This is a genomic window from Arthrobacter sp. LAR12-1-1.1 (assembly GCF_040676555.1).
Lineage (GTDB): Bacteria > Actinomycetota > Actinomycetes > Actinomycetales > Micrococcaceae > Arthrobacter.
In genome coordinates, this window is record NZ_JBEGIG010000023.1 from 620,126 (window position 1) to 670,243 (window position 50,118).

Here is a 50,118-nt window from a genome sequence, read left to right on the forward strand (position 1 = left end):
GATGCCGGCTTCGGTGAGCAGGTGGCGGGGGTTGGCCGTGTCCGGCTCCAGTTTGCGCCGCAGCTGGGCCATGTAGACCCGGAGGTAGTTGGTCTCCTTGGCGTACGCCGGACCCCAGACTCTGGCGAGCAACTGCTGCTGTGTGATGAGTTTTTCCGGATTCCGGACCAGTTCCTCCAGGATTTTCCATTCAGTCGGGGTCAGCCGGATGTCCTCGCCGTCCCGGGTAACCCGGTGCTTGCCCAGGTCAATGGTGAAAGCCTCGGTCACGACCAGCGATTCGTCCGGTTCGACGCTGCGGCGCAGGAGGGCGCGGAGCCGGGCGAGGAGCTCGTCCAGGCCGAACGGTTTGGTGATGTAGTCGTCCGCGCCGGCGTCGAGCGCCTCAACTTTGTCCTCGGAGCCGTGCCGGGCGGACAGCACCAAGACCGGCACGCTGCTGAAGCCGCGCAGCTCTTTGAGGACGCTGGTCCCGTCAATGTCAGGCAGGCCGAGGTCCAGAATGATGAGTGAGAGCGGGTTCTGGGTGGCCGCCAGCAGCGCTGAGGTCCCGTCTACGGCGGTGGTGACGGCGTAGCCGTGGGCCTGGAGTGTGATCCGGAGGGCCCTGAGCAGATGCGGGTCGTCGTCGACGACGAGGACCGCCGTCATGTTGCGTCCGGTCCGGACGAAAGGGGCATCGCATGAGCGCGGCGCGCCACCAGCGACCGGGGCTCGAACGGGGCCTGGGCGCGGTGTCCGTCATACGGGGTCCCCGTGGACAATGGAAGCCGGATAATCATCGTCAGCCCTCCGCCCGGTGTCGCTTCGGCGCTCAGGCTGCCACCCATGGCATCCGTGAACCCTTTCGCCACCGCAAGCCCGAGTCCGATTCCTGTGGTTTGCGGGGCGTCGTCGAGACGCTGGAATGGCCGGAACATTTCCATGACCCTCTCCGCCGGGATTCCCCGGCCGTGATCGATGACCCGGAGCTCGCCGGCAGGGCGCCCTCCGAGAGTCGCCGGGCTGAGCCCGCCGGCCGCCCCGACCAGGACGATATCCGAATCGGGGGCGTATTTCACGGCGTTCTCGACGATGTTCGCAATCACTCGTTCCAGCATTCCAGGGTCGGCGTCGATCTCGGGCATGTTGGGAGGCAGGTCCACTCGCACCCGCCCCGCGGGGACGGCGCTCAGGGAACCCGGGATGACCTCGTACCACCGCACGGGTTTGAGCAGGGGATTGACGGCATCCGATGTGATCCGGGACATGTCCAGCAGATTGCCCACCAGCGCGTCCAGCCTGTCCGAGCACTCCTCTATCGTTGCCAGCAGTTCCTGCTCCTCTGCCTGGGTGTAATGGACGTCGTCGTGCCGCAGTCCGCCGACGGCAAGCTTGATCCCGGCCAGAGGGGTGCGCAGGTCGTGCGAGACAGCGCGGAGGATGGAGGTGCGCATCGTGTTGCTCTCGGCCAAGCGGAGCATCTCCCGCCGGCTGGCGACCAGTTGCTGGCGTTCCAGCTGTGCCGCCAGATGAACTCCGAACGCCCCCAGAAGGCGCCGGTCGCTTGCCGGCAAGATCCGTCCGAACAACACGAGGCGTGTGACGGCGTCGATTTCTTCCACGTTGTCGCCGGTGCCATCGTTCCTTGGCGCGCCGGCGGACAGGGCTGGAATTTCTCCCACGGCGGCCTGAAGTTGCCATCGCCGGTCGGGTCCTGCGCCGCTGTCGCCGTCCGCGGGGCCGTAGCCAAGGCTGAAAACGGCAGCACCACGCACCTGGAAGACGCTCAGGGCTTGTTCCAGCAATGCCTGAACCGTGTCCTCCGAGCCGGCGGCACTGCGCGTCAGGTCCCCCAGCGTCGTGGCTTCGGCGCGGGCCCGCGCGGCCTCCTTGGAACGGCGGGCCGATAGGTCGACCACAACGGCAACGGCGGCCGAGACGCCTACAAACACCAGCAGGGCCAGGAAGTTCTGCGGATCACTGATGGTGAGCGTGCCCAGCGGCGGGGTCGAAAAGTAGTTCACCAGGAGGCTGCTCCACAGTGCGGCCAGGATGGCCGGCCACAACCCGCCGATCAGCGCCACCGCCACCGAGCCGGTGAGCTGCACCAGCATGGCCGCAGCGACATTCCGCTCCGGGTTCAGGAGCGAAAGCAGGAGCTGCAGGACCATGGGGAGCAGCACAGCGAGGGCGAACCCGACGGCGACCCGGACGCGGCCAAGGTCCCGGTGCTGGCGCGGCCCGGCGCCGCGGCCGCCCAGGGGATGGGAGACCATGTGGACGTCGATGTCCCCGGAATCGCGGACCACCCGGGTGCCAACCCCACCGCCGAGCAGGTTTCCGATCAGGCCGGCGAGCTTTTTGTGCCGGGAGATGCCGACGACGATCTGGGTGGCGTTGACGCTGCGGGCGAAGTCCAGGAGGGCGGCGGCCGGATCCTCGCCGGTCACGATGTGGTAGCTGCCGCCAAGGTCCAGGATCAGGCGGCGCTGGGCTTCCAGCGCGTGGGGCGACTCCTCGGCGAGGCCATCGGCGGACCGGACGTGGACCGCCAGCAGGTCCCCGCCGTTGACGCGGTTGAGGATCCTGGCCCCGCGGCGGATCAGGACTTCCCCTTCGGGGCTGCCGGTCAGCCCGACGACGATGCGTTCCCGGGCCGGCCAGCTGGCATCGATGCCCTGTTCGGCCCGGTACTTGGCCAGGCCCTCGTCCACCCGGTCGGCCAGCCACAGCAATGCCAGTTCACGCAGTGCCGTGAGGTTGCCCAGGCGGAAATAGTTCGAGAGGGCGGCGTCGATCTTTTCGGCAGCGTAGATCTTGCCGTCGCTCAGGCGCTGGCGGAGCAGCTCGGGGGAGATGTCCACCAGGTGGATCTGGTCCGCCTTCCGGACGACGTCGTCGGGCACCGTCTCCGCCTGATGGACGTCGGTGATGGCGCTGACGACGTCGCCCAGGGACGCCAGATGCTGGACGTTGACGGTGGAGAGGACGTTGATGCCGGCATCAAGGAGCGCATCGACGTCCTGCCAGCGTTTCTCGTTGCGGCTGCCCGGAACGTTGGAGTGGGCGTATTCGTCCACGACCGCGGTCCCCGGGGCCCGCACCAGGACGGCGTCAAGGTCCATTTCCTCGAACTCCGTGCCCCGGTAGGGCAGGCGCTGGGGCGGGATGACCTCAAGTCCCGCCAGGAGCGCCCGCGTCTCGCTGCGTCCGTGGTCCATGGCGAACGCGACCACGACGTCCTCGCCGCGTTCGCCGAGCCGGTGGGCTTCTTCAAGCATCTCGTAGGTCTTGCCCACCCCCGGCGCGGCCCCCAGGAAGATCCGCAGCGTTCCACGTGCCATGCCGTCATTCTCTCACTTGGTTTGAGCCGGCTGCGACGGCCGTGCGGCCGCCGCCACGGCGAGGTTGAGGGCAGTCACGTTGACCGATGGCTGGCCGAGAAACGCGACTACCCCACTGCTCGTGTACTGCTCCACCATGGCGGCGACGGCGTCGGTGCTCAGGCCGTTCGCTGCCGCCACCCGCGCAAGCTGCAGTTTGGCGTACTCGGGTGAAACGTCCGGGTCCAGCCCGGAACCGCTGGCCGTCACGGCGTCGGCCGGAACCGCTGCCGCATCCACGCCTTCAGCCGCGGCGACGGCGGACCGGTTGGCGGCGACCGCGTCGAGCAGTTTCGGGTCGTTGGGCCCCAGGTTGGTGGCCGAGGACGATGCCGGGTCCCACTTCACGGCCGAGGGCCGGGCGTGGAACCAGCGCGGGTCCTGGGCGCCGGAATCGTCGGCCGCGGCCTGGGCGATCAGGGCGGACGCGGCCGGGGCCCCGGAGCTGTCTTTGAGGATGGAGCCGTTGGCCTGGTACGGGGCGATCAGTTGCCCGGTGCCAAAGACTGCCAGGGGGTAGGCCACGCCGAGGACCAGCGTGGCGAAGAGGAGGAACCGCAGGGCGGTGCCCAGCTGACGGAGGTAGCCGGTGAGGATGTTCATGGGGATGTTCCTAGCCGATTCCGGGGATGAGCGAAATCATGAGGTCGATGATTTTGATGCCGATGAATGGTGCGATCAGGCCGCCGAGCCCGTAGATCAGCAGGTTCCGGGCCAGCGCCTGGTTGGCGGAGACGGCACGGTATTTGACGCCGCGGAGCGCCAGCGGCACCAGGGCGATGATGATCAGGGCATTGAAGATCACCGCGGACAGGATGGCCGAAGACGGGGTGGCCAGGCCCATGATGTTCAGCAGTCCGAGCCCCGGGAATGCGGCGGTGAAAAGCGCCGGGACGATCGCGAAGTACTTGGCGACGTCGTTGGCGACCGAGAAGGTGGTCAGGGCGCCGCGGGTGATGAGCAGCTGCTTGCCGATGCCGACGATGTTGATGAGTTTGGTGGGGTCGGAGTCGAGGTCCACCATGTTGGCAGCGTCCTTCGCGGCCGGGGTGCCGGAGTTCATGGCGACGCCGACGTCTGCCGCGGCCAGGGCCGGGGCGTCGTTGGTGCCGTCACCGGTCATGGCCACGAGCCGGCCTGCGGCCTGTTCCTTCTTGATGACCGCGAGCTTGTCTTCCGGGGTTGCTTCCGCCAGGAAATCATCGACGCCGGCCTCGGCGGCGATCGCCTTGGCAGTGATCGGGTTGTCGCCGGTGATCATGACGGTCCGGATGCCCATTTGCCGCAGTTCGGCGAAGCGGGCGTGCATGCCGGGCTTGACGACGTCGGCGAGGTGGATGGTTCCCAGGACGTCCGCCCGGCCGTCCTTGTCCACCTGGGCGACCAGCAGGGGCGTGCCGCCCTGGGCCGAGATTTCCTGTACCCGGTGGTCGACCTCCGCCGGAGTGTGCCCGCCGAATTCGGCAACGAATGCCGCCACCGTGGAGGCAGCCCCTTTTCGGATCTGCAGCCCGTCAAGGTCCAGCCCGCTCATGCGGGTGCCGGCGCTGAAGGGGACCACGGCAAACTTGCCGGAGGTGCGTTCGAGTGTGGTCAGATCGGACCCGGTCACGCCCTTGTCCGCGGCGAGGTCCAGGATGGAGCGTCCCTCGGGGGTTTCGTCGGCCAGGCTGCAGACCCGGGCCGCTTCGATCATCCGGGTCCGCTCCACCTGGTTGGCGGGGAAGAAATTAACAGCGCGGCGGTTGCCATACGTGATGGTTCCGGTCTTGTCCAACAACAGTGTGGTGATGTCCCCGGCGGTCTCCACGGCACGGCCGGAGGTGGCCAGCACGTTGTGCTGGACCAGGCGGTCCATGCCGGCGATGCCGATCGCCGGGACCAGCGCCCCGATCGTCGTGGGGATCAGGCAGACCAGCAGGGCGACCAGCACGATCGGGGAAGGCGTGGCGCCGGCGAGGGCTGCGAACGGTGCCAGCGACATGGTGACGGCCAGGAACACGATGGTCAGTGACACCAGGAGCACGTGGAGGGCGATCTCGTTGGGGGTCTTCTGCCGCACGGCGCCCTCGACCAGCTTGATCATCCGGTCGATGAACGTCTGTCCCGGCTCGGCCGTGATGCGGATGACAATCCGATCCGAGAGCACCCTCGTACCGCCGGTGACGGAGGACCGGTCACCGCCGGATTCGCGGATCACCGGGGCTGATTCGCCGGTGATGGTCGATTCGTCGACGCTCGCCAGGCCTTCGATGATTTCGCCGTCCGAGGGGATGACGTCCCCGGCCTCGCAGATCACCACGTCATTGAGACGCAGCTCCGTGCCGGGGACGTCCTTGGTGGAGCCGTCTGGCTGCCGGAGCCGGGCCTGGACGCCCTTGCGGCTGGCGCGGAGGCTGTCCGCCTGGGCTTTGCCCCGGCCCTCGGCGATGGATTCGGACAAAGTGCCGAAGAGGACCGTGAGCCACAGCCAGACCGTCACGGCGATGCCGAACACCGACGGCCGGTACACCGAGATCGCCGTACACAGGGCGGCCCCCACCAGCACGGTGAACATGACAGGGGAATGGATCATCTGCCGCGGCGAGAGTTTCCGGACCGCAAGTGGCAGGGCGGCGACGACGGACGCGAGCGTGAGTTTTGCCGGGGCCTTGGTGTGGTGCTTATGTTCGCCCGGAGTGCCAAGGGGGTTGCCGTCGGCGTAGGTCTGGGCGTCGGTGTCCGTGGCTAATGCCGTGTGAGACCGGGTCATTTGAGAAGTCCTTCTGCGAGGGGGCCCAGGGCAAGGGCCGGGAAGTAGCTCAGGGCGGTCATGATCACTGTCACGCCCAGCAGCAGCGAGCCAAACAGCGGGCCGTGGGTGGGGACGGTGCCGGCGGAGGCCGGAATCTTGCCCTGACGGGCGAGGGAACCGGCCAGGGCGATCACCAAGACGATCGGTAGGAAGCGGCCCAGCAGCATGCCCAGGCCCAGCATGACCGACAGGAAGGGGCCCGAGGTGGTGATGCCGCCGAACGCGGAGCCGTTGTTGTTGGCCCCGGAGGTGAAAGCGTAGAGCATTTCACTGAACTGGTGTGGACCGGTGGCCGGCGCATTGGCCATGATGTCCGGCAGCAGCACGGTGATGCCGGACAGGGCCAGCACCAGGGTCGGGGTGACCAGGATGTACATGGCGGCGAGCTTCATTTCCGTCGGCCCGATCTTCTTGCCCAGGTACTCCGGGGTGCGCCCGACCATCAGCCCGGCAATGAAGACGGAGATGATAGAGAGGATCAGCAGGCCGTAGAGCCCGGAACCGGTTCCGCCGGGGGCGACCTCGCCGAGCATCATGTTCACCATGGCCACTCCGCCGGCCAGCGGCGGCAGGGAATCGTGGGCGACATTGACGGCGCCGGTGGAGGTCAGCGTGGTGGACGTGGCGAAGATCGCGCTCGGCACAGGGCCGAAGCGCTGCTCAAAACCCTCGCCCAGGCCGCCGGCGGCCGCCGTCGCGGTTCCCTGACCGGACGCCACGGCCCAGCCCATCAGCGAAATCGAAGCCAGCCACAGCGTGCCCATCACGGCGGCTACCGTGTAGCCCTGCTTCTGGTCGCCCACCATCCTGCCGTAAGCGTAGGGCAGCGCGGAGGGGATGAGCAGGAGGAGAAACACCTCGAAAAAGCTGATCAGGGCGTTGGGGTTTTCGAACGGGTGGGCAGAGTTGGCGTTGAAGTAGCCGCCGCCGTTGGTGCCGAGGATCTTGATGGCTTCCTGGGACGCGACCGGGCCACCCGGGATGAGCTGCGAAACGCCGGTGGCCTGGTTCGTGACCTCGGTGAACCAAAAGTTCTGCACCACTCCGCCGAGGACCATCAGCACGGCCGCGACGAACGCGAGCGGCAGTAGGACCCGGAACGACGTCCGGGCCAGGTCCACCCAGAAGTTGCCCAGCCGCTGCGTCCTCGTGCGGGCGATGCCGCGGATGAGCGCGACGACGACGACGATCCCGACGGCGGCGGAGAGGAAGTTCTGCACCGCCAGCAGCGTCATCTGCACGAAGATGCCTACCGTGGTCTCCGGGACGTACGTCTGCCAGTTCGTGTTGGTCACAAAGGAAATGGCCGTATTCATGGCCACCCAAGGGTCCACGCCGGGCAGGGAACCGCTGCCCGGCAGGACGCCCTGCAGCCGCTGGAGGCCGAACACCGCCAGAATGGACACGGCCGAGAACGCCAGGACGCTGCGAAGGTAGACGGACCAGGTCTGCTCGGTGTCGGCATCGACCCCGGCCAGCCGGTAGAACAGACGCTCGGGCCGGCTGGACGTCGTGCCCTCGAAAACCCGGGCCAGGTAGACGCCCAGAGGCTTGTGCAGGGCTGCCAGAACAATGAGCAGCGCCACCACCTGGACAACAAAAGATGCAGAGTTGAAGGTCATGATCCGCTCACCACTTTTCCGGATGAATCAGGACGGCCAGCAAGTAGCCGAAGAGGCACAATCCGGCAATCAGCAGGACGAGCCACATGATCGCGTCGGCGCTCACTTGCCACCCTCCGGCCGGTCATCGGCACCGCCGACCATCCCGGCCAAGACGTGGCCGATCCACATAACGAACCCCATGGCAACCATGAGGATTCCGATAACAGCCAGGTCGGCCATTGCAGGGTTCCTTTCATCTGCGCCCCGTTTGCGGGGCTACTGAAAGTCAACGCCTTCGCAAAGGGAAAAAACCCGGTCCTGATGCTTTCTTAACGCCTTGAGGGCGGATCTTGACGCTGTCTTAGCGGGCGCGAAAAGCGCACCTTAACGGGCGCGAAAAGCGCACCTAACGGGTGCGGGAAGCGCAGGCGGTGCCGGGCCGAATTGATTCCGGCGGCGGAGGATCGGTCTCAGTGAGCTGCGGCGGTGGCGGGGATTTCGACGTAGAGGATGGATCCGGCAGCCGGCAGGTACCGGTGTTTACGGTGTCTTGCGGGCCGGTAGATGTGTCCGAAGGGGTCCTTCACACGGGCATGCTCCAGCCGGTCCTGACGTGCGAGCAGGCGGTCGATTTCTTCAATGTTGGACGGGCGTGATGCAAAGCCGTCGATGTCCAGAGACCAGGCGCCCGCGGCCGGTGCTGTCCCGCTTTCCAGGGCGAGGGTTTCGAACAGGTCCGAGACCACTTCGTAACGGGTAGCGGGGTAGAAGCGGCGGAGCCGGTGCCCTTCCGGGTGCGCGCTTTGCGCGTCCATCCAGGCGTGGCGGAGCCACTGGAATTCCACTGGGCCATGGGAGCGCCCGAGGATCAGGTGACGATTCGGATCCAAGGCCAGGCGGTAGGCACTGCCGCTGCGGTCGATGATGCACGCAGCTTCTTCGATGTATTCAAAGGCCCCCATAAAATCCTGTTCCGACCGGTGATACGAAAACTCCCCGCTGTCATCGACGGCGACGAAATCCCGGGTGGGACCGGCTCCGGCGGGAAGACCGGATGTGTCCTGTATCCGCCGGGACGTGGTGTGCATGCTGGTTGACTCCTGCTGGGGATCGGATTGCGGCCACGGTGGCTGCAGCGTTCCTTGTTTCATGACAGCACCGGCGGAGCGTCACCGGAACAGGCCCTAACGCTTTCCATATGGCGGGAGGCCACAAATTTGCGCTATCTTAATGCGCCCCAGATGCAGCCGCCCGGAGATGGGCTCGCATGGGAATCCGTTGGGCGTCGACCCGAGGCAGCAGCATGTCATCGAGTTGGCGAGCGGCCCCCTTTTCCCGTGCAGGCGAGCTTCCGGGGCCCGGCGATCATCTCCTGCGGTGATTCCGAGCGGTCTACCTCGACGGTTTGGTCCCCGCTACATTAGGCGCAGATCTACAATGTCTCCCCGGTACGCTTCGTTCTCCACCGAACTCGACCGAAAGGCTGGCGCAACCCAATGAAATTGGCCATCGAATACTCGTTTCGGCTCCGGTTCCAGGACGACATTCACCAAGTCGTCGTCCCTGCCGAACGGCTTTTGAATGTTCCTCTCAACATCGAGGCTGTCCGCCAAGTGGTGGAAGGCGATGACACCTTACTGAGCGAGCTCTTCCGGGACTTCGCACATGAATACCGGCAGATGGCCAAGGATCCCGGCTATTGGTCCCAAGAGCTGGAACGAACCAACGAGACGATCAGACTGGTGGAAGTCGTCTGAGAATGAGGCGCGCCAGCCTTAGCAAGAATTTGCTGCGGTACTCGGGGCATCGTGCTGTGTGCGATGTTCAAGCGCCGCAGGTGGCTCTGACTTGCCGCCTGGGGATTTTTTGTCCGGCCGGGACCGGCCGTGATGTAATGGGCAGGATTTTGTAGGGTTTCACCTGAGGGAGAGGACGTGTCGCGTGTACACCGAGCCTCCAAGTACCGGCGCCGGGGACATCTCCTCTCCCGCCTGAACCCCGTGTCCCGGGTTCCACACGTCATCCGAACGTAGCCCACGGCGGGAGAGGCCATCTTGGCCATCTCACCCTGCACTTCCTACGTCTGGACCGCCACCATGAATGCTCGCCGCATTTCCACGCGCCTGTACAAGCTCGCTTCCCGCCCCCGCCCGGACATCGGAGTCCCCGCTGCGGCCTCTGCCGGGACCCGGGACCTGGCAGCCGCGGGCCGGCCCAGCCTTGTCGACAGCGGCATCTATCTGGACGGCAGGCGGGTGTCCTCGCCGATGACGCTGCAGGAGACGTTCCAGGAACTGGGCCGCTTCGAGGGATCCATGGCGTGGATCGGTCTCGTCCGGCCGGAGGCTTCTGAGCTGCAGTCTCTGGCCGCCGAATTCGACCTGCATGAACTCGCCGTGGAAGACGCCGTCGTGGCCCATCAGCGATCCAAGCTCGAACGCTACGGCGACACCCTCTTTGTGGTCCTGCGGGCAGCCCGCTATCTGGATTCGCGCGAAGAGATCGAATTCAGCGAACTCCACGTCTTCGTTGGCCCGAACTTCATCATCACCGTGCGCCACGGCGGGTCGCCGGATCTGGTGCAGGTCCGGCGGCGCCTCGAGCACGACGCAACTTTGCTGCGGCTGGGCCCGGAGGCTGTGCTCTACGCGATCCTGGATGCCGTCGTGGACGACTACGCCCCTGTGGTCTCGGGCCTGGAGAACGATATCGACGAAATCGAAACCGAAGTCTTCGGCGGCGACCCCGCCGTGTCCCGGCGCATCTACGAGCTCTCCCGCGAAGTGATCGAATTCCAACGCTCGACCCACCCGCTGACGCGCATCCTTGAGGCCCTAGCCGGCGGCTTCACGAAATACGGGATCGCCGACGACCTGCAGCAATACTTGCGCGACGTCGCCGACCACACAGCCCAGGTCAACGAACGCATCGACGGCTTCCGGTTCATGCTCAGGGACATCCTTACTGTCAACGCGACCCTCGTCGCACAGAGCCAGAATGAGGAAATGAAACACCTCGCGGAGTCCAGCAACGCCCAGAACGAAGAGGTGAAGAAGATCTCCGCCTGGGCCGCCATACTGTTCGCCCCGACCCTCGTGGGCACTGTGTACGGCATGAACTTCGAGAACATGCCCGAGCTGCACTGGGAGTACGGTTATCCGCTTTCGGTCGCTTCGATGATCGCCGTCAGCACCATCCTGTATCGGATCTTCAGAAAGCGCAGCTGGATCTAAGCTGAATTAGCCTCAGCTGCCGGCGTGCCGTTCATCGCAGCGGCACCTGCTTTTGAAAGCCGTCATCGCGGCTGTTTGCGATCCCCTGGACCCGTGCCGGGGGGCCTTCCGGCCCTAGGCTGCGCGAGGACAACGCCGGGATATTGGATGTACTGGCAAGTTCCCCGAAGGGCATGGAATCGTGCACAGCCGGATCGTGGTTGGTGTCGATAATTCCAAGGCCGGTCACGCCGCATTGGAGTGGGCGGCCAGGCGGGCCGCCCAGTTTCATGTACCCCTGAATCTGGTGCGTGTCGTTCCTGGTCCGTGGTCCTTCCGGCACGCCGACCGGTATCAGGAGGCCATGAACCGGGCCGCTGAGCTGCTGGCTGCGGAAGCCCAGCGGGTGTCGGCGCTGGACCCCGCGGTCCCGGTCAGCACGACTCTCGGGACAGGAGAGACAGCCAGGACCCTTCGGCGGCTCTCTGGGGATTCGGACATGGTCGTGGTAGGAACCGACAGGCGCCCGGACAGGCACGGTGAGGGCTTCGGGTCGGTCAGTTTTCAGACGGCCGCCATCAGCAACTGCGTGGTGGCGGTCGTGCCCGCGGCCGGCGACGAAGACCGGTCCGGTGTTGTCGTCGGCACCGACGGGTCCGCGGACGCGGCCGTCGCTGTGGAATGGGCCGCCGCGGAAGCGCTCCGCCTTGGCCAGGACCTGATGGTGGTCCATGTCTGCAACGGTCAGGAAGAACCCGGCGGCGGGCCAGCAGGCTCCGGAGCTGACGGAATGGCCACGGATACCTGCTCGGTTCTGGCTGAAGCCGTCGCCAGTTTGGCCCAGGACCATCCCGGATTGCGGGTTAACCCGGTGCTGGAGAGCGGCAGGTACCCGGCGCCGGCCCTGGTCAGGGCCGGCGCGCATGCCGTGCTCCTCGTCATTGGATGCAAAGGCCGCGGTGGCCTGGACGTCCTGGTGGGTTCGGTCGCCCGGGATGTCCTCATGGATGTTCAATGCCCGACGCTTATCACCCGCCCGGGGCAGCACCAGCGGTCTTCCGGCACCTGAAGGTCCGGGGTGCCGGCCCGGAGCACGTCCGATGACACTTGCAGGGATCTCGCCTGGCAGTTCAGAGCCACTTGCGGTGCTTGAACGAAAGGTACAGGACGACACCCATGGCGAGCATGAGGCCGAGCGCGAACGGGTAGCCCATCGACCAGGCCAGTTCGGGCATGACGTCGAAGTTCATCCCGTATACGGTTCCCACGAGGGTGGGGGCGAAGAGGATGGCCGCCCAAGCAGAGATCTTCTTGACTTCCTCGTTTTGGCTCAGGCCCGCTTCGGAGAGGTGCCGCATCTCCTCGTTCTGGGCCAGGCTCAATTCAGAGAGACGCTGCATCTCCTCGTTCTGTTGCTGGGCTACCAGCGTTGCGTGGACGGTCAGCGCGCTCTGAAGCAGAACACGGAAAGCGTCGACGCGTTCCACGACGCGGATGACGTGGTCATGGACGTCCCTCAGCCTGCGCTGCAGCTCCAGATCAAGATGGTATTTCTCCGCACCGCGTTCAAGAGCCTCCAGCATGGGCCGAATCGGGTGCGTGGCGCGCTGGAACTCGATGACTTCCCGGGAGAGCTCGTAGATCCGGCGGGCCACGTCCGGGCCGGCGCTGAACAGCTCGTCCTCGATCTCGTCGATGTCGTTTTCCAGGCCGGCGACGACGGGTTCATACTGGTCCGCGACTTCGTCCAGGATTGCGTACAGCACGGCCTGCGGGCCCAGCGCCAGCAGCTCCGGGGCGGCCTCCATCCGGCGGCGGACCTTGGCCAGGTTAGGGGACTCCGCATGTCGGACCGTGACCACGAAGTCCGGACCGACAAAGACGTGCAGCTCGCCGAACTCAACCTTCTCTACATCGTCCAGATACCGTGCCGGGCGCAGCACGGTGAACAGCGTGTCCCCGTAGCGTTCAAGTTTGGCCCGCTGGTGACCGTGGAGGGCATCCTCAACGGCAAGCTCGTGCAGGCTGAACTCGTTCGCAACCGATGTCAGTTCATCCAGGCCCGGACGGTACAGCCCGATCCACGCCATCCCCCCGCGTGCCCGCATGACCTCATACGTTTCATCCAGATTCTTGGGGTTGTCCGTCCGCAGACCGTCAACGTAGACGGCGTTGTCGATCATGGTCATGATGTCTGTCCCTCGCTCCTGCATGCAGCCCTGGCCGATCCCACAGCCAAGGCGCCGGCGGGTCCACTGTATCCGGACGCGGGACAACCCCGCAGGATCGCGCGGATGCGCGCACGATTCAGAGTCCAGACAGCTAGTCGCGCAGGGTGCCGGACGCGTTCCGGGTCCGAGTCCCCAACGCCGCCGCTGGACGTCGTAGGCCTTGACGAAGGCAACGCGGGTGAGATCGATGAGGCGGGGGCCGCGGACGTCGGCGGAGAACACTTCGCCTTCGCGGTGGGCTATACCTTGCCCGCGTTAAGGAACCGTCAGGATTGTTCGCCTGGCGGTAGCGGCGGTTGCCGGGGCTGGTACTGTCGCGGACGGAAGCGGCGCGGTGCGCCGCGTAGAAAGGACATCATGACCACGCTCAGCCGGCCCCCGGCAGATCCTTCGGCGCCCCGGCCGGGCGCAGGGGAGCACTTCAGGAACTGGCTGCTGTTCGGCCTCCAGGACGCCAAGGGAATCCACCAAGGGCCCGGGGCCGTGAGCGACAGCCACCTGAAGAAACACACGTGGTGGCAGGTCATGTGCCTGACCGGCGTGGATTACTTTTCCACCCTGGGCTACCAGCCCGCCATTGCCGCGCTCGCGGCCGGCGTGATTTCGCCGCTGGCCACCCTGGTCCTCGTCGCCGTCACCCTGCTGGGCGCATTGCCGGTGTACCGACGTGTCGCTGGCGAAAGTCCGCGCGGTGAAGGGTCCATCGCCATGCTGGAGCGGCTGTTGCCGCGCTGGGGCGGGAAACTGCTCGTCCTGGTGCTGCTCGGCTTCGCCGCCACAGACTTCATGATCACCATGACGCTCTCCGCCGCCGACGCGACCGCTCACGCCATCGAAAACCCCTTCGCCCCCGACTGGATGCAAGGCCAGAACGTCGCGGTCACGCTCGTCTTCCTGGCCCTGCTCGCCGCGGTGTTCCTGCGCGGCTTCAAGGAGGCGATCGGCGTCGCCGTCGTCCTCGTGGGTATTTACCTCGGACTGAACGTGATCGTGGTCATAACAACGATCTTCGAGGTCATCAGCCACCCGGTGGCCGTGGACAACTGGTGGCTGGCCCTGACCACCCAGCACGGGAGCCCGCTGATGGTGGTGGGCATCGCGCTGCTGGTCTTCCCGAAGCTGGCCCTGGGACTCTCCGGGTTCGAGACCGGGGTCGCCGTAATGCCGCAGATCCGCGGTCACGCCACGGACACCGAGGAGAACCCTGAGGGCCGGATCAAGGGGGCCCGCCGACTGCTGACGACGGCGGCCCTCATCATGAGTGCCTTCCTCATCACGACCAGCTTCACCACGGTGGTGCTGATCCCGGCGCAGGAATTCCAGCCGGGCGGGCAGGCGAACGGGCGTGCCCTGGCTTACCTCGCCCACCAATACCTGGGCGACGGATTCGGCACCGTCTACGACATCAGTACCATTGCCATCCTGTGGTTTGCCGGCGCCTCGGCCATGGCCGGGCTCCTGAACCTCGTGCCGCGCTATCTGCCCCGGTACGGCATGGCTCCGGAATGGGCCCGCGCGGTCCGGCCGCTGGTCCTGGTGTTCACGCTCGTGGGGTTCCTGATCACCTGGCTGTTCGACGCCGACGTCGACGCCCAGGGCGGCGCCTACGCCACCGGCGTCCTGGTCCTGATGACATCGGCGGCGATTGCCGTGACGTTGTCCGCGCGCAGCCGGCGGCAGCGTAAGCGCAGTATCGGCTTCGGCGTCATCGCCGTCGTGTTTATCTACACCACGGTGGCCAACATCTTCGAACGGCCCGAAGGCATTCGGATCGCGGCGCTCTTCATCGTCGGGATCATCGTGATCTCCCTGCTCTCCCGCCTCCGGCGCTCCTTCGAGCTCCACGCCACTCACGTGCGGATGGACACCCCTGCCCTGGAATTCCTGGCCGCCAATGAATCGGGCCCCATCGCGATCATTGCCCACGAACCGCTGCGGCTGAGCGCCGAGGCGTACCGGGACAAGCTCACGTCCGCCATTGAGGTCAGCCACCTCCCGGTGGACTACCAGGCGATATTCCTCGAAGTCGTGGTGGACGACTCGTCGGACTTTGAGACCGCGCTCGAGGTCCGCGGGGTGATCCGGCATGGGTACCAGATCCTGGAGGTCCACGGGCCTGTTGTACCGAACACGATCGCCTCCGTGCTGCTGCACATCCGCGATGTCACCGGGCTGATGCCGCACATCTACTTCCGATGGACGGAGGGAAACCCGTTCACCAACCTCCTGCGGTTCCTGGCGTTCGGCGAAGGCGAAATCGCGCCGGTCACCCGTGAAGTGCTGCGCGAGGCCGAGCCGGACGTCACAAAGCGTCCGTGGGTCCACGTCGGCTGACGCCGGGCCCTTGAGCCGGGCGCCCGGCAGCAGGGGCCGGGGAACACAAACGCCCCTCCGGAGGAGTCCTCCGGAGGGGCGTTGTGGTCTTCGGGGAAGTGTCCCGGCCAGGCGGCCGGGGCAATTCCAACGTACTTAGAGCGGGCGGATGTTCTCAGCCTGCGGGCCCTTCGGGCCCTGCGTGACGTCGAATTCAACCTTCTGGTTCTCGTCCAGCGAGCGGTAGCCGCTCGTGGCGATTGCCGAGTAGTGGGCGAAAACGTCGGCCGACCCGTCATCCGGGGCAATGAAGCCAAAACCCTTTTCGGCGTTGAACCATTTAACTGTGCCTGTAGCCATGCCTTTATCCTTCTGAAATGCTGCTGATCTCCGGCGGCCCTGCGGCCAACGGCTGCGGAGACATTCGTCCGCTGTCCCCAACGTACGGTGCGACGGGCCGCGGTGCAAGGGTCTAGCGACGGTCTTCGTCTCGGCCGCTTGCTTCAGTCATGCCGAGACGGAGGCGTCGAAGAGCTCAATCAGGTCCCGGCTTATCTGGTACGGCGAGGTCTCGCTGGGGCTGTGGCCGCCGCGGTAGACCGCAATTCGCGCCCCGATCGACTGCGCGAAGTTGCGGTGCAGCGCCAGCGGCCAGAGGTCGTGTTCGCCGACGGCGACAAGCTTCGGCAGCGTCGCGGCGGCCAGGACCCACCGCAGATCCGGTGTGTGCTTCATGAGGCCGATGATGTCAATGACGGAGGCGCGGCGCGTAAACGCGAACCGGCTCTTCACGAACCGCAGCCGTTTGGGCGCCACACGGGCAACGTTCCTGCGGATACCCCAAATCATCAACGCTGTGCCGACCCTGCTGCTGACCCAGCGACTGAACCAGCCGGCCAGGCGCAGGCCGCGGAAACTCTGACCCGGCTCGGGCGGGCAGCTGATCAAGGTCAGGCTGCGGAATTTCTCTGGCCGTTGGGCGAAGGCCAGTTGGACTACGATCGCCGCGAAGGAGTATCCCACGACGTGCACCGCGCCTTCTTCGGCATCCAGCATGGCGAGGAGGTCGTCGCGGAAGAGCTCGTAATCGTAGCGGCGCCGGGGCGGAACGAGGTTTTCCGGCCCGGCCGGGGCGGATTCATACTGCCCGGCGATGTCGCAGCTGAGGACGAAGTAGCCGGCCGCCGCGAGCTCGGGCAGCATGAGGATGAAGTCTTCCTTGGAGCCGGTTGCACCCGGGATGAGCACGACGCGCGGGTTCCCGGGATCTCCGGTGGAGATGGTCGCCAGCGTGCCGCTGGGCGCCGCGAACTCACCGCGCACCACGCCTTTCGGAAGTTCGGCCCAGTCGAAGTCGGGCAACGCGGCGTCCCGGCGGGCGGCATCGTCCACCAGCCCCGAACCGAAGCCCTCGGGCTCGGGAAATGGTGTGCCCTCTGCGTTGCGGCCGACAGACACCATAGACCTAACATAGCCCCTTCATCTGCTTAGCCGGCCAGGCTGCCGGCGGCTTTCACGGGGGAGAGCGGGGCATCCACCTGGCGCACCGTTCCCGCGGATCCGTCCACGGTCACCCTCTGGCCGGTCCGGAGCCGGGTGGTAGCGTCCGGCACGCCCACCACGGCCGGGATGCCGTATTCGCGGGCCACCACTGCGCCGTGCGAGATCACCCCGCCCATCTCCATCACCAGGGCGCCGGCGGTCATGAACAGGGGCGTCCACCCAGGGTCGGTGGAAGGTGCCACGAGGATTTCCCCGGGCTCCAGGTGGGCGCCCACCGGATCCAGGATGACCCGGACCGTTCCGGTGGCGGTACCAGCCGACGCCGGTGTCCCGGCGAGGGCGCCGGAGGCGGGGGACTTGGCCATCACGGCGGCCTCCACGTCCGTGCCGTCGGAGAGCAGCAGCCGGGGAATCCGGCGCCTGCGCAGTTCGACGTCGTAGAGCCGGCGGCGGTCCGCGACGATGCCCTTGAGGTCGGCCCCCCGCAAGCCCACGCGGACCTCGTCGAATTCGAGGAAATACACATCGTCCGCGGCGGCAACCGAACCGGTCCGGGCCAGTTCGGTACCGACCTCTTTGAGCTGGCGGCGCATTTCCGCGAGCGCGAGGACGATGTAGAACTTGGGCAGTTCGCGCAGCCCCGACAACTGCCGGGTCCGGCGCAGGCAGAACTCGACCTGATGCGCCCGGAACCGGCTGCGGGCCCTGGTCCGTTCCACAAGGTCGCGGATCCTGGCCTCGGCATGTTCCTCAGCGCGGGCGAACTGCCGGTCCGGGGCCTGTTCGGGGTCCTCAACGTGGAGGTAGTTCGAGATCATTCCGAAGATATGGTCCGGCTTCTCCGACCACCGCGGCATGCCAAGGTCTATCTCCGCTACGGCGCGGTGGCCGTAGCGGTCCAGGAACCCGTGCACGCCGGTCTGCGCCACCGCGGGCAGCGCGCCGGCCGCGTAGCTGGCAGCCAGTTCCTTCGGAGCGTGGGCCAGGAAAACCTCACGGGATGCGTCATTCGCGCCGATGGAGACGGCCAGTTGCCAGAGCTCAAGGTCCATCTCAGTGGTGACGTTGTTGGGCAGCCCCCGCAACACCGCCTCGAGTTCCCGCGGTTCCGCGATGCCGCGCAGCAGCCTCCGGGCACCGGCCAGCAGGAGGTAGCCAACGGACGGTCCGGGCAGCGTCGCCTGGATCAACCCGTCCACGGTGTTATCCAGGATGCGCTGGGCGTGATCGAGCCGGCCAAAGGTGGTTGCCGGTTCCGGCAGTACGAGCTCCGCTTCGAGGCGATTTCCGTAGTCGAAGGCGCTGCGCAGTTCGGCGGCGGGCCGTACCGCGGCCCGCAGCATGGCTGGAATCAGCCGGACCGTCATGCCCAGGTTGGCCATACGTGCCGCAGTGTTCGCTGCAGCGCCGACCTTCCCGGGCTTCCGCGGGACCGGCGCGCCCGGTACGGCCGGACGGGTTCGCCGGGACGGCCGTGGGCGCACGCCGAACCGCGGGTCATCCAGGAGCGCCGGGAAAACCGCGCCGGACCTCCCGTCCGCCAGCGGGAGCATTCGCAGCAGGTAGCGGCGGCCGTATTTGTTGTGAACCAGGGGCGTCATGTCTATGTACATGCGCAGCCCTGGGTTTACGTACTGCCACGGCCCATTTCGGTTCCTCATGGAGCCCAGCACCGAGAGCCCCATCGGGGTGAGCGGCCGGGTCAGGCCCTGGAGCAGCGTGCCGCACAGGTACACACGGGTTTCAGCCGAGGCCGCCGACTCTGTGCCAAGGGGTTCGGGAGCGGCCGGGTCCGGCAGCGGGTACAACGTGGTGATCGGCCGCGACTGGGTCACCCAGATCTTGCCGGCGGCGTCAATCACCCATTCCATATCCTGGGGTGCGCCGAAGAGCCGCTGGACGGTATCGCCCAGCGCCGTGAGTTCGCGGATCCGGGCGTCATCCAGGCTCGGCCGCCGCCTGGCCGCGGTCCTTTCCGGGGAGCGGAGCAGGATGCGTCCGGTGGCCGTATCCACGACGAAATGGTCCGGGTTCACGCTGCCGGAGACCACCGCCTGGCCGGGCCCGGCGCTCGCATCGATGACCGTTTCGGTCCGGGTGCCGGTCACCGGATTGGCGGTGAACAGCACGCCGGCGGTGGCGGCAGCGACGACGTCCTGGACGACGACGGCGAGCCCGACGTCGCGGTGGCTGATCGCGTTGGCGCAGCGGTAGGCCACGGCCCGTTCGGTCCAGAGTGAGGCCCAGCAGCGGCGGGCGGACTCGACCACGGCATCGGCTCCGGAAATGTTGAGGAAGGAATCCTGTTGTCCGGCGAAGCTGGCGAAGGGCAGGTCCTCGGCGGTGGCGGAGGACCGTACCGCCACGGCGGCGCCGCTGCCGAGCGCGGCATACGCGGCGCGGAGGGCGGCATCGACGTCGGCGGGAATCGGCGCGGTCACGATCATTTCCCGCGCCTGCCTCGCCAGCTCGCCCAGGTCAGGTCCGTTGTGGTCCGAGACGGCGTGGCCCGGCTGGCCGTCGTTCGGGGATCCGGGCTGCGCGGCGTCCAGGCGGGCCGCCAGTGCGTCCAGTTCGGCCGGGGCGGCCTTCCGGTAGGCGGCCGTGGTGAGGCAGAAGCCGCGCGGCACAGGGAACCCGGCTGCGGTGAGCTTGCCGAGGTTCACGGCCTTGCCGCCGACGAGTTGCAGGGGAGTGGAGCCCAATGCACTGAGATCCACGACGAAGCTTTCCGGCGCCCTGCCCTCTGCAGAACCCATTTTCCTGCTCCCACGTCCTGTCCGCGTATTCAAGCCGCGTATCCAGGCCGCGGCTTGAAGCCGTGGCCGGTTGCCGGTCCTGCGCCCGGTGCGGCATCCCTGCCAAGTGTTGCTGCAGGCCTACTGGCCGGCGTCGGCCTCGCCGGTGTCCTCCCACATGAGATCCAGGTTGCGGAAGACCGGCGGACCGTCGCACAGGGCGGCCATCTTCGCGGCGAATTCGGAGGTCTCGGGCCGGTTGGAGTTCTCCATGGCGGACTCGTAGGAGTCGAATTCAACGATCGTGAGGTAGGTGCCGGGGCGGTCGCGGTCGGCGGTGGCCATGATGCGGCGGAAGGTCGGGGCCGTGGACCCCTCGGTTCTTGACGGGCGGCCGAGTTGTTCGATCTCCTCGATGCGGGACGACTGGAACTCGATGATCTGCACAAACCTGGCCATGACGGCTCCTCGACGGCGGCGGATGCTGATGCGCTTCACGCTAGACCCTCGCCCCTGCCCGTGCAAGGGCGGGGGCAAGCAGTCGCGCGGACTCCGGCGCCGCCGCCGTCGTGGGTCCTGCTACGGGGTCAGCAGGACCTTGATGGCGCGCCGTTCGTCCATGGCGCGGTAGGCCTCGGGCGCCTCTTCGAGCGGCATGACCGAGTCGAACACCCGGCCCGGATTGATGGTGCCGTCCAGCACGTCGGCCAGCAGTTCCGGGATGTACGTCCGGGCCGGGGCCATGCCGCCGCCGATCGAGATGTTGGTGTCGAACAGGAAGCGCAGCGGGGCTTCGGCCCCGCCGGTGGGGACGCCCACAAAGCCGAGGGCGCCGCCCGGGCGGACGCTGTGCAGCGCCTGTTCCATGGATTCCTTGGTCCCCACACACTCCAGCACCGAGTCGGCCAGAACGCCGCCGAGCAGTTCGCGAACCTTGGCGACACCGTCGTCCCCGCGTTCGGCGACGATGTCCGTGGCCCCGAATTCGCGGGCGATCGCCTGCCGGTCGGCGTGTCTTGACATGGCGATGATCCGTTCCGCGCCGAGGCGCTTGGCGGCCAGCACGCCGCAGAGGCCGACGGCGCCGTCGCCGACCACGACGACCGTCCGGCCGGGCCCGGCCTTGGCGGCGAGGGCCGCGTGGTGGCCGGTGGCCATGACGTCGGAGAGCGTGAGCAGGCTGGCGCGGAGGGCATCGTCGGGATCGGTGACGCCCGGGACCTTGACCAGTGTGGACTCGGCGAGCGGCACGCGGACAGCCTGGCCCTGGCCGCCGTCGATCCCGTGACCGGTGTCATCTTTGCCGCCCCAGCCGGCGAGGTGGTCGCAGGCGACCGTGACGCCGTTGAGGCACTGGGGGCACTCGCCGCAGCTGACCACGAAGGGTGCGATCACGAGGTCGCCCACGGCAAGGTCCTTGACGTCCTCGCCGATGCTTTCCACCGTCCCGATGAACTCGTGTCCGATTGCGGACGGCTTGTGGGTGGGCTTGACCCCGCGGTAGGGCCACAGATCCGAGCCGCAGACGCAGGAGGCGGTGACCTTCACGATGACGTCGGTGGGCCGCTGGAGGGTGGGGTAGTCGCGGTCTTCGACTCGGATGTCGCCGGGACCGTGGATGATGGTGGCGCGCATGGGGGCTCCTCGCATGGTGGTGGGTGGGCTTGGACCGAGTTTAGTCGTCCCTGCGCGGCTGGCCGTTTCGAACCGTGCCCTGCGTCCCGGGCGGACGGCGGCCGCTAGCGCATGCCCTCGCGGCGGATCGCGGTGGCGATCGCTGCGGCCCGGGTTTCCACTCCGAGCTTGGCATAGATGTGCGCCAGGTGCGTTTTAACGGTGGCCTCGGAGATGAACAGCCGCTGGCCCAGCTCACGGTTGCTGAGGCCTTCGATCAGCAGGCTCAGCAGCTCGGCTTCGCGTGGCGTCAGGATTTCGTCCGGGTTCCGCAGCTGCTGGAACAGCCGTGACGCCACCGGGGCGCTCATCACGCTCTTGCCTTGGACCGCCCCCCGGATCGCGGCGAAGATCTCCTCTGGCGCGGCGTCCTTGAGCAGGTAGCCCATGGCGCCGGCGTCAACGGCGCGGACAATGTCAGCGTCCGAATCGTAGGTGGTGAACACCAGGACGGCCTGCCTGCTGTTGCGGCGGCGCAGCTGCTTGATGGCCTCGATGCCGTCCATGCCGGGCCCCATGGCGAGGTCCATCACCACCACGGCGGGACCGAGCTGCTCCATCTGGACCAGCGCCTCCTCGCCGGAGGCCGCCTCGGCCACGACCTGTATATCGGGCTGCGTTCCCAGCAGTGCCCTGAGCCCGCTGCGCACCACCAGATGGTCGTCCACCAGCAGGACGGTAATCGGATTCACTGTTCCTCCGCAGTTGGCAGTTGCGCGGCCACGATGGTTCCTTCGCCGGGGGTGCTTTCCACCGAGAATACGCCGCCCAGCCGTTCCACCCGCTGGCGCATGGCCCGGAGCCCGTAGCCTCCCGCGTCCGACGGCGGTGCCAGCGACTGCGGGTCGAAGCCGGCGCCGTCGTCGTAAATATCCAGCGTGACGGCGCCGGGCAGGAAGCCCAGCGTCACCGTGGCGCTGGCCGCCGCTGCGTGGAGTTTGATGTTGGCCGCGGCGCTCTGGACCACGCGAAGCAGCGCGTGCCGGACATCCGCGGGGACTGGGCGCGGCTCGCCCGTGACCAGCAGACGCACGCCTGGGACGTACTGGGACGCCGCCTGAAGCAGGGCATCCGGCAGCGGTGCCGTGTCCAGCCCGGGGGAGGCGAGCTCGTGGACCAGGCTGCGGGTGTCCGCCAGGTTCCGGCGCAGCATTCCGCTGACGTTTTGGACGTCCGCGCGCGCCGCCGGGCTGGGCCATGACCTGTTCGCGGCTTCCAAAAGGAGGAGGCTGCTTGCCAGGCCCTGCGTCACGGTGTCGTGGATTTCGCGGGACACTCTCTCGCGCTCCTCGACCGTGCCGGCCCTGCGCTCGCTGGCCGCCAGCCGGCCCTGCGCCAGCGACACCTCGGCGTGCAGCCGGCGCTGTTCGGCGGCGTCGTGCTCGATGCGGGTGTAGATCAGCGTCAGCATGACGCCGACGGCCAGCGGCCCCAGGAGCATGGCAATATCGCTGCCGCCGCTGAGCCGGTACAGCCCCACGGCGGTGGCTGCCGCCGTCGCGCCTCCCGCGAGGTACGCCACGGGGCCGCTGAAGGCGGTCCGGCACAAGAAGAACAGCGCGAACGAGCACCACGCGAAGCTGGGCGCCGCGATCACCAGCACCGCCCAAAGCGCCACCAGGACGAACATCCACACCGCCCACGGCCGGCGCCGCTGCGAGAGTACGGCGATCACGGCGTACAGCGAACACACCGCCGCGGCCAGGGCCAGCACCCACAGGTTGTCCGCCGGGCTGTGCCGCATCACGTAGCGGACCGCCGACGCCACAAGCAGGACGGCAAAACCAAGATGGACGACGGCGTCAATCCGGCCCAGGGGGCCGCTTCCGGCAGCGGTGTTGTGCGGGACGGTGGAGGGGCCCGGCGTGGGGAGGGCTGGTGAAGGGGAGGGCATGGGGTCCGGTTCCGGTGGAGGAGTGCTACCCACCATGCTATGACCAGCGCCGTTACTGGTCTCTCAGCCTTTTGGCTGATACGCCCAGCCCGATGGGGGAGGTTGCGGCAGACTAACGCCCGATGCCCTGCCAGGTCCTAAAGGGAAGCATGGATTCGAGGCCCGGGGCACGAATCCGGGCAGTCCCCAGAACCTGATTCCTAGGAGTACTCGTGAAGATGTCCAAGAAAATCGCCGCTTCCGCTGCCGTCGGAGCACTGCTCCTGGCGGGCGGGCTGACGGCTGCAGCCAACGCCGGCACGTCGGCCGGCGCTCCTCCGGCGGCCGCCGCTCCCGCCGCTGTTCCCGCCGTCGACATCCAGCCGGTTCCCGAATCCGTGGTTGCCCAGAACCGGATCAGCGTCGGCGCCTCTGCTGACGCGGTCAAGGCCGCTCTGGCCAAGTGCCAGGTGGACAAGTTGCCGTTCGTCACGGTGGCCTTGGTGGACAGGTTCGGGACAGTGCAGGCCTTGCTCCGCGGCGACAATGCTGCCGAGCACACCATTGAAGCGGCGCAGCAGAAGGCCTATACGGCTGCCGCCTTCGGCACGCCCACCAGCGAACTTGCCAAGCGCATTAACGGCAACGGACCCAGCATCGCGGACCTCCCCGGCACCCTCTTCCTGGCCGGCGGAGTCCCGCTCAAGGTCAACGGGGTCTCCGTGGCCGGGATCGGCGTGGGCGGCGCCCCGGATGGCATGCTGGACGAAGGGTGCGCAACTGCCGGCGCCGAGGCCATCGCTGCCGGGGCCTCGAAGTAGGCGCTGGGTTCATGCAGCGGTGCAGGGCATGGCGGCGGGCGCGGCAGGTATCCGTGGCGGTCATCGCAACAACAGTCCTGGCTGCCTGCCTGGCATCCTGCCACCGAGCCGGGGATCCCGGCCCGGTGGAGACAGCGCCGTCGGCAAGTCCTCCAACGGTCGCGGCAACGCCGCCGGCAAGTCCTCCAACGGTGGCGGCAGCGCCGTCGGCAAGTCCTCCAACGGTCGCGGCAGCGCCGTCGGCAAGTCCACCAACGGCCGCGGCAACGCCGTCCACCGGTCCCGCCTTGTCCCCTGAGGCGCAGGCTGACCTCGACCAGAGGCTGATCCGGGCCGCGAAAGCCAACGATGCCGGCGCTGTGGCGGAGCTAATCCGGGCCGGGGGCAACGTCAACGCCAAGGACGCCCTCCAGGACTCGGCGTTCCTCTACGCAGGTGCAGAGGGTTTCAACGAGGTGCTCCAGCTGACCTTGGCCGCCGGTGCGGACGTGCGGAGCACCAACCGCTTCGGCGGAACGGCGCTGATTCCCGCCAGCGAACACGGGCACGTGGACACCGTAAAGATCCTGATCGCTGCGGGCGTGCCCGTGAACCACGTCAACAGCCTGGGCTGGACGGCCATGCAGGAAGCCGTCCTGCTCAACAATGGCGGGCCACGGCAGCAGGAGGTGGTGCGCCAGCTCCTCGAAGCCGGCGCAGACTCCGGCATCCGTGACCCCCAGGGCCGCACAGCCCTGGAGAACGCGGAACGGCTGGGCTTCGGCGCCATCGCGAAGCTGATCCGGGAGCGGGACCAGCCGCGGTGACGGTGCGGAATTTCCCCACCTTTGCCGCCGGTGGCCGCGCGGCGGCCCGGAACGCGCCGGTCAAGGCGGTCAAAGGTGGGGAGGTTCGGCGGCGCCTTGGTGTCCGTCCCCGGCTAGACGGCTTCGAGTACGCTGACGTAGTTGGCGATGCCCACGCCGCCCATGTTCTGCACTGCGGCCCGGCGCGGGTTGGCCAGCTGCATGGCGCCGGCCGTGCCGGTGAGCTGCATGGCGGCGATGACGTGCTGGGAGACTCCGGTGGCGCCGACGGGGTGGCCCTTGGCTTTGAGCCCGCCGGAGACGTTGACCGGCAGCTTGCCGTCCTTGAAGACCCAGCCTTCCTCGAGCGCCCGGGCACCCTGGCCGCGTTCGGTCAGTCCCATGGCCTCGTACATGAGAAGTTCGGCGATGGTGAAGCAGTCGTGGACTTCCGCGAAGTCGAGGTCCTCCAGCCCGACGCCGGCCATCGCCAGGGCCCGCTGCCAGGAAGCCCGCGTGGCGGCGAATTCGGTCGGGTCCCGGCGCTCGGCCGGGAAGAAGTCGTTTGCCTGGCCGAAGCCGGCGAGCCGGACCGGGGCGGTGACGCCCCCGGTCGGCGCGACGCTGAGGACGACGGCGGCGGCGCCGTCGGACACGGGGGAGCAGTCGGTGCGGCGCAGCGGATCTGCCACCATCGGGTTCTTGTCCGAGACGGTGCGGCAGAACTCCTCGCCGAGGTCCTTGCGGAGCTGGGCGTAGGGGTTGTCGACGCCGTTGCGGTGGTTCTTCGCCGCGATGGTGCCCAGGACGTCGCCGAGGCTGCCAGCGCCGTAGCGCTTCCCGTAGTGCTTCGCGACCTCGGCGAAGAGCCCCGTGAACCCAGTGGTGGAGGCCTTGCCGGCCATGTCGTAGTCCGCACCGAGCAGGGCCGCGCCCACGACGTCGGCCCCGGCCTGCGTCATCTTTTCGGCACCGATCACCAGGACGGTCTTCGCGGTGCCGGCCAGCAGGGACTTGGTGCCCTGCTGGAACGCGGCCGAGCCGGAGGCGCAGGCGTTCTCGACCCGCGTGGAGGGCACGTTGGCCAGCTGGTCCGAGACCTGTAACGCGAGCGAGGACGGGAAGGCCAGCGGCATCATGCCGGAGTTGAACTGGCCGAGGTAGATCTCATCGATCTGGCCGGCCTCGATCCTGGCGTTGCCGATCGCCTCGGTGGCGACCTGCACGATCAGGGACTCGAGGGTGTCGTCGGTCAGCTTGCCGAAGCGGCTGTGGCCCCAGCCGATGAGCAGGACATCCTTGCCGAACTGGTCTTTCAGGCTCATGCGCCTGCCACCTCCACTGTTTCTTCGATCTCAAGGGTTCCTTCGAGCTCCGGGCCGACGCCGAACTCTGCCTCGGTCTTTGCGCGGATCTCCTCCACGGTGACGCCGGGGGCCAGCCGGGTCAGCGTCAGCTGCCGGCCGGCGCCTGTTTCCTGTTCGTCCTTCACCAGGTCGAAGACCGCGAGGTCGCTGATGATGCGGTCCACGCAGCTGAGCCCGGTGAGCGGCAGCGTGCATTCCCTGACTATCTTGGCGGTGCCGTCCTTGGCGTTGTGCTCCGTCAGGACCACGACGCGCGGGGTGCCGGCCACGAGGTCCATGGCGCCTCCCATGCCCTTGACCATCTTGCCGGGGATGGTCCAGTTGGCGAGGTCGCCGGCGCCGGAGACCTGCATGGCGCCGAGGATCGCGACCTTGACGTGGCCGCCGCGGATCATGCCGAAGGACGTCGCGGAGTCGAAGATGCTGCCGCCAGGCAGAACGGTCACGGTCTGCTTGCCGGCGTTGATGAGGTCGGCGTCTTCCTCGCCCTCGTAGGGGAACGGGCCCATGCCGAGCAGCCCGTTCTCGCTCTGCAGGACAACGCGGACGCCGTCGGGCAGGTTGTTGGCCACCAGCGTGGGGATGCCGATGCCAAGGTTGACGTAGTCGCCGTCGTTCAGTTCTTCGGCCGCGATGGCGGCCATTTCATCTCGGGTCCAAGCCATGGTGATTCTCCTGAAAAGGTGTGGGTGGGCGGCGCGCAGGCCGGATTAGACGGTGACGGCGGATGCCGCTTGCGCCGCTTCTGCTTCCGCATCGCGGCGGGGGCGGACGGTGCGCTGTTCGATGTCCTTGACGCGGCCGCTGGCCTGGACCAGGCGCTGGACGAAGACGCCGGGGGTGATGATGTGGTTCGGGTCCAGCTGGCCGGGCTCGACGATCACTTCGGCTTCGGCGACCGTCACTGCGCCGGCCGTAGCCACCACCGGATTGAAGTTCTGGGCGGTGTAGCGGTAGATCAGGTTGCCGTCGGTGTCGGCGGTGTGGGCGTGGACCAGCGAGACGTCGGCCTTGATGGCGCGTTCCAGGACGAAAGTCTCGCCGTCGAACTCCGCCAGCGGCTTGCCTTCGGCGACCAGGGTGCCAACACCGGTCTTCGTGTAGAAGGCCGGGATGCCGGCGCCACCGGCACGCAGCCGCTCGGCTAGGGTGCCCTGCGGGGTGAACTCCACCTCCAGTTGGCCGGCGAGGTACTGCTCGGCGAAGAGCTTGTTTTCCCCGACGTAGGACGCGATGACTTTGCGGACCTGGCCGCCTTCGATCAGTATGCCGAGGCCCTTGCCGTCCACGCCCATGTTGTTGGAGACCACCGTCAGGTTCCTCACCCCGGAGTCCCGCACTGCCTCGATCAGGTCAGCGGGGATCCCGCTGAGGCCGAAACCGCCGACGGCGAGCGTCATGCCGTCCCGCAACACGTCCTGCAGGGCGGCTGCTGCCCCGGATTTCACCTTTGACATTGCATCTCCTCATTGAGCTTTTGAGCCACCGGCGGGCGGGGCCTGGAGCCCGCCGCCGTGATCCACTTTGTGGACTATTCTTCTGAAGAAGGAGCCTATGGTGTGGCGTGAAGCACTGTCAACGCCGAATTTCCGCTTGGACTGGTGCATTTTTACAGTGTGGACGGTAGGCTAATCGGTGTCCACAATGTGGATCTATTCCGAGGAATCGCGAGGAAAATGATGAACTCCGTCCCCGTGCAGGGCGCCCAGGTGGTGAGCCGGGTCGCGGCCCTGCTGAGGATCGTGGGCCAGAAGCCGGAAGGCTCCCCGCTGGTGGAGCTGGTGCGCGACTCGGGGCTGACGCGCCCCACGGTGCACCGTCTGCTCAGCTCCCTGGCGGCCGAGGGCCTGCTGGACCAGGATCCGGGCAGCGGCAACTGGGTCCTGGGCCCGGAGATCCTGCTGCTGGGGTCCGTGGCCTCGGCGCGTTTCCCCCTGGAGGACATTGCGAGGCCGAGCCTCCGGCGCCTGGCCGAAGAGACCGGCGAGAGTGCGTTCTTCTCCATCCGCCGCGGCAACGAAACGGTGTGCCTGCTCCGGGAGGAAGGCAGCTTCCCGGTCCGTTCTTTCGTGCTGCATGAAGGCGTGCGGTTTCCGCTCGGGGTTGCCTCCGCCGGCACCGCCATCATGGCTTTCCTGCCGCCAGAAGAGCAGGAGGAACTGCTCGCGGACTGGGCAGCGCACGCCGGCAGTTTTGCGGCTGCGCACACCGAAGCCCGTGTCAGGCAGAATCTGGAGGCGACGCGGCAGGCCGGTTATTCGGTCAACCCGGGGCTGGTCCTGGAAGGCAGCTGGGGGATGGGCGCGGCGGTCTTCAACCAGCGGGGCCGCCCCGCCTGGGCACTGTCCCTCACCGGCATCGAGCCACGCTTCCGGGAAGACAGGCGCCCGCAGCTGGGGCGGCTGCTCATGGACGAGGCCCACCGCATCTCGACGCTGCTGCAGGGCTAGCCAGGCGCCTGACCCTCGCCAAGGGCCTGAATCTCGACGGCGCTGCCCGCCGCTCGATCGCCGCCCGGCCATCGTGGGGCACTTTGACGCGGACACGTCGGCAATTGAGGCCGAAACGGTCCAGCCAGGGTTCAAAGTGCCCCGGTTCGGCTCAGGGTAACTCGGACGGTTCACCTGGTCTCGAGGCTCTTGCGCAGGCGCCGGTTGTGCCAGAAGCTGGCAGCACAGCTCACCATCGCGTCGAGCCGAAGGAGCGCAGCCTCATGAAAAACATCAAGATCTCTTTCGATCACTATGGCAGCCCGGACCTCGTCACTGTGGGCGAGGAGGAACTGCCGGCTCCGGGGGAGAGCGAGGTCCAGGTGGGAATCCGCGCCGCCGCTGTCAATCCGGTGGACTGGAAAGTCGTTGCCGGCTACCTGGATCGGTACCTTCCCCTGGACTTCCCCGCAGTTCCCGGCTGTGAGGCGGCAGGAACGGTGACCGCCGTCGGCCCCGGCGTGACCGGGTTCGAGGTGGGCGACGAGGTCATCTGGAATGGCATTTCCGGAGGCTACCGCGCCGTGGCAAATCTTCCGGCCAGCCAGCTGACGCCAAAGCCCGCGGGCATCGATTTTGAGCAGGCGGCGTGCGTCGCGATAGCCGGCGGCGCAGCGTATTCGGCGCTGGTCCAGCTTGGCATTGGCGTGGGGGACACGGTCCTCATCCACGGCGCAGCAGGCGGGGTCGGCTCGGCGGCAGTCCAGATCGCGCGGCACCTCGGCGCCCGGGTCATTGGCACCGCGTCAGAGCAGAATCATGACTATTTGCGCGGCCTCGGCGCCGAGCCCGTGGCCTATGGCGAAGGGCTCGTGGAACGCGTCCGCTCCCTGGGCACCATCACCGCCGTCGTGGACACCTATGGCGGCGAGGAGACTACTACAGCGACGGTCCAGTTGCTCGGCGGCCACGGCGCCGCGGTGACCACTGTGCCTGGCAAAGAGGCCAACGCTGCCGGAATTGCGCCGGTCAGGCTGCTGGACGGACGGGTAGCGGAGACGGCCCGGCTGTCCGCCGATGGAAAGCTCCGCTTCAGCATCCAGGAGCGGATTCCCCTCACCGATGCGGCCCGGGCGCTGGGCATCAGCCGCGCAGGCCATGTCCGGGGCAAGCTCGTGCTGATCCCGTAACTGGAACCTCAGCGGGGCTCAGGCTATTTCCACCACGTATCGAAAATCGTCACCGGGACCGTGCGCTTGTGGCGGGTCCGCAGATACATTGCCTCGATCCGTTCGGCCGCGGCATCCGGTACGTCGCGGCCCTCGAGGTAGTCATCGATCGTGTCGTAGCCCAGGCCGAGCTCGTCCTCGTCGGTGCGGCCGGGCTTGCCGTCCAGGAGGTCCGCCGTCGGGATCTTTTCCCAGATCCGGGCCGGCGCCCCGAGTTCGGCCAGCAGCGCGCGGTTCTGGCGCTTGTTGAGGCCGAACAGCGGCAGGATGTCCGCGCCGCCGTCGCCAAACTTGGTGAAGAACCCGGTGACGGATTCGGCGCCGTGGTCCGTGCCGATCACCAGATAGTTGTGCTCACCGGCCAAGGCGTACTGGGCAATCATCCGGGTCCGGGCCTTGGTGTTGCCCTTGTGGAAATCGGAAATCTCCGTGCCCACCGTCTTCTGGAATTCGTCCTCGAAGCCGTCCACCGCGGCCGAGATGTTGAACATCCATTCGGTCTTGGCGCGCACGAAGTCCAGGGCAGCCTGGGCGTCGTCCTCGTCGTGCTGGACGCCGTAGGGGAGCCGGACGGCCACGAAATTCGCCTCGGTGCCCTCGGCCTCGAGTTCCTCAACCGCCAGCTGGGCCAGCCGGCCGGCCAGGGAGGAGTCCAGGCCGCCCGAGATGCCCAGGACGAAGCCCTTGGTGTGGGTGGCCGTCAGGTATTCCTTGAGGAACGCCACGCGTTTGCGCACCTCCCCGGCAGGGTCGATCCGGGGCTGCACGCCCATTTCTTCGATGATCTTCGCCTGGAGTTCACGCATGACCCTCAGCCTAGCCAGCGCTGTCAACAACGCTCAACTGTGACTGTCAGCTGGGCGCTGCGCACCACCACTGGCGCTGCGCACCATACCCTGCGCTGCGCAAAACCGTTGGCGCTGCGCACCATACCCTGCGCTGCGCACCACCACTGGCGCTGCGGAGATACCCGTAGCGCAGGGTATTTTGCGCCGCGCCCGCCAGGTTGCGCAGCGGAAACCGCGTACGCCATCACGACGCCTGCCGCGCCGGTCCGGTGGAGCCGCGGACCGTGAGGTGGGTGGGCATCACGGACCGGCTTCGGGTGCCGCCGCCGGCGAGCGGGTTCAGCTGGGCCAGCAGCATGGAGACCGCCACGCGGCCGGCCTGTTCGATTGGGGAGGCCATGGTGGACAGCGGCGGGTTGCAGAAGTCGGCGCCAAAGATGTCGTCGCAGCCCACAATGCTCATGTCCTCGGGGACGCGGATGCCGCGTTCGCGAAGGCGCTGGAGCATGCCGATCGCGATGAGGTCGTTGAACGCAATGCAGGCGGTGACTCCACTGTGTACGGCGGCGTCCGCGGCTGCTGCGCCAGACTGCGTCTTGGGGGCGAAGGGACCCAGCCGGCGCACCTCCACGCCGCGCTCCTCGGCTGCCTCGGACAGCGCAGTCCACCGCCGTTCGCTGGACTGCGACGTCGGCGGGCCAGCCACATAGGCCACGCGGGTGTGTCCCAGCGAGATCAAGTGGTCCAGCGCCTGGCTGGTGGCGGCCGGTGTGTCGATCAGGACCGCGGGAACGCCGGGCACGTCACGGTTGATGGTGACCATGGGCATCTTCGCCGCCGCGTCCAGCAGGGCTTCGTCGCTGAGCCGGGATGCGGCAACGATGATGCCGTCAGCGCTCTTGCGCAACTGCTCCACGGTGCTGGCCTCCACCTCGTCGGATTCCTCCGTATCCACCAGCAGTTGGGTGTACCCGGCCGCCTTGAGCTGGAGCTGTGTGCCCCTGATGAGGTCGAAGTAGAACGGGTTGGTGATATCCGGAACCAGGACTCCCACTGCGCCTGTGCGGCCGGAACTCAGCGCCTTCGCCTGGCTGTTGGGGGTGTAGTGCAGCTGGGCCGCGGCCGCCTCGATCCGCTGCCGCGTCCTGATGTTGACGCGGTCCGGCGTGGAGAGCGCCCGGGAAACGGTGGAGGCCGCCACGCCGCAGAGAGCTGCAATGTCATGGATGGTGGCCGGGCGGTCCACTGCTGCTGGTTGCGTCGTCGCCACGGCGCTCCTCTCTGAACGTGGTGGCCGGGCCGTACGGCCGGGTCGGAAGGGCGGCCCTGTGACTGCCGCCACAGAACCGGTCAGCAAAGAATGTCACAGATTCTCAACATTTGGCAATCGGTTGTCATTTGATTGCGGCACTGACTAAACTGGGTGTACACCATTTGTGAACTGCGTCACCGCGCTGGAGCCGGAAGCTGCCCGCGGCGGCCGCGAAACCCAGGAGATCCGCGTGAGCAACACATCAACCGCAGTCTGGTCGCTTTCAGGCTTCGGCGACGAAATAGATCCGGACCCGGCAGTTCAGGCGGCCGTGCTGCTGGCACTGGGCGCAAGCCACATCGAGGTGCGCAGCGCCTGGGGCACCAATGTCTCCGAGCTTGAGCCCGAACAGGTTGCCCGGCTGAAGGAAATCTTCGATGAGAAGGGCCTCAAGGTCTCGGCTGTGGCCAGCCCCATCGGCAAGGTGGACGTGAGCCTGCCGGTGGAGCATGAACTGGATCGGCTCCGCCAGATCATTTCGGTGGCCAAGGGGCTGGAGACAAAGTACGTTCGCATCTTCTCCTTCTACCGAGCCGAGGGCCGCAGCGCTGAAGATATCCGCGAGGACGTCCTGGTCCGCATGGGCGCCCTCGCGGCGCTCGCCGCGGAATCCGGAGTCGTGCTCCTGCATGAGAATGAAAAGGGCATCTACGGCGATACGCCGCAGCGCGTGCTGGACATCATGGAGTCCGTAAACTCAACCGCACTCCGGATCGCGTGGGACAACGCCAACTTCGTCCAGGTGGGCGTCAAGCCCTACACCGAGGGCTACGCCATGCTGCGCCCCTACCTGGAGTACTTCCAGGTCAAGGACGCGCTCGCCGCCACCGGGGAAGTGGTGCCCTCCGGCGAGGGCGATGGCGAGCTCGACGCCACCATCGCCGCCCTCAAGGCGGACGGGTACGCCGGCTTCGCCTCGCTGGAACCCCATCTGGCCAGCGCCCACGAACTGGGCGGCTTCTCGGGCCCGGTGGCCTTCGGCACCGCGGCGCGCGCCTTCGCCGCGCTGGCCGCCAAGAACCAGATCGAACTCGTCTAATCGAACCCGTTTAGCAGGAATGCACCACCACTGAAGAAGCCACCACTAAAGAAGTAGGGAGCTCCGGATGCCAAAGGCGGCAATCATCGGCTGCGGCGACGTGTCGATCGTTCACTTTGAAGCACTTGCAGGAATGGCCGACGCCGAATTGGTGGCGGTCTGTGACACGGATCCGGCGCGCCGCGCCGCGGCGCAGGAGGCTCACGGGGTCCCCGGCTTCGAGGACTACCGCGACATGCTCGAGGCGGCCGACCCGGACGTCGTGCACATCACCACCCCGCATCACGAGCATGCAGCGATCGCCATCGAATGTCTGCGCCGCGGCGTCCACGTGGTGCTGGAAAAGCCCCTGGCGCACACCTTGGCCGAGGGTGAAAGGCTGCTGGCCGCTGCTGCTGAAAGCACGGCGAAAATTGGGCTGTGTTTCCAAAACCGCTACAACGCCCCGGTGCAGGCAATGCGCCGGCTGCTGGACTCCGGCGAACTGGGCAAGGTGCTGGGAGCCTCGGCCACGGTCATGTGGCACCGGCAACCTGATTACTACCTCAGCCGGCCCTGGCGCGGAAGCTGGAGCGAGGGCGGCGGGGGCCTGATGATGAACCAGGCCATCCACACCGTTGACCTGCTGCAGTGGCTGGTGGGCGACGTCGTCGCGCTCGCCGGCAGCGCCTCGACCCATGCGCTCGCAGAAGCCATCGAGGTAGAGGACACGGCGGAGTTTGCCGCGCTCCACAGCAACGGCGCGCGCAGCGTCTTCTACGCCACCCTCGCCAACACCCTCAACGCACCGGTCACCTTGGACATCAGTACCGAGACGGCAATGCTGAGCCTGCGCGGGGACCTTACGGTCACTTACGACGACGGGCGCAGCGAGGTGGTGCGTGAGCGCGCCGTCGGCTCGGGCGGGCGTTCCTACTGGGGTGTTTCGCATGCCCTGCTGATCGCAGATTTCTATGCCGGACTGGCGCAGCCGGGCCCGTTCTGGATTGACGCCGCCGAGGGGGCGAAGTCGCTGCGGATCGTGAAGGAACTTTACCGGCAGTCCTATCCCGGCTCTGAGGAAAAGGTGTCCTAACCGGACGCCTCCCCGCGGCGTTCCCAGCCCGCGTGCGGACTTCTTGTGCGCCACGCGGCTGCCCAGCTACACCACTGCCCCAACTACGCGGCTGCCCAACTGTGCCCGCCGGGGCGCCCCCGCATCAGTGCGTGCGCGCTTCCGGCGCGCCGTCGTGCGGCCCAACCACCCCCGTTCCGCAATAATTCAAAAAGGTGATGACAACCGGTTGCCAGATGTGGCAACCCAACGTACGCTGAACCCACAAGCGGCTCTGTGGCCCAGGCCACAGAGCCGCCGCAAACGTCCCGTGAAACGGACCTCGTCAAGCGATCCAAAGGAGCCAACAATGAAGTTCGGTCTCAAGGCAGCAGCTGCTGCCCTCATCCTCAGCGCGTCCCTCGCGCTCACCGCCTGTGGCGGCGGCGCCTCGGGCGCCAACAACGCTGCCGGCGCCAAAACAACCACGCTGACATTGGGTGCAGTACAGGAAATCCGTTCCTGGGACCCGGCCCAGGCGCACGTAGGACACTTCCTGCAGCCGTACCAGGCAGCATACGATTCCTTGCTGCTGCGGGAACCGGACGGCAAGCTCAGCCCCATGCTGGCCACGGCGTGGAAGTACAACGACGCCAACACCAAGCTCACCGTTGATCTCCGGACTGACGTGACCTTCAGCGACGGGGCCAAGTTCGACGCCGACGCGGCCAAGGCGAACCTGGATCACTTCAAGAAGGCGAATGGCCCGCAGATGGCCCAGCTCACCGCGGTCTCAGGGGTCAGAGTGGTGGATGCTGACACCATCGAGCTCGACCTGACGGCGCCCGATCCCTCGCTGGAGTTCTACCTCAGCCAGGCCGCGGGCCTGATGGGCAGCCCCAAGGCGCTGGGCACTGAAGGCATCAAGACCGAGCCCGTGGGCAGCGGCCCGTATGTCATGGACAAAGCCGCCACCGTCAAAGACTCGCAGTCGGTGTTCACTGCCCGCAAGGATTACTGGAATAAGGACGTTCAGAAGTTCGAGAAGGTCACCTTCAAGATCCTCGTTGACCTGACTGCCAGGACCAATGCCCTGGTTTCCGGACAGGTGGACGCCACGCTGCTGGATCCCAAGACCGGCAAGCAGGCAGAGGGCGCAAAGATGAAACTGGCAGCGACCGAGGTGGACTGGCAGGGCCTGACTCTATTCGACCGCGACGGCGCCAAGAACCCCGGACTGAAGGACGTCCGCGTCCGCCAGGCCATCAACTACGCGTTTGACCGCAAGACGATCCTGGACCAGGTCATGCTGGGTCAAGGCACCCCGACGTCCCAGCCCTTCGGCAAGGCCAGCGGCGCCTGGGTTGAGGAGCTCGAAAACAAGTACCCGTACGATCCGGCCAAGGCCAAAGCACTGTTGAAAGAAGCAGGCTACGAGGCCGGACTGGTACTCCAGGTCCCGAGCGTACCCGGGTTTGAAACGCAGCTGGCAGTGATCAAGCAGCAGTTGGCTGACGTCGGGGTCACCCTCGAAGTGGGCTCCGCCATCACGAACACCTACACCACCGATGTCGCAGCCCAGAAGTTCACCAGCATGTACTTCTCACTCTTCCAGGGTGAGCCGTGGGTGGCCATCAACCAGATCATCTCCACCAAGGCGCTCTACAACCCCTTCAAGACCACCACACCCGAACTCCAGGCCAAGATCGATGCCGTCCAGAACGGCGGCAAGGATGCTGGCAAGCTGGCCCAGGAAGTCAACAAGTACGTGGTGGAGCAGGCATGGTTCGCACCGCTGTTCCGTGTGAACCAGATGTACTACCACAACGCCAAGATCGACGTCACGCCGCAGATCCAGATGGCCGTTCCCTCGATCTACAACTACTCACCCGCCAAGTAGTACGGGCCAGGTAACCACTTAAAACCGGCGCAGGTCCGGCAGCCCGACCACCACAAGCGGCGGGCTGCCGGATCCAGCAGCCACACCATGCCAGTTCAATGGAGCCAGCAATGACCAGATTCATCCTCAAACGCCTCGGCAGCGGCCTAGTGGTCCTGTTCGCCGTCTCGGTCCTTACTTTTTTCCTGCTTTACATATCGAGCGGCAGCATTGCCCGGAACATCCTGGGAGACCAGGCAACACCGGAGCAACTGGCCGTAAAGGAAGCGGAGCTGGGGCTGGATCAGCCCATCGCCGCGCGCTACTTCAGCTGGCTCACGGACGCCCTGGGCGGAAACCTGGGCACATCCTGGTTCACTTCTGAACCAGTGGCCAGCTCTCTCGCTACCCGCATCCCCGTCACCATGACAATGGTGTTCGCGGCCATGATCCTCATCGCCATCATCGCTACCCTGATCGGCGTTGCCGCCGCGGTGAAGCGCGGCTGGGTGGACCGGGTGGTTCAGATCGGCGCCATTGTCGGCGACTCCATTCCAGGCTTCGTCATCGGCATCATCCTGGTGACCATCCTCGCCATCCAGCTGGGCATATTCCCCGCCACCAGCACCATTTCCCCGGGCGAACCTGCGTCCGCTTGGGTGCTGTCCCTGACGCTTCCGGTGATCGCCCTGCTGATAAACGGAGTCACCGGCGGTGCGCAACAGATCCGCAGTGCCGTCATCAAGCAGCTCGAACGCGATTACGTTCGCACCTTGCGCAGCCGCGGGATAGGTGAGCGCGAGGTCCTGTTCAGGCATGTCCTGCGCAGCGCTGCTCCAGCCGGACTCACTGTGCTCAGCCTGCAACTGATCGGCATGCTGGGCGGAGTGGTCATCATCGAGCAGATCTTTGCCCTTCCCGGCATGGGCCCGCTCGCCGTTGCTGCCACCGGCCAGAGCGATCAGCCAGTGGTGATGGGCGTCGTCATGTACACCGTCGCCGTTGTTATTTTGGTCAACCTCATCGTTGACCTCCTCAACGGCTGGCTCAACCCGAAGGTGCGTGCCTCGTGACCGAGTCCGTCGAAACCACAGCCCTGACGCCCGTTCCCGGCGCGACCGGCCAGACCGGCACCGTAGTCCGTTCCACGGTTCTCAAACGGCTCTTCAAGAATCCTCTCGGCATCATCGCCCTCGTCATCCTGCTGGGGATGGCACTGCTGGCTTTGTTCGCGGATGTTCTGGCCCCGTTCGACGAGAATTTCGCCAACATCTCCAAAACCCTGGCCAGCCCCGACTCTGTAAACCTCCTGGGTACGGACAGCTCCGGGCGCGACGTCTGGAGCCGGCTGCTGTTCGGCGCGCAGCTAACGCTCCTCTCCGCGCTGCTTTGCGCCGCCGTCGCCATCGGGATCGGTCTTCCCGCCGGCCTGATCGCGGGCTACTACGCCGGCAAATTCGAGGCCGTTTCCAACTGGATTGTCAGCATCCTCATGAGCCTTCCGGGCCTGATTGTGCTGCTGACCATCCGCGCGGCCTTCGGCCCCTCGGTGTGGATTGCCATGATCGCGTTCGGCGTCCTGATCAGCCCGTCCTACTTCCGCCTGACGCGGTCAGCGGTGCAGTCGGTCCGCAACGAGCTCTACGTGGATGCAGCCCGGGTGTCCGGGCTCTCAGACCTGAGGATCATCACCCGCCACATCTTTTCCGTAGTGCGGGCCCCGATCATTATCCAGACGGCGGCGATTGCCGGTGTGGCCATTGCGATCCAGTCCGGGCTCGAGTTCCTTGGACTGGGGGATCCGGCCAAGGCAACCTGGGGTGTGATGCTCAGCGAGGGATTCAAGAACGTCTACCTCACGCCGACGCTGCTTTTCTGGCCTGCGTTTGCCATGGCGCTGACCATCGGCGGCCTGGTCCTGCTGGGCAACGCCATCCGCGACGCCCTCGAAGACGGCGAAAAGATCAAGCATCGCCGCACCAGGACCCCGGGCACCGACCCGGTCACCGGCCGGCGCCCGACGGCGGCGCCCGCCGCCGTGCGCCCGTCACGGAAGTCCGTGCCCGCCGTCGACCCCGGAACGGAGCACCACCTCGTGAAGGTGACCAATCTCGGCGTCGGCTATCCCCAGGCGGACGGTTCCATCAAGAAGGTTGTTGACGACGTCTCCTTCCACGTGGACCGCGGCGAGATCCTGGGCATCGTAGGCGAATCCGGCTCGGGCAAGTCCCAGACCGCCTTCTCCATCCTTGGGCTGCTGCCGGATAACGCCCGCATTGTGGGCGGCTCCATCCAGTTCGACGGCAGCTACACCGTGGCCCCGGGCGAGGAACGCGTCAGCCAGGAGCGCCTGTCCAAACTGCGCGGCAAGCGGATTTCCTACATTCCGCAGGAGCCCATGAGCAACCTGGATCCCGCCTTCACCATCGGCTACCAGCTGGTCACACCCATGGTGCGTGTCCTCGGAATATCCAAAGCCGAGGCCAGGAAACGGGCGCTGAAACTGCTCACCGACGTCGGAATCGTCAACCCGGAACGGACCTTCAACGCCTACCCGCACGAAGTCTCCGGCGGCATGGCCCAGCGGGTGCTGATCGCCGGAGCCATCAGCTGCGAGCCGGCCCTGGTGATCGCCGACGAGCCCACCACGGCCTTGGACGTCACCGTGCAGGCGGACGTGCTGGACCTGCTGCGGGAGCTCCAGCAGCGCCTGAACATCGGCGTCATCCTGGTGACCCACAACTTCGGGGTGGTGGCGGACCTCTGCGACCGTGTGGCCGTCATGCAGAACGGCCGGCTCGTGGAGGAAGGACCCGTCCGCGACATCCTCCGCAATCCGCAAGAACCCTACACACAGACACTTTTGGCGTCGATGCTTGAAGGCAAGGAACCCATGTCCACGCTCGTATCCCCCTTGCAAAAGGAGCCAGTCGCATGAGCACCACCAAAAGCGCGCCGCTGCTCACCGTGGACCAGCTGGTGGTGGAGTACCCCAGCAAGAAGTTCCGGGCAAAGCCCTTCCGAGCCCTGACGGACATCAACATCACCATCGGCCGCGGCGAAACCCTCGGCCTGGTGGGGGAGTCCGGTTCCGGCAAGACCACCCTGGGCCGCGCCATCCTGGGGCTGGCACCGGTGACCGGCGGGAAGATCAGCTTCGACGGCAAGGACATCAGTCACGCCACCCGCAAGGACCGGCGGGTCCTGAGCCGGGACCTGCAGGTGGTTTTCCAGGATCCGTACACCTCGCTGAACCCCGCACTGGAGATCGGTGACATCCTCGCCGAGCCACTGGGCGTGCAGGGCATGGAAGCCGCGGCGGCCAAAAAGCGTGTGAAGGAACTGCTGGACCAGGTGGGCCTGCCCTCTGACGCCATCAACCGGTTGCCGCGCGAATTCAGTGGCGGGCAGCGCCAGCGCGTGGCGATCGCCCGCGCCCTTGCCCTCTCGCCCAAGCTGATCGTCTGCGACGAGCCGGTCAGCGCGTTGGACCTTTCCACCCAGGCCCGCGTACTGGACCTGTTCCTGCAGATCCAGAAGGACACCGGCGTTTCCTACCTCTTCGTCTCCCACGACCTCGACGTCGTCAGGCACATCAGCCACCGCGTCGCTGTGATGTACCACGGGGAGATCGTCGAGCAAGGCCCGGCCGATATCGTTACCCGCGACCCTGAACACCCCTACACGCAGCGGCTCCTGCTGGCGTCCCCAGTACCCGATCCGGACCGGCAGGAACAGCGCCGGGCGGACCGGCATCGGCTGCTCGAATCGCAGCGGATGCAGCACGAACAAGCGGGCGTCCTCGCCTGAGGACACCTGCGGCGTCAGATAGAACAGGCCGGCGTCGTCGCCAGAATCTGGCGGCAGCACCCAACCGGCAACGAGGGCCCTTGCGGGTCCGGAACACCACGGAGGAATACAGTGGCCAAAATTGGCGTACAAGCGATGATGCTGCGAGACAGCTTCGCCGAAGTGGGGGCGTTCGAGACGCTCCGCAAGGTCAGTGCGATCGGTTACAACGCCGTCGAGATCTCCCAGATCCCGATGACCCCGGAGAACGTCGCCGAACTGGACCGTTCCCGCAGCGAACTGGGCATGGACATTGCAGCTTTGTCCGTGGCCATGGAGACCCCCAAGGGCCGCCCCGGAGATTCGCTGAAGGACCACTTCGACAAGATCGTGGAGGACGCGAAGCGCCTGGACACGACGCTGCTGCGGATCGGCATGCTGCCGTTCCCGGCGATGAAGTCGATCGGCGCGGTCATTGACTTCGCCAAACAGGCCAACGAATATGCCGAACGCCTACAGGAGCAGGGCCTGGGCCTGTACTACCACAACCACCACATCGAGTTCGCGAAGTTTGACGGCAAGTACATGCTGGACATCATTGCCGAGAACTCCCCGGCCATGGGCATGGAAATCGATGTCCACTGGGTACAGCGCGGTGGCCTCGACCCCGTCCGTACCCTGGAAAAGTACGCCGGCAGCACTGCCATGGTTCACCTGAAGGACTACCGGATCGGCCAGCTCCCCGGGAGCGCCTTCGGGCTGCTGGAAACCGGGGACTTCAAGGGCTTCATGACCGAGTTCAAGGACGTGGTCCAGTTCGCCGAGGTGGGCGAAGGCAACCTGGACTTCCCCGCCATCATCCCCGCCGCCCAGGCCGCCGGCGCCCGGTACCTGCTCGTGGAGCAGGACGAACTTTACGGGCGCACGGTGTGGGACGCGCTGCAGACCTCCTACACCAACCTCGTGGCCATGGGCCACTCGAACCTTTTCTAGACAGGGAGAATCACCACATGAGTAAGAAAGTACGCCTTGGCATCATCGGCCTGGGCCAGCAGGGCGGCGCCTATGCCCAGTTCATCACCGACGGGCTGGTCCCGAACATGGTGATCGGCGCCATCTGCGACACCGACCCCGCGAAGCAGGAACTGGCCGCCTCCCGGTACCCCGACGCACCCTTCTACGAGGACTACATCGCCATGCTGGAAAGCGGCGACGTCGACGCCGTCGTCACCTGCGTGCCGCACTTCCTGCACCCGGAGATGGGCATCGAGACCCTCAAGCGCAACATCCACGCCCTCGTGGAGAAGCCGGCCGGCGTGTACACCAAGCAGGTCCAGGAGCTCAACGAGTTCGCTGCCAGCAAGCCCGAGCTGTCCTTCGCCATCATGTTCAACCAGCGCAACAACCCGCTCTACCAGAAGCTCAAGGAGATCGTCGACAACGGCGAGATCGGCAGCATCCGCCGCACCAACTGGATCATCACCAACTGGTGGCGCCCGCAGGGTTACTACAACTCCAGCGAATGGCGCGCCACCTGGGGCGGCGAGGGCGGCGGCGTGCTGGTCAACCAGGCACCGCACCAGCTGGACCTGTGGCAGTGGATCTGCGGCGTACCGAAGTCCGTCTACTCCAAGGTTGCCTACGGCTTCCGCCGCGACATCGCCGTGGAAGACGAAGTCACCGCCGTGGTGGACTACGGCAACGGCGCCACGGGCGTCTTCGTCACCGCGACGCACGACCTCGTGGGGACCGACCGCTTCGAGATCCTGGGCGACCAGGGCAAGATCGTGGTCGAAAACAGCAAGACCGCCACCGTTACCCGCCTGACGAAGCCCGAGCGTGAACTCAGCGACGGCATGGGCCTGGACGATGTCCGCAAGCTCTTCATGGGCGAGCTGAATCCCGAGGAGTACTACACCACCGAGGTCATCGAGTTCGAGTCCGCCTGGGGGGCGCAGCACTCCGGTGTCCTGGCGAACTTCGCCGCCAACATCCTGGACGGCACACCGCTGCTGGCCCCGGGTTCGGACGGCATCAAGGGTGTCCGCCTGGCCAACGCCATCCACCTCTCCAGCTGGCGGGGCACGGAGGTGGGGCTGGACTTCGACGAGGACGAGTTCCTCGCCGAGCTGAACAAACGCATCGCAGACGAAGGCAAGTTCCCCGAGCGCCCCTAGCCCACCCAACTGAGTCGCAGATGGGGCCGTTTTGAGCGCTCAAAACGGCCCCCGCTGCGAGCTAGTTGGGTTGTTTCCTCGTTAGGATGGGGCAGTGACTGAACCCAAGACGCCGGACGCTGCCGCAACAACAGGCCCGGCCAAGAAGCACTCCCGGTCCGGAAAGTCCAACGCCACCATCTACGACATCGCCAAGGTTGCCGGCGTCAACCCATCCACCGTCTCACGTGCGCTCAGCAAGCCAGGCCGCGTCAGCGCCAAGACGCAGAAACTCATCGAGGATGCCGCCGCCGAGCTGAACTACCAGGTCAATCCGTTCGCCCGTGCGCTGCCTACCGGCCGTACCAATACCTTCGGCCTGATCGTCGCGGACATCACCAACCCCACATTTTTCGACATCATCCGCGGGGCGGAAACGACGGCCACACTGCGGGACTACACCATGGTTCTGGCCGAGTCCGCCGAGTCCGGTGTCACTGAGCTGACGGCAGCCCGCCGGATGATGGCTACTGTGGACGGCCTCATCCTGGCCAGCCCCCGCATGGACGACGACGACATCCGCACGATCGCCCGCGACAAGCCCGTGGTGGTCATCAACCGCGAGGTCGACGGCGTGCCGTGCGTGGTTCCCGACGTGAACAAGGGCATCAGCGAGGCGGTCCGCAGCCTGGCCGGGAACGGGCACCACAAGGTTGCTTTTGTCGCCGGTCCGCCGCAGTCCTGGATGTCCGCGCGCCGCTGGGAAGGCGTGCAGGCGGCCTGCGAATGGTCCCGGCTCGAGGCCGTGCGGCTGGAATCCACCAAGCCCACCGTCGACGGCGGCCGCCAGGTGGCGCGCGACGTGCGGGCCAGCGGTGCCACGGCGGTGCTGACCTACAACGACCTCCTGGCCATCGGGCTCATGCAGGAACTCCAGGCCGCCGGCATGGTGATCCCGGACCAGATCAGCATCGTGGGCTTCGACGACATCTTCGGGGCGGATTTCACCACACCTCCGCTCACCACCGTGCGCTCGCCGCTGGGGGAGTGCGGCTCGGGCGCTGCCACGCTGCTGCTTGATCTCCTGCACGGCGATCTCCCGCGAGGCACGGGGGAGACTGCCGCCACCCTGCGCGTCGAGACGGAGCTGGTGCTGCGGGGCTCGAGCGGACGGCTGCTGCCCGCGGGGTAGCCTTGCCGGCGAAGCCCCCGCAACTTGATGGCAATTAATGGCAACCGGTTGACAAATACCTGAAGCAGGCCGGACCATTGATTTATGTCACAGTCGATTGCCGCCAACCCAGACCGGCTCCTGCCCGCGGATCCCGGAACGCGCAGCATTGCGCGGGACCTCCTGCAGCGCGTCCAGGACCTCCCCATCATTTCCCCGCACGGGCACGTTGACGCCGCAGTCATCGAGCACAACAGCCCGTTCCCGGACCCGGCAGCGCTGCTGGTCAGCCCGGACCACTACGTCACCCGGCTGATCCACGCCAGCGGCGTTCCGCTGGACCGGCTGCGGGGCTCGGCCACCGCCGATGCGGACTCCCGCACGGTCTGGCGCGAGTTCTGCAAAGCCTGGCCGCTGTTCGAGGGGACGGCCTCCGGCTACTGGCTCCGCACCCAGTTCGACAGCGTTTTCGGCCTCCGGCAGGAGATCAGCGCCGAGACCGCCGACGCCAGCTACGATGCGATCTCCGCCAAGCTGCAGGAACCCGGCTTCCGGCCCCGCCAGCTCTTCAAGGACTTCAACATCGAGGTGCTGGCCACCACGGACGACCCCCTGGACAGCCTCGCCAGCCACCAGGCGATCGCCGAGGATCCCACGTTCCACGGCCGCGTCCTGCCCACCTTCCGCCCGGACGCCTACCTGAACATCGCGCACCCCACGTGGAGCGCGAACGTGGACCGGCTCATCGCAGCAGCGGGCGACGGCGCCACCGGCTACGCCGGCTACATCACCGCCCTGGAGAACCGGCGTCGCTACTTCGTGGACCACGGCGCAGTCTCGGCCGACCACGGCGTCCGTACCCCGGCAACGCTCAAGCTCGCCGCCGCCGACGCGGCCAGGCTGTTCGACCGCGCCCGCTCGGGCCAGGCCACGGCGCAGGACCGCGAAGACTTCGAAGCCCACATGATGTACCAGATGGCACGGATGTCCGTGGAGGACGGGCTGGTCATGACCATCCACCCGGGCTCGTTCCGTAACCACCACGAACCCACGTTCAACGCCTTCGGCGCCGACACCGGCCACGACATCCCGTTTGCGGTGAACTACACCGAGGCCATCCGCCCGCTGCTGCAGGACTTCGGCACCGCCAAGGACTTCCACCTGGTGCTCTTCACCATGGACGAGACCGTGTTCTCCCGCGAACTCGCGCCGCTGGCCGGCTTCTATCCGTCCGTCTACCTCGGCGCCCCGTGGTGGTTCCTGGACGCACCGGACGCCATGCTGCGCTTCCGCTCCGCCGTGACCGAAACCGCAGGATTCTCCCGCTCGTCCGGCTTCATCGACGACACCCGCGCGTTCTGCTCCATCCCCGCGCGCCACGACGCCTCCCGCCGGATCGAGGCCTCCTTCCTGGCCAGGCTCGTCGCGGAACACCGCGTCAGCGAGGACCGCGCCCATGAACTGATCGTCGACATCGTGGACGGCTCGCCCCGACGGGTGTTCAAGCTGTGAGCGTCGACCAGCACTCCGAGGTGCCACCCGCCGTCGAACTGCCCCCACTGAACCGCCGCCTGCGGCCGTCCGCCAAGGCACCCGTGCGGATCATTCACCTGGGGCTGGGCGCCTTCCACCGCTCGCACCAGGCTTGGTATACGCACCAGGCGTCCGACGCCGCGGACTGGGGCATCGCGGCCTTCACCGGCCGCCGCCCCGACGCGGCGCTGGCACTGGCTGAACAGGACGGGCTCTACACGGTAGTGAACCGGGCCGACGACGGCGACTCCTTCGCCGTGGTCAGCAGCATCGTCGAAGCCGTGGACGGGGCGGATGTGCAGCGACTGGCGGAGCTGGTTGCCGCTCCGGCCACCGCGGTGATCACTCTGACCATCACCGAAGCGGCCTACCGGCTCCGGGCAGACGGGCAGCTTGACCGAGCTGCGCCCGACGTCGCCGCGGACCTTGCGCTGCTGGCGTCCGGCAGCGCAAGCCCGACGACGCCGCTGGGCCGGCTGGTGCTGGCCCTCGCCGGCCGCCGGGCTGCCGGGGCGGGACCGCTCGCCGTCGTCTGCTGCGACAACCTCTCCAGCAACGGCACCGTGGCACACAACGCCGTGGCAGGCATGGCCGGGGCATGGGACGCCGGGCTGGCCGGATGGATCGACGCCAACGTCAGCTTCGTCAGCACCTCGGTTGACCGCATCACCCCGCGCACTACGGCCGCGGACATTGCCGCCGTCCAGGCCGCTTGCGGCTACCGCGACAACTCGCCCGTAGTGGCCGAGCCCTTCTCCAACTGGGTGCTCAGCGGGGACTTCCCCGCCGGGCGGCCGCGCTGGGAAGACGCCAGTGCCGTGTTCGTGGCAGAGATCGAGCCGTACGAGAACCGCAAACTGTGGCTCCTGAACGGCGCGCACTCCCTGCTGGCCTACGCCGGCCAGCTTCGCGGCCACACCACCGTGGCGCAGGCCCTGGCGGACCCGCTGTGCCTGCAGGCCGTCGAGAAGTTCTGGGACGAGGCGGAGGCGAACCTGGCCGGGCCGGAGGGTCACGCCGCGGATCTTCAGATCCCGGCCTACCGCGCCGCCCTGCTGCAGCGATTCGGCAACGCCCGGATTGCCCACCACCTCGCACAGATCGCGATGGACGGCAGTACAAAGCTGAGGATGCGGGCCGTTCCCGTGCTGCAGGCCGAGCGTGCCGCGGGCAGATCCGGCGCCGCCGCCGCTCTCATGATTGCTGCCTGGATGGACTACAGCGCCGCCTCCGCCGCGTTCCAGGACCCGCTGGCCGACGAGGTCGCCGCAGCCAACCGGCTCGCCGGCGCCGAACGGATCCGCGCCTTGCTGGCCCTGGTGGATCCGGCCCTCGCAGAAGAGCGTTCCGTCGTGGATCTGATGGAAAGCTTGAGCGGAACGTTCGGGGAGCAGACGCTCTCCCCGTAACGCCTTGCGCGCAAGCACTGCTGCCCGGCTCCCGGACCATCTGGAGCCGGGCAGCAGTGTTTCGCCAAACTTTCAACAAAAATTATGGCAACCGCTTGCCATTTGATTGCCAAGTGATTAGGATTACAGCAAGAGCAAAAACCGGCCCCCAGCGCCGGCCCTCAAAATCCTCCCCCCGGCACTGCCCGCAAAGACGCGATAGGACCCCAAATGCTCAAGCCCCAGGCCAGCGAAACCCGCGAGATCGTCATCCTCGACGGCCTGTACCGCTTCAAGGTGGACTTTGACCGCGCCGGCCACCGGGACGAATGGTTCAAGGCGCCCCTGGAAACCGGACTGGAAATGGGCGTCCCGGCCAGCTACAACGACGTCTTCCCGGACAAGGCCATCAGGGACCACGTTGGCTACGTCTGGTACCAGCGCGAAGTCCGCGTCCCGCGCGGCTGGGCAGGCGAACGCATCCACGTCCGCCTCGACTCCGCCACGCACGAGGGCATGGTGTGGGTCGATGACACCCTCGTGGCCCAGCACACCGGCGGCTACATGCCCTTCAGTGCGGACATCACCGAGCACGTCACGCCCGGGCAGCTTTTCCGCCTGACGGTGTCCGTCAACAACGAGCTCACGCAGGCCACCATCCCGCCCGGCACCATCACCGTCACCGAGGACGGCCGCCGGCAGCAGAGCTACCTCCACGATTTCTACAACTACGCCGGCCTGCACCGCAGCCTCTGGCTGTTCAGCACCCCCGCGGTCACGGTCGATGACATCACCGTCGCCACCGGCTTCGAAGGCACCACCGGCAGCGTCGACTACACGATTACCACTGCCGGCGGCACCGGCAGCGAAACGGTCACCGTTTCCGTCCGTGACGCCGACGGCGTCGAGGTCGCTCGCGCCGACGGCGCCCGCGGCACCCTGACGATCGCCGACGTCGTGCTGTGGAAGCCAGGCGCCGCCTACCTGTACAGCCTCACGGCGGAAATCCGCGACGCCGGCCGGCTGCTGGACAGCTACACCCTGCCGGTCGGTGTCCGCACCGTGGAAGTCCGCGGCAAGGAATTCCTCATCAACGGCGAACCGTTCTACTTCACCGGTTTCGGCATGCACGAGGACCACGTGGCCATCGGCAAGGGCCACAGCAACGCCCAGATGGTCAACGACTTCCAGCTCCTGGACTGGGTGGGCGCGAACTCGTTCCGGACCTCGCACTACCCCTACGCCGAGGAAGTCATGGAGTTCGCGGACCGGCACGGAATCGTGGTGATCGACGAAACCGCCGCCGTCGGGCTGCACCTGGGCTTCGGCGCCGTCTTCGGCGGCATCGCGAAAAAGACCTACGAAGAGGGCGGAGTGGACGCCAACACCGCCGCCAACCACCGGCAGGCGATTTCCGAACTCGTCGCCCGCGACAAGAACCACCCCTCCGTCGTGATCTGGTCGATCGCCAACGAACCCAACGGCTCCGAGGAAGGCGCCCGCGAGTACTTCGCACCCCTCGTGGAGCTGACCCGCAGCCTGGACCCCACCCGGCCCGTCGGCTACGTCAACGTCCTGTTCGACACCCCGGACAAGGAACTGCTCGGGGACCTATTCGACGTGATCATGCTCAACCGCTACTACGGCTGGTACATCGATAACGGCGACCTCGAAACCGCTGAACAGCACCTCGAGAAGGAGCTGCGCGAATGGGAAGCCAAGTACGGCAAGCCCATGATCATGACCGAGTACGGGCCGGACACCATGCCCGGCTTCCACTCCATCTATGAACAGCCCTGGAGCGAGGAATACCAGGCAGCGTTCCTGGCCATGTACCACCGGGTCTTCGACCGGGTCGACGCCATGGTCGGTGAGCAGGTCTGGAACTTCGCGGACTTCCAGACCTCCAACGGCATCATGCGCGTGGACGGCAACAAGAAGGGCGTCTTCACCCGGGACAGGCGGCCCAAACCCGCCGCCTATGCCCTGCGCCGACGGTGGACGGCACTGGCCGGCACCAAGAACATCACTTCTGAGGCGTAGGCCTTAACGCACATTTTTTCGCCGGGCCCGAGGTCCGGCAACGGGTAAAGGAGCCCATTCATGAAAAAGCTGAACAAGCTCAGCATCATCGGCTATGGCGCCGGCGATGCCGCCAACAATCTCGCCTTCACCACCGCCACGATGTTCCTGCTGGTGTACTACACGGACGTGGCCGGGATCTCCGCCGCGGCCGCCGGCACACTGTTGCTGGTGGTGCGGATCTTTGATGCCTTCGCCGACGTCTTCGCCGGACGCGTGGTGGACCGGACCTACAGCAAGCGGTTCGGCAAGTTCCGCCCGTTCATCATGTTCGGCTCCATCCCGCTGCTGCTGCTGAGCGTGGCAACCTTCTCTGTCCCTGCGCTCGGCGAGTCCGGCACCCTGCTCTACGCCTACGTCACCTACGCCGCCCTGGGCCTGGCCTACAGCCTGGTCAACATCCCCTACGGCTCCCTCGCCGGCGCCATGACCCAGGACCCGGCCGAACGCGCCAAACTCGGCTCCGCCCGGATGATCGGCGGGATGCTGGTCGGCTCCGCCCTTGGCATCTTCGTAGCCCCGCTGATCAAGCCGGGCGCCAACCTGCAGGCCACCTTCACCAGCATCACCCTGGTGTTCGTCGTCATCGGGGCGGCTCTGTACCTCTTCACCTTCCTGACCGCCAAGGAACGGGTCCACCGTACCGTCCCGAACGTCACGTTCAAGCAGAGCATGGACACGCTCAAGGGCAACCGGCCGCTGCTGATGCTGTGCCTGAGCTCCTTCTTCTTCCTGACCGGCTACCTGGCCCTCACCTCGGTCCAGCTGTACTATCTCCGCGATGTCCTGGGACGGCTGGATCTGTACCCCGTGCTGTCCATCACCCAGCTCGTCCTGACCTTCGTGCTGGCGGGCTTCATGCCCAAGCTGGTCCGGAGCCTCGGCAAGAAGCGCGTCTACATCTTCTCGTCGCTGCTCACGGTCATTGGCGGCGCCATCGTCTTCTTCACCCCGGCAAGCCACGTCTGGCTCGGATTCACCGGCCTGGTGATCAGCCTCGTGGGCGTCCTCGCGGTCAACATCGTGGTCTGGGCACTGGAAGCCGACACCGTCGAATACGGCGAATGGAAGACCGGCGTCCGCACCGAGGGCATCACCTACGCCCTGTTCTCCTTCACCCGCAAGACCGGCCAGGCAGTCGGCGGTGCGCTCGCGGCCTACGCCCTGGCCCTGGGCGGCTACAAGTCCGGCGCCGTCCAGACGCCCGACGCCGTCTTCGGCATCCAGCTCGCCGCCGGCGCCCTGCCGGCCGTCATGACCATCCTGGCCGTGCTCGTGATGGCCAAATACACGCTTACCGATGCCATGCACGCCCGGATCCTCACCGAAATCCGGGCCCGCCGCACCGACGGCGACGGACCTTCCGATAGCGCCGGAGCTTCCGACGACGCCGCTGCGGCTGCCGCTGTTCCCGCCGACGCCGCTTCCGCGGAGGCCGCGCCGCTGGCGCCCCGCAACTAAGACACCCCCGTTAGATCAGAAAAGGACCTGTTGTGAAAATCATTGCCGCTGAAGTCTTCGTGACCAGCCCCTCCCGGAATTTCGTGACCCTGCGGATCACTACCGAGGACGGGGTGACCGGGATCGGGGACGCGACCCTGAACGGGCGCGAGCTCGCGGTGGCCGCGTATTTGAAGGAGCACGTCGCGCAGCTGCTGATCGGCAAGGATCCGCACCGGATCGAGGACACCTGGCAGTTCCTGTACCGGTCCTCGTACTGGCGCCGCGGCCCGGTGACGATGGCCGCGATCGCCGCGGTGGACATGGCCTTGTGGGACATCAAGGGCAAGCTGGCCGGCATGCCGGTCTACCAGCTCCTGGGCGGGGCGTCCCGGAACGGGCTGCGCGCCTACGGCCACGCCTCCGGCGCGGACCTCCCCTCGCTGTTCGATTCGGTCCGGGAGCACCTGGAACTGGGGTACAAGTCGATCCGGATCCAGACCGCGGTCCCCGGGATCAAGGCCGTCTACGGCGTCGCGGCCCAGGCGCAGGCCTCGGGCGAACGCTACG

42 protein-coding genes and 1 pseudogene (1 of these 43 running past the window's edge) are annotated in these 50,118 nt (G+C 66.7%); 23 read left to right on the top strand and 20 right to left on the bottom strand.

The features are described from left to right. The 7 genes from MRBLAR12_RS15780 to MRBLAR12_RS15810 form a co-directional block, all read right to left on the bottom strand. On the bottom strand, positions 1 to 651 hold the 5' portion of the coding sequence (locus MRBLAR12_RS15780; RefSeq protein ID WP_364747018.1) for a response regulator. 21 nt of this gene lie to the left of the window's left edge; the window shows 651 of its 672 coding nt (coding positions 1-651); it begins with the start codon at positions 649 to 651; its stop codon lies beyond the left edge, outside the window. Beyond that, positions 648 to 3,326: a DUF4118 domain-containing protein gene (locus MRBLAR12_RS15785; protein ID WP_229993484.1), complete on the bottom strand. Its 2,679-nt coding sequence runs from the start codon at positions 3,324 to 3,326 to the stop codon at positions 648 to 650. The genes MRBLAR12_RS15780 and MRBLAR12_RS15785 overlap by 4 nt, the downstream gene beginning before the upstream one ends. A gap of 12 nt (positions 3,327 to 3,338) precedes the next feature. After that, positions 3,339 to 3,968, bottom strand: coding sequence for a K(+)-transporting ATPase subunit C (gene kdpC / locus MRBLAR12_RS15790; protein WP_229993485.1), 630 nt, complete (start codon positions 3,966 to 3,968; stop codon positions 3,339 to 3,341). A 10-nt stretch (positions 3,969 to 3,978) separates the two neighbouring features. Beyond that, on the bottom strand, positions 3,979 to 6,117 hold the full coding sequence (kdpB, locus tag MRBLAR12_RS15795) for a potassium-transporting ATPase subunit KdpB (RefSeq protein WP_364747020.1): 2,139 nt from the start codon (positions 6,115 to 6,117) through the stop codon (positions 3,979 to 3,981). Beyond that, positions 6,114 to 7,781 carry a potassium-transporting ATPase subunit KdpA gene (gene kdpA, locus MRBLAR12_RS15800; RefSeq protein WP_364747022.1) on the bottom strand — a complete coding sequence of 556 codons (1,668 nt, stop codon included), beginning with the start codon at positions 7,779 to 7,781 and terminating at the stop codon, positions 6,114 to 6,116. The genes kdpB and kdpA overlap by 4 nt, the downstream gene beginning before the upstream one ends. 7 nt (positions 7,782 to 7,788) lie before the next feature. Next, a complete protein-coding gene (locus MRBLAR12_RS15805; RefSeq protein ID WP_084475820.1) occupies positions 7,789 to 7,887 on the bottom strand; it encodes a potassium-transporting ATPase subunit F in 99 nt (32 codons plus the stop codon). Positions 7,888 to 8,233: 346 nt separating this feature from the next. After that, positions 8,234 to 8,725 (bottom strand): hypothetical protein, encoded by a 492-nt coding sequence (locus MRBLAR12_RS15810; protein ID WP_364747024.1) that lies wholly within the window; start codon positions 8,723 to 8,725, stop codon positions 8,234 to 8,236. Positions 8,726 to 9,259: 534 nt separating this feature from the next. On the opposite strand from MRBLAR12_RS15810, the gene MRBLAR12_RS15815 reads away from it, so the two are divergent. From MRBLAR12_RS15815 to MRBLAR12_RS15825, 3 genes are all read left to right on the top strand, one after another. Then, entirely contained in the window at positions 9,260 to 9,520 is a 261-nt protein-coding gene (locus tag MRBLAR12_RS15815; RefSeq protein WP_229993489.1) for a hypothetical protein, read from the top strand. Between the two features lie 339 nt (positions 9,521 to 9,859). After that, on the top strand, positions 9,860 to 10,996 hold the full coding sequence (locus MRBLAR12_RS15820) for a magnesium and cobalt transport protein CorA (protein WP_414645522.1): 1,137 nt from the start codon (positions 9,860 to 9,862) through the stop codon (positions 10,994 to 10,996). A gap of 196 nt (positions 10,997 to 11,192) precedes the next feature. Beyond that, positions 11,193 to 12,044, top strand: coding sequence for a universal stress protein (locus MRBLAR12_RS15825; RefSeq protein ID WP_364747025.1), 852 nt, complete (start codon positions 11,193 to 11,195; stop codon positions 12,042 to 12,044). Positions 12,045 to 12,105: 61 nt separating this feature from the next. Here the strand turns inward: MRBLAR12_RS15825 and MRBLAR12_RS15830 are convergent, their stop codons facing one another. After that, on the bottom strand, positions 12,106 to 13,164 hold the full coding sequence (locus MRBLAR12_RS15830) for a magnesium and cobalt transport protein CorA (RefSeq protein ID WP_229993492.1): 1,059 nt from the start codon (positions 13,162 to 13,164) through the stop codon (positions 12,106 to 12,108). 399 nt (positions 13,165 to 13,563) lie between these two features. Here MRBLAR12_RS15830 and MRBLAR12_RS15835 point away from each other — a divergent pair, with 399 nt between their 5' ends. Further along, positions 13,564 to 15,540 carry an APC family permease gene (locus MRBLAR12_RS15835; protein WP_229993493.1) on the top strand — a complete coding sequence of 659 codons (1,977 nt, stop codon included), beginning with the start codon at positions 13,564 to 13,566 and terminating at the stop codon, positions 15,538 to 15,540. Positions 15,541 to 15,675: 135 nt separating this feature from the next. On the opposite strand, the gene MRBLAR12_RS15840 is transcribed toward MRBLAR12_RS15835, so the two are convergent. The 7 genes from MRBLAR12_RS15840 to MRBLAR12_RS15870 all read right to left on the bottom strand — a co-directional run bounded on the left by MRBLAR12_RS15840 (position 15,676) and on the right by MRBLAR12_RS15870 (position 23,328). Next, on the bottom strand, positions 15,676 to 15,879 hold the full coding sequence (locus MRBLAR12_RS15840; RefSeq protein WP_009357211.1) for a cold-shock protein: 204 nt from the start codon (positions 15,877 to 15,879) through the stop codon (positions 15,676 to 15,678). Positions 15,880 to 16,026: 147 nt separating this feature from the next. Then, positions 16,027 to 16,980, bottom strand: a complete 954-nt coding sequence (locus MRBLAR12_RS15845; RefSeq protein ID WP_364747028.1) for an alpha/beta fold hydrolase — start codon at positions 16,978 to 16,980, stop codon at positions 16,027 to 16,029. Positions 16,981 to 17,006: 26 nt separating this feature from the next. Beyond that, positions 17,007 to 19,781 (bottom strand): PEP/pyruvate-binding domain-containing protein, encoded by a 2,775-nt coding sequence (locus MRBLAR12_RS15850; RefSeq protein ID WP_364747030.1) that lies wholly within the window; start codon positions 19,779 to 19,781, stop codon positions 17,007 to 17,009. 120 nt (positions 19,782 to 19,901) lie between these two features. Next, entirely contained in the window at positions 19,902 to 20,258 is a 357-nt protein-coding gene (locus MRBLAR12_RS15855) for a hypothetical protein (RefSeq protein ID WP_229993496.1), read from the bottom strand. 81 nt (positions 20,259 to 20,339) lie between these two features. Continuing rightward, a complete protein-coding gene (locus MRBLAR12_RS15860; RefSeq protein ID WP_364747032.1) occupies positions 20,340 to 21,395 on the bottom strand; it encodes a zinc-dependent alcohol dehydrogenase family protein in 1,056 nt (351 codons plus the stop codon). Positions 21,396 to 21,499: 104 nt separating this feature from the next. Then, positions 21,500 to 22,126, bottom strand: a complete 627-nt coding sequence (locus tag MRBLAR12_RS15865; protein ID WP_229993498.1) for a response regulator — start codon at positions 22,124 to 22,126, stop codon at positions 21,500 to 21,502. Continuing rightward, on the bottom strand, positions 22,123 to 23,328 hold the full coding sequence (locus MRBLAR12_RS15870) for a sensor histidine kinase (protein ID WP_364747034.1): 1,206 nt from the start codon (positions 23,326 to 23,328) through the stop codon (positions 22,123 to 22,125). The genes MRBLAR12_RS15865 and MRBLAR12_RS15870 overlap by 4 nt, the downstream gene beginning before the upstream one ends. A gap of 218 nt (positions 23,329 to 23,546) precedes the next feature. Between MRBLAR12_RS15870 and MRBLAR12_RS15875 the strand changes: the two genes are divergently transcribed. From MRBLAR12_RS15875 to MRBLAR12_RS15880, 3 genes are read left to right on the top strand one after another with little or no spacing between them, the layout of a single operon-like run. Further along, positions 23,547 to 24,128 (top strand): GlcG/HbpS family heme-binding protein, encoded by a 582-nt coding sequence (locus MRBLAR12_RS15875; RefSeq protein ID WP_364747085.1) that lies wholly within the window; start codon positions 23,547 to 23,549, stop codon positions 24,126 to 24,128. A 28-nt stretch (positions 24,129 to 24,156) separates the two neighbouring features. Continuing rightward, positions 24,157 to 24,426 carry a hypothetical protein gene (locus MRBLAR12_RS23745; RefSeq protein WP_414645518.1) on the top strand — a complete coding sequence of 90 codons (270 nt, stop codon included), beginning with the start codon at positions 24,157 to 24,159 and terminating at the stop codon, positions 24,424 to 24,426. Beyond that, a complete protein-coding gene (locus MRBLAR12_RS15880; RefSeq protein ID WP_356815803.1) occupies positions 24,416 to 24,934 on the top strand; it encodes an ankyrin repeat domain-containing protein in 519 nt (172 codons plus the stop codon). The genes MRBLAR12_RS23745 and MRBLAR12_RS15880 overlap by 11 nt, the downstream gene beginning before the upstream one ends. 113 nt (positions 24,935 to 25,047) lie before the next feature. On the opposite strand, the gene MRBLAR12_RS15885 is transcribed toward MRBLAR12_RS15880, so the two are convergent. Genes MRBLAR12_RS15885 through MRBLAR12_RS15895 form a run of 3 tightly spaced genes read right to left on the bottom strand, consistent with a single transcriptional unit; the run spans position 25,048 to position 27,737 of the window. Next, positions 25,048 to 26,238 carry an acetyl-CoA acetyltransferase gene (locus tag MRBLAR12_RS15885; RefSeq protein ID WP_364747038.1) on the bottom strand — a complete coding sequence of 397 codons (1,191 nt, stop codon included), beginning with the start codon at positions 26,236 to 26,238 and terminating at the stop codon, positions 25,048 to 25,050. After that, complete coding sequence (locus MRBLAR12_RS15890) at positions 26,235 to 26,945, bottom strand: CoA transferase subunit B (RefSeq protein ID WP_229995096.1); 711 nt, start codon at positions 26,943 to 26,945, stop codon at positions 26,235 to 26,237. The genes MRBLAR12_RS15885 and MRBLAR12_RS15890 overlap by 4 nt, the downstream gene beginning before the upstream one ends. 45 nt (positions 26,946 to 26,990) lie before the next feature. After that, positions 26,991 to 27,737: a CoA transferase subunit A gene (locus MRBLAR12_RS15895; RefSeq protein ID WP_364747040.1), complete on the bottom strand. Its 747-nt coding sequence runs from the start codon at positions 27,735 to 27,737 to the stop codon at positions 26,991 to 26,993. Between the two features lie 222 nt (positions 27,738 to 27,959). Here MRBLAR12_RS15895 and MRBLAR12_RS15900 point away from each other — a divergent pair, with 222 nt between their 5' ends. Together MRBLAR12_RS15900 and MRBLAR12_RS15905 are read left to right on the top strand one after the other, a co-directional pair. Continuing rightward, positions 27,960 to 28,730, top strand: coding sequence for an IclR family transcriptional regulator (locus tag MRBLAR12_RS15900; protein WP_229995099.1), 771 nt, complete (start codon positions 27,960 to 27,962; stop codon positions 28,728 to 28,730). Positions 28,731 to 28,993: 263 nt separating this feature from the next. Continuing rightward, positions 28,994 to 29,899 carry an NADP-dependent oxidoreductase gene (locus MRBLAR12_RS15905; RefSeq protein WP_229995094.1) on the top strand — a complete coding sequence of 302 codons (906 nt, stop codon included), beginning with the start codon at positions 28,994 to 28,996 and terminating at the stop codon, positions 29,897 to 29,899. Between the two features lie 23 nt (positions 29,900 to 29,922). Here the strand turns inward: MRBLAR12_RS15905 and nadE are convergent, their stop codons facing one another. Both nadE and MRBLAR12_RS15915 read right to left on the bottom strand, forming a co-directional pair. Beyond that, positions 29,923 to 30,744, bottom strand: coding sequence for an ammonia-dependent NAD(+) synthetase (gene nadE / locus MRBLAR12_RS15910; protein WP_229995093.1), 822 nt, complete (start codon positions 30,742 to 30,744; stop codon positions 29,923 to 29,925). Between the two features lie 226 nt (positions 30,745 to 30,970). Continuing rightward, complete coding sequence (locus tag MRBLAR12_RS15915) at positions 30,971 to 31,996, bottom strand: LacI family DNA-binding transcriptional regulator (RefSeq protein ID WP_364747043.1); 1,026 nt, start codon at positions 31,994 to 31,996, stop codon at positions 30,971 to 30,973. Positions 31,997 to 32,228: 232 nt separating this feature from the next. Between MRBLAR12_RS15915 and MRBLAR12_RS15920 the strand changes: the two genes are divergently transcribed. The 14 genes and pseudogenes from MRBLAR12_RS15920 to MRBLAR12_RS15985 form a co-directional block, all read left to right on the top strand. Then, complete coding sequence (locus tag MRBLAR12_RS15920; protein ID WP_364747045.1) at positions 32,229 to 33,077, top strand: sugar phosphate isomerase/epimerase family protein; 849 nt, start codon at positions 32,229 to 32,231, stop codon at positions 33,075 to 33,077. Positions 33,078 to 33,144: 67 nt separating this feature from the next. Then, positions 33,145 to 34,152, top strand: a complete 1,008-nt coding sequence (locus MRBLAR12_RS15925) for a Gfo/Idh/MocA family protein (RefSeq protein ID WP_364747047.1) — start codon at positions 33,145 to 33,147, stop codon at positions 34,150 to 34,152. A gap of 328 nt (positions 34,153 to 34,480) precedes the next feature. After that, positions 34,481 to 36,010: an ABC transporter substrate-binding protein gene (locus MRBLAR12_RS15930; protein WP_229995089.1), complete on the top strand. Its 1,530-nt coding sequence runs from the start codon at positions 34,481 to 34,483 to the stop codon at positions 36,008 to 36,010. 110 nt (positions 36,011 to 36,120) lie between these two features. Next, positions 36,121 to 37,062, top strand: coding sequence for an ABC transporter permease (locus MRBLAR12_RS15935; protein ID WP_229995088.1), 942 nt, complete (start codon positions 36,121 to 36,123; stop codon positions 37,060 to 37,062). Next, positions 37,059 to 38,927, top strand: coding sequence for a dipeptide/oligopeptide/nickel ABC transporter permease/ATP-binding protein (locus MRBLAR12_RS15940; protein ID WP_364747049.1), 1,869 nt, complete (start codon positions 37,059 to 37,061; stop codon positions 38,925 to 38,927). The genes MRBLAR12_RS15935 and MRBLAR12_RS15940 overlap by 4 nt, the downstream gene beginning before the upstream one ends. Then, entirely contained in the window at positions 38,924 to 39,799 is an 876-nt protein-coding gene (locus tag MRBLAR12_RS15945) for an ATP-binding cassette domain-containing protein (RefSeq protein ID WP_229995086.1), read from the top strand. Before MRBLAR12_RS15940 ends, MRBLAR12_RS15945 begins: the two co-directional genes overlap by 4 nt. Before the next feature lie 111 nt (positions 39,800 to 39,910). Next, a complete protein-coding gene (locus tag MRBLAR12_RS15950; RefSeq protein WP_364747051.1) occupies positions 39,911 to 40,771 on the top strand; it encodes a sugar phosphate isomerase/epimerase family protein in 861 nt (286 codons plus the stop codon). Positions 40,772 to 40,788: 17 nt separating this feature from the next. Further along, positions 40,789 to 41,955 carry a Gfo/Idh/MocA family protein gene (locus MRBLAR12_RS15955; protein ID WP_229995084.1) on the top strand — a complete coding sequence of 389 codons (1,167 nt, stop codon included), beginning with the start codon at positions 40,789 to 40,791 and terminating at the stop codon, positions 41,953 to 41,955. Positions 41,956 to 42,049: 94 nt separating this feature from the next. Next, a complete protein-coding gene (locus tag MRBLAR12_RS15960) occupies positions 42,050 to 43,126 on the top strand; it encodes a LacI family DNA-binding transcriptional regulator (protein WP_229995083.1) in 1,077 nt (358 codons plus the stop codon). Positions 43,127 to 43,210: 84 nt separating this feature from the next. Next, positions 43,211 to 44,617 (top strand): glucuronate isomerase, encoded by a 1,407-nt coding sequence (gene uxaC / locus MRBLAR12_RS15965; protein ID WP_364747053.1) that lies wholly within the window; start codon positions 43,211 to 43,213, stop codon positions 44,615 to 44,617. Then, entirely contained in the window at positions 44,614 to 46,047 is a 1,434-nt protein-coding gene (locus MRBLAR12_RS15970; RefSeq protein ID WP_364747055.1) for a mannitol dehydrogenase family protein, read from the top strand. The genes uxaC and MRBLAR12_RS15970 overlap by 4 nt, the downstream gene beginning before the upstream one ends. Positions 46,048 to 46,257: 210 nt before the next feature. Next, positions 46,258 to 48,069 (top strand): beta-glucuronidase, encoded by a 1,812-nt coding sequence (gene uidA, locus MRBLAR12_RS15975; protein ID WP_364747057.1) that lies wholly within the window; start codon positions 46,258 to 46,260, stop codon positions 48,067 to 48,069. Between the two features lie 60 nt (positions 48,070 to 48,129). Continuing rightward, positions 48,130 to 49,569, top strand: coding sequence for a glucuronide transporter (uidB, locus tag MRBLAR12_RS15980; RefSeq protein ID WP_364747059.1), 1,440 nt, complete (start codon positions 48,130 to 48,132; stop codon positions 49,567 to 49,569). 32 nt (positions 49,570 to 49,601) lie between these two features. Further along, positions 49,602 to 50,118, top strand: a pseudogene (locus tag MRBLAR12_RS15985) (bifunctional D-altronate/D-mannonate dehydratase); the annotation flags it as partial.

Coding starts and splice junctions, on each gene's coding strand:
- MRBLAR12_RS15785 (WP_229993484.1), bottom strand. CDS start 3,326: ATGGCACGTGGAACGCTGCGGATCTTCCTGGGGGCCGCGCCGGGGGTG.
- kdpC (WP_229993485.1), bottom strand. CDS start 3,968: ATGAACATCCTCACCGGCTACCTCCGTCAGCTGGGCACCGCCCTGCGG.
- kdpB (WP_364747020.1), bottom strand. CDS start 6,117: ATGACCCGGTCTCACACGGCATTAGCCACGGACACCGACGCCCAGACC.
- kdpA (WP_364747022.1), bottom strand. CDS start 7,781: ATGACCTTCAACTCTGCATCTTTTGTTGTCCAGGTGGTGGCGCTGCTC.
- MRBLAR12_RS15810 (WP_364747024.1), bottom strand. CDS start 8,725: ATGGGGGCCTTTGAATACATCGAAGAAGCTGCGTGCATCATCGACCGC.
- MRBLAR12_RS15815 (WP_229993489.1), top strand. CDS start 9,260: ATGAAATTGGCCATCGAATACTCGTTTCGGCTCCGGTTCCAGGACGAC.
- MRBLAR12_RS15820 (WP_414645522.1), top strand. CDS start 9,860: ATGAATGCTCGCCGCATTTCCACGCGCCTGTACAAGCTCGCTTCCCGC.
- MRBLAR12_RS15830 (WP_229993492.1), bottom strand. CDS start 13,164: ATGACCATGATCGACAACGCCGTCTACGTTGACGGTCTGCGGACGGAC.
- MRBLAR12_RS15835 (WP_229993493.1), top strand. CDS start 13,564: ATGACCACGCTCAGCCGGCCCCCGGCAGATCCTTCGGCGCCCCGGCCG.
- MRBLAR12_RS15840 (WP_009357211.1), bottom strand. CDS start 15,879: ATGGCTACAGGCACAGTTAAATGGTTCAACGCCGAAAAGGGTTTTGGC.
- MRBLAR12_RS15845 (WP_364747028.1), bottom strand. CDS start 16,980: ATGGTGTCTGTCGGCCGCAACGCAGAGGGCACACCATTTCCCGAGCCC.
- MRBLAR12_RS15850 (WP_364747030.1), bottom strand. CDS start 19,781: ATGGGTTCTGCAGAGGGCAGGGCGCCGGAAAGCTTCGTCGTGGATCTC.
- MRBLAR12_RS15860 (WP_364747032.1), bottom strand. CDS start 21,395: ATGCGCGCCACCATCATCCACGGTCCCGGCGACATCCGAGTCGAAGAC.
- MRBLAR12_RS15870 (WP_364747034.1), bottom strand. CDS start 23,328: ATGCCCTCCCCTTCACCAGCCCTCCCCACGCCGGGCCCCTCCACCGTC.
- MRBLAR12_RS15875 (WP_364747085.1), top strand. CDS start 23,547: ATGTCCAAGAAAATCGCCGCTTCCGCTGCCGTCGGAGCACTGCTCCTG.
- MRBLAR12_RS23745 (WP_414645518.1), top strand. CDS start 24,157: ATGGCGGCGGGCGCGGCAGGTATCCGTGGCGGTCATCGCAACAACAGT.
- MRBLAR12_RS15885 (WP_364747038.1), bottom strand. CDS start 26,238: ATGAGCCTGAAAGACCAGTTCGGCAAGGATGTCCTGCTCATCGGCTGG.
- MRBLAR12_RS15890 (WP_229995096.1), bottom strand. CDS start 26,945: ATGGCTTGGACCCGAGATGAAATGGCCGCCATCGCGGCCGAAGAACTG.
- MRBLAR12_RS15895 (WP_364747040.1), bottom strand. CDS start 27,737: ATGTCAAAGGTGAAATCCGGGGCAGCAGCCGCCCTGCAGGACGTGTTG.
- MRBLAR12_RS15900 (WP_229995099.1), top strand. CDS start 27,960: ATGAACTCCGTCCCCGTGCAGGGCGCCCAGGTGGTGAGCCGGGTCGCG.
- MRBLAR12_RS15905 (WP_229995094.1), top strand. CDS start 28,994: ATGAAAAACATCAAGATCTCTTTCGATCACTATGGCAGCCCGGACCTC.
- nadE (WP_229995093.1), bottom strand. CDS start 30,744: ATGCGTGAACTCCAGGCGAAGATCATCGAAGAAATGGGCGTGCAGCCC.
- MRBLAR12_RS15925 (WP_364747047.1), top strand. CDS start 33,145: ATGCCAAAGGCGGCAATCATCGGCTGCGGCGACGTGTCGATCGTTCAC.
- MRBLAR12_RS15930 (WP_229995089.1), top strand. CDS start 34,481: ATGAAGTTCGGTCTCAAGGCAGCAGCTGCTGCCCTCATCCTCAGCGCG.
- MRBLAR12_RS15935 (WP_229995088.1), top strand. CDS start 36,121: ATGACCAGATTCATCCTCAAACGCCTCGGCAGCGGCCTAGTGGTCCTG.
- MRBLAR12_RS15945 (WP_229995086.1), top strand. CDS start 38,924: ATGAGCACCACCAAAAGCGCGCCGCTGCTCACCGTGGACCAGCTGGTG.
- MRBLAR12_RS15955 (WP_229995084.1), top strand. CDS start 40,789: ATGAGTAAGAAAGTACGCCTTGGCATCATCGGCCTGGGCCAGCAGGGC.
- uxaC (WP_364747053.1), top strand. CDS start 43,211: ATGTCACAGTCGATTGCCGCCAACCCAGACCGGCTCCTGCCCGCGGAT.
- uidA (WP_364747057.1), top strand. CDS start 46,258: ATGCTCAAGCCCCAGGCCAGCGAAACCCGCGAGATCGTCATCCTCGAC.
- uidB (WP_364747059.1), top strand. CDS start 48,130: ATGAAAAAGCTGAACAAGCTCAGCATCATCGGCTATGGCGCCGGCGAT.